Origin of the sequence: endosymbiont of Ridgeia piscesae, from assembly GCF_001443665.1 — a bacterium.
GTDB classification, from domain to species: Bacteria; Pseudomonadota; Gammaproteobacteria; order Chromatiales; family Chromatiaceae; genus Endoriftia; species Endoriftia persephonae.
This window is the reverse complement of sequence record NZ_KQ557133.1, coordinates 1-56811: the sequence shown is the minus strand read 5'-3', so window position 1 is coordinate 56811 and position 56811 is coordinate 1. Positions and strand designations below refer to the sequence as shown.

50 protein-coding genes and 6 tRNA genes are annotated in these 56811 nt (G+C 61.1%); 31 read left to right on the top strand and 25 right to left on the bottom strand.

Annotated features, from left to right (window positions below; genetic code table 11):
• Positions 1-30 precede the first annotated feature (30 nt).
• Entirely contained in the window at positions 31-972 is a 942-nt protein-coding gene (locus tag Ga0074115_RS10300; protein WP_232433039.1) for a hypothetical protein, read from the top strand.
• A gap of 138 nt (positions 973-1110) precedes the next feature.
• Positions 1111-1440, top strand: coding sequence for a transposase (locus tag Ga0074115_RS16295; protein WP_060528486.1), 330 nt, complete (start codon positions 1111-1113; stop codon positions 1438-1440).
• Here Ga0074115_RS16295 and Ga0074115_RS10290 read toward each other — a convergent pair.
• The 4 genes from Ga0074115_RS10290 to Ga0074115_RS10275 form a co-directional block, all read right to left on the bottom strand.
• Positions 1428-1503 (bottom strand) — tRNA-Lys (locus tag Ga0074115_RS10290). The genes Ga0074115_RS16295 and Ga0074115_RS10290 overlap by 13 nt on opposite strands.
• A gap of 53 nt (positions 1504-1556) precedes the next feature.
• Positions 1557-1632, bottom strand: a tRNA-His gene (locus tag Ga0074115_RS10285).
• 28 nt (positions 1633-1660) lie between these two features.
• Positions 1661-1737: transfer RNA gene (locus tag Ga0074115_RS10280), tRNA-Arg, on the bottom strand.
• 9 nt (positions 1738-1746) lie between these two features.
• Positions 1747-1823, bottom strand: a tRNA-Pro gene (locus tag Ga0074115_RS10275).
• A 174-nt stretch (positions 1824-1997) separates the two neighbouring features.
• Between Ga0074115_RS10275 and Ga0074115_RS10270 the strand changes: the two genes are divergently transcribed.
• A tRNA-Arg gene (locus Ga0074115_RS10270) sits at positions 1998-2074 on the top strand.
• Positions 2075-2092: 18 nt separating this feature from the next.
• The gene (locus Ga0074115_RS10265) at positions 2093-2542 is read left to right on the top strand and encodes a thermonuclease family protein (protein WP_057955430.1); all 450 of its coding nucleotides are present in this window, start codon (positions 2093-2095) and stop codon (positions 2540-2542) included.
• A 13-nt stretch (positions 2543-2555) separates the two neighbouring features.
• Here Ga0074115_RS10265 and Ga0074115_RS10260 read toward each other — a convergent pair whose 3' ends face one another.
• Positions 2556-2777 (bottom strand): hypothetical protein, encoded by a 222-nt coding sequence (locus Ga0074115_RS10260; protein WP_006474759.1) that lies wholly within the window; start codon positions 2775-2777, stop codon positions 2556-2558.
• Between the two features lie 171 nt (positions 2778-2948).
• Here Ga0074115_RS10260 and Ga0074115_RS10255 point away from each other — a divergent pair, with 171 nt between their 5' ends.
• From Ga0074115_RS10255 to Ga0074115_RS10235, 5 genes are all read left to right on the top strand, one after another.
• The gene (locus Ga0074115_RS10255) at positions 2949-5798 is read left to right on the top strand and encodes a 2-oxoglutarate dehydrogenase E1 component (protein ID WP_057955431.1); all 2850 of its coding nucleotides are present in this window, start codon (positions 2949-2951) and stop codon (positions 5796-5798) included.
• Positions 5795-6967, top strand: coding sequence for a 2-oxoglutarate dehydrogenase complex dihydrolipoyllysine-residue succinyltransferase (gene odhB, locus Ga0074115_RS10250; protein ID WP_057955432.1), 1173 nt, complete (start codon positions 5795-5797; stop codon positions 6965-6967). Before Ga0074115_RS10255 ends, odhB begins: the two co-directional genes overlap by 4 nt.
• Before the next feature lie 30 nt (positions 6968-6997).
• The gene (locus Ga0074115_RS10245) at positions 6998-8521 is read left to right on the top strand and encodes a fumarate hydratase (RefSeq protein WP_057955433.1); all 1524 of its coding nucleotides are present in this window, start codon (positions 6998-7000) and stop codon (positions 8519-8521) included.
• A gap of 4 nt (positions 8522-8525) precedes the next feature.
• Positions 8526-9515 (top strand): oxidoreductase, encoded by a 990-nt coding sequence (locus tag Ga0074115_RS10240; RefSeq protein ID WP_057955434.1) that lies wholly within the window; start codon positions 8526-8528, stop codon positions 9513-9515.
• An 82-nt stretch (positions 9516-9597) separates the two neighbouring features.
• On the top strand, positions 9598-10215 hold the full coding sequence (locus Ga0074115_RS10235; protein WP_057955435.1) for a c-type cytochrome: 618 nt from the start codon (positions 9598-9600) through the stop codon (positions 10213-10215).
• Between the two features lie 169 nt (positions 10216-10384).
• Here the strand turns inward: Ga0074115_RS10235 and Ga0074115_RS10230 are convergent, their stop codons facing one another.
• Genes Ga0074115_RS10230 through Ga0074115_RS10200 form a run of 7 tightly spaced genes read right to left on the bottom strand, consistent with a single transcriptional unit; the run spans position 10385 to position 17913 of the window.
• Entirely contained in the window at positions 10385-10864 is a 480-nt protein-coding gene (locus Ga0074115_RS10230) for a type IV pilin protein (RefSeq protein ID WP_005959745.1), read from the bottom strand.
• A gap of 19 nt (positions 10865-10883) precedes the next feature.
• On the bottom strand, positions 10884-11249 hold the full coding sequence (locus Ga0074115_RS10225; RefSeq protein WP_057955436.1) for a hypothetical protein: 366 nt from the start codon (positions 11247-11249) through the stop codon (positions 10884-10886).
• 41 nt (positions 11250-11290) lie between these two features.
• Positions 11291-15109, bottom strand: a complete 3819-nt coding sequence (locus Ga0074115_RS10220) for a pilus assembly protein (protein WP_057955437.1) — start codon at positions 15107-15109, stop codon at positions 11291-11293.
• A 19-nt stretch (positions 15110-15128) separates the two neighbouring features.
• Complete coding sequence (locus tag Ga0074115_RS10215; protein WP_057955438.1) at positions 15129-15809, bottom strand: pilus assembly PilX family protein; 681 nt, start codon at positions 15807-15809, stop codon at positions 15129-15131.
• Positions 15806-16825: a PilW family protein gene (locus Ga0074115_RS15845; protein WP_082626738.1), complete on the bottom strand. Its 1020-nt coding sequence runs from the start codon at positions 16823-16825 to the stop codon at positions 15806-15808. Before Ga0074115_RS15845 ends, Ga0074115_RS10215 begins: the two co-directional genes overlap by 4 nt.
• An 8-nt stretch (positions 16826-16833) precedes the next feature.
• Entirely contained in the window at positions 16834-17370 is a 537-nt protein-coding gene (gene pilV / locus Ga0074115_RS10205; RefSeq protein ID WP_057955439.1) for a type IV pilus modification protein PilV, read from the bottom strand.
• 3 nt (positions 17371-17373) lie between these two features.
• On the bottom strand, positions 17374-17913 hold the full coding sequence (locus tag Ga0074115_RS10200; protein WP_232433038.1) for a GspH/FimT family pseudopilin: 540 nt from the start codon (positions 17911-17913) through the stop codon (positions 17374-17376).
• Positions 17914-18151: 238 nt separating this feature from the next.
• Between Ga0074115_RS10200 and thiO the strand changes: the two genes are divergently transcribed.
• Entirely contained in the window at positions 18152-19240 is a 1089-nt protein-coding gene (gene thiO, locus Ga0074115_RS10195; protein ID WP_057955440.1) for a glycine oxidase ThiO, read from the top strand.
• Between the two features lie 53 nt (positions 19241-19293).
• Positions 19294-19369 (top strand) — tRNA-Thr (locus tag Ga0074115_RS10190).
• A gap of 40 nt (positions 19370-19409) precedes the next feature.
• Here Ga0074115_RS10190 and recD read toward each other — a convergent pair.
• The 3 genes from recD to recC are packed head-to-tail and all read right to left on the bottom strand — an operon-like array spanning position 19410 to position 28013.
• The gene (recD, locus tag Ga0074115_RS15840; RefSeq protein ID WP_157292732.1) at positions 19410-21245 is read right to left on the bottom strand and encodes an exodeoxyribonuclease V subunit alpha; all 1836 of its coding nucleotides are present in this window, start codon (positions 21243-21245) and stop codon (positions 19410-19412) included.
• On the bottom strand, positions 21242-24778 hold the full coding sequence (recB, locus tag Ga0074115_RS10180) for an exodeoxyribonuclease V subunit beta (RefSeq protein ID WP_060528485.1): 3537 nt from the start codon (positions 24776-24778) through the stop codon (positions 21242-21244). The genes recD and recB overlap by 4 nt, the downstream gene beginning before the upstream one ends.
• Before the next feature lies 1 nt (position 24779).
• Positions 24780-28013 (bottom strand): exodeoxyribonuclease V subunit gamma, encoded by a 3234-nt coding sequence (gene recC, locus Ga0074115_RS10175; RefSeq protein ID WP_057955441.1) that lies wholly within the window; start codon positions 28011-28013, stop codon positions 24780-24782.
• A 96-nt stretch (positions 28014-28109) separates the two neighbouring features.
• Here recC and Ga0074115_RS10170 point away from each other — a divergent pair, with 96 nt between their 5' ends.
• The 3 genes from Ga0074115_RS10170 (at position 28110) to Ga0074115_RS10160 (ending at position 29650) form a co-directional block, all read left to right on the top strand.
• The gene (locus Ga0074115_RS10170) at positions 28110-28439 is read left to right on the top strand and encodes a DUF1820 family protein (protein WP_057955442.1); all 330 of its coding nucleotides are present in this window, start codon (positions 28110-28112) and stop codon (positions 28437-28439) included.
• Positions 28440-28530: 91 nt separating this feature from the next.
• Complete coding sequence (locus tag Ga0074115_RS10165; RefSeq protein WP_057955443.1) at positions 28531-29088, top strand: ankyrin repeat domain-containing protein; 558 nt, start codon at positions 28531-28533, stop codon at positions 29086-29088.
• 103 nt (positions 29089-29191) lie between these two features.
• Positions 29192-29650: a hypothetical protein gene (locus tag Ga0074115_RS10160; protein ID WP_057955444.1), complete on the top strand. Its 459-nt coding sequence runs from the start codon at positions 29192-29194 to the stop codon at positions 29648-29650.
• 16 nt (positions 29651-29666) lie between these two features.
• Here the strand turns inward: Ga0074115_RS10160 and Ga0074115_RS10155 are convergent, their stop codons facing one another.
• Together Ga0074115_RS10155 and Ga0074115_RS10150 are read right to left on the bottom strand one after the other, a co-directional pair.
• Positions 29667-30794 (bottom strand): PilT/PilU family type 4a pilus ATPase, encoded by a 1128-nt coding sequence (locus Ga0074115_RS10155; RefSeq protein ID WP_060528484.1) that lies wholly within the window; start codon positions 30792-30794, stop codon positions 29667-29669.
• A gap of 100 nt (positions 30795-30894) precedes the next feature.
• Positions 30895-31929, bottom strand: coding sequence for a type IV pilus twitching motility protein PilT (locus Ga0074115_RS10150; protein ID WP_057957307.1), 1035 nt, complete (start codon positions 31927-31929; stop codon positions 30895-30897).
• A gap of 163 nt (positions 31930-32092) precedes the next feature.
• Between Ga0074115_RS10150 and Ga0074115_RS10145 the strand changes: the two genes are divergently transcribed.
• The 6 genes from Ga0074115_RS10145 (at position 32093) to Ga0074115_RS10120 (ending at position 37243) form a co-directional block, all read left to right on the top strand.
• Positions 32093-32782: a YggS family pyridoxal phosphate-dependent enzyme gene (locus tag Ga0074115_RS10145; RefSeq protein WP_057957308.1), complete on the top strand. Its 690-nt coding sequence runs from the start codon at positions 32093-32095 to the stop codon at positions 32780-32782.
• Between the two features lie 114 nt (positions 32783-32896).
• Positions 32897-33724: a pyrroline-5-carboxylate reductase gene (proC, locus tag Ga0074115_RS10140; protein WP_060528483.1), complete on the top strand. Its 828-nt coding sequence runs from the start codon at positions 32897-32899 to the stop codon at positions 33722-33724.
• A complete protein-coding gene (locus Ga0074115_RS10135) occupies positions 33724-34299 on the top strand; it encodes a YggT family protein (RefSeq protein WP_198295065.1) in 576 nt (191 codons plus the stop codon). Before proC ends, Ga0074115_RS10135 begins: the two co-directional genes overlap by 1 nt.
• Positions 34299-34589: a DUF167 family protein gene (locus Ga0074115_RS10130; RefSeq protein WP_060528481.1), complete on the top strand. Its 291-nt coding sequence runs from the start codon at positions 34299-34301 to the stop codon at positions 34587-34589. The genes Ga0074115_RS10135 and Ga0074115_RS10130 overlap by 1 nt, the downstream gene beginning before the upstream one ends.
• A 105-nt stretch (positions 34590-34694) precedes the next feature.
• The gene (locus tag Ga0074115_RS10125) at positions 34695-36674 is read left to right on the top strand and encodes a dynamin family protein (RefSeq protein WP_060528480.1); all 1980 of its coding nucleotides are present in this window, start codon (positions 34695-34697) and stop codon (positions 36672-36674) included.
• A gap of 125 nt (positions 36675-36799) precedes the next feature.
• On the top strand, positions 36800-37243 hold the full coding sequence (locus Ga0074115_RS10120) for a DUF4426 domain-containing protein (RefSeq protein WP_057956182.1): 444 nt from the start codon (positions 36800-36802) through the stop codon (positions 37241-37243).
• 24 nt (positions 37244-37267) lie between these two features.
• On the opposite strand, the gene Ga0074115_RS10115 is transcribed toward Ga0074115_RS10120, so the two are convergent.
• Both Ga0074115_RS10115 and Ga0074115_RS10110 read right to left on the bottom strand, forming a co-directional pair.
• Positions 37268-37948: a sulfite exporter TauE/SafE family protein gene (locus Ga0074115_RS10115; protein WP_057956181.1), complete on the bottom strand. Its 681-nt coding sequence runs from the start codon at positions 37946-37948 to the stop codon at positions 37268-37270.
• Entirely contained in the window at positions 37941-39335 is a 1395-nt protein-coding gene (locus Ga0074115_RS10110) for an AmpG family muropeptide MFS transporter (RefSeq protein WP_057956180.1), read from the bottom strand. The genes Ga0074115_RS10115 and Ga0074115_RS10110 overlap by 8 nt, the downstream gene beginning before the upstream one ends.
• Positions 39336-39482: 147 nt before the next feature.
• Between Ga0074115_RS10110 and pyrE the strand changes: the two genes are divergently transcribed.
• Positions 39483-40124, top strand: coding sequence for an orotate phosphoribosyltransferase (gene pyrE, locus Ga0074115_RS10105; protein WP_057956179.1), 642 nt, complete (start codon positions 39483-39485; stop codon positions 40122-40124).
• 16 nt (positions 40125-40140) lie between these two features.
• On the opposite strand, the gene Ga0074115_RS10100 is transcribed toward pyrE, so the two are convergent.
• Positions 40141-40887, bottom strand: coding sequence for a sulfite exporter TauE/SafE family protein (locus Ga0074115_RS10100; protein WP_057956178.1), 747 nt, complete (start codon positions 40885-40887; stop codon positions 40141-40143).
• 211 nt (positions 40888-41098) lie between these two features.
• On the opposite strand from Ga0074115_RS10100, the gene Ga0074115_RS10095 reads away from it, so the two are divergent.
• Positions 41099-42085: a DUF4124 domain-containing protein gene (locus Ga0074115_RS10095; protein WP_232433037.1), complete on the top strand. Its 987-nt coding sequence runs from the start codon at positions 41099-41101 to the stop codon at positions 42083-42085.
• Positions 42086-42119: 34 nt separating this feature from the next.
• Here Ga0074115_RS10095 and slmA read toward each other — a convergent pair whose 3' ends face one another.
• From slmA to coaBC, 4 genes are all read right to left on the bottom strand, one after another.
• Positions 42120-42713 carry a nucleoid occlusion factor SlmA gene (gene slmA, locus Ga0074115_RS10090; protein ID WP_005959888.1) on the bottom strand — a complete coding sequence of 198 codons (594 nt, stop codon included), beginning with the start codon at positions 42711-42713 and terminating at the stop codon, positions 42120-42122.
• Positions 42713-43609: an acetylglutamate kinase gene (gene argB, locus Ga0074115_RS10085; protein WP_057956176.1), complete on the bottom strand. Its 897-nt coding sequence runs from the start codon at positions 43607-43609 to the stop codon at positions 42713-42715. The genes slmA and argB overlap by 1 nt, the downstream gene beginning before the upstream one ends.
• A 48-nt stretch (positions 43610-43657) precedes the next feature.
• A complete protein-coding gene (locus tag Ga0074115_RS16805; RefSeq protein ID WP_232433036.1) occupies positions 43658-46204 on the bottom strand; it encodes a phosphomannomutase/phosphoglucomutase in 2547 nt (848 codons plus the stop codon).
• A gap of 117 nt (positions 46205-46321) precedes the next feature.
• Positions 46322-47539 carry a bifunctional phosphopantothenoylcysteine decarboxylase/phosphopantothenate--cysteine ligase CoaBC gene (gene coaBC / locus Ga0074115_RS10075; protein ID WP_057956174.1) on the bottom strand — a complete coding sequence of 406 codons (1218 nt, stop codon included), beginning with the start codon at positions 47537-47539 and terminating at the stop codon, positions 46322-46324.
• Positions 47540-47711: 172 nt separating this feature from the next.
• On the opposite strand from coaBC, the gene radC reads away from it, so the two are divergent.
• The 4 genes from radC (at position 47712) to Ga0074115_RS10055 (ending at position 50290) form a co-directional block, all read left to right on the top strand.
• Positions 47712-48386: a RadC family protein gene (gene radC, locus Ga0074115_RS10070; RefSeq protein WP_057956173.1), complete on the top strand. Its 675-nt coding sequence runs from the start codon at positions 47712-47714 to the stop codon at positions 48384-48386.
• A gap of 101 nt (positions 48387-48487) precedes the next feature.
• A complete protein-coding gene (rpmB, locus tag Ga0074115_RS10065; protein WP_005959883.1) occupies positions 48488-48724 on the top strand; it encodes a 50S ribosomal protein L28 in 237 nt (78 codons plus the stop codon).
• 14 nt (positions 48725-48738) lie between these two features.
• Entirely contained in the window at positions 48739-48894 is a 156-nt protein-coding gene (gene rpmG / locus Ga0074115_RS10060; protein ID WP_005959882.1) for a 50S ribosomal protein L33, read from the top strand.
• 175 nt (positions 48895-49069) lie between these two features.
• Positions 49070-50290, top strand: a complete 1221-nt coding sequence (locus Ga0074115_RS10055) for an EAL and HDOD domain-containing protein (RefSeq protein ID WP_057956172.1) — start codon at positions 49070-49072, stop codon at positions 50288-50290.
• An 8-nt stretch (positions 50291-50298) separates the two neighbouring features.
• Here Ga0074115_RS10055 and Ga0074115_RS10050 read toward each other — a convergent pair whose 3' ends face one another.
• Positions 50299-52257 carry a hydantoinase/oxoprolinase family protein gene (locus tag Ga0074115_RS10050; RefSeq protein ID WP_057956184.1) on the bottom strand — a complete coding sequence of 653 codons (1959 nt, stop codon included), beginning with the start codon at positions 52255-52257 and terminating at the stop codon, positions 50299-50301.
• A gap of 116 nt (positions 52258-52373) precedes the next feature.
• Between Ga0074115_RS10050 and Ga0074115_RS10045 the strand changes: the two genes are divergently transcribed.
• From Ga0074115_RS10045 to mutM, 5 genes are read left to right on the top strand one after another with little or no spacing between them, the layout of a single operon-like run.
• Positions 52374-53300, top strand: a complete 927-nt coding sequence (locus tag Ga0074115_RS10045; RefSeq protein WP_057956183.1) for an ABC transporter ATP-binding protein — start codon at positions 52374-52376, stop codon at positions 53298-53300.
• Positions 53297-54010, top strand: a complete 714-nt coding sequence (locus Ga0074115_RS10040) for an ABC transporter permease (RefSeq protein WP_057956171.1) — start codon at positions 53297-53299, stop codon at positions 54008-54010. Before Ga0074115_RS10045 ends, Ga0074115_RS10040 begins: the two co-directional genes overlap by 4 nt.
• A 2-nt stretch (positions 54011-54012) precedes the next feature.
• Positions 54013-55335, top strand: coding sequence for a GldG family protein (locus Ga0074115_RS10035; RefSeq protein ID WP_057956170.1), 1323 nt, complete (start codon positions 54013-54015; stop codon positions 55333-55335).
• A gap of 1 nt (position 55336) precedes the next feature.
• Complete coding sequence (locus Ga0074115_RS10030; RefSeq protein WP_060528477.1) at positions 55337-55807, top strand: hypothetical protein; 471 nt, start codon at positions 55337-55339, stop codon at positions 55805-55807.
• A 2-nt stretch (positions 55808-55809) separates the two neighbouring features.
• Positions 55810-56622, top strand: coding sequence for a bifunctional DNA-formamidopyrimidine glycosylase/DNA-(apurinic or apyrimidinic site) lyase (mutM, locus tag Ga0074115_RS10025; protein WP_060528476.1), 813 nt, complete (start codon positions 55810-55812; stop codon positions 56620-56622).
• Positions 56623-56811: the final 189 nt, after the last annotated feature.

Here is a 56811-nt window from a genome sequence, read left to right as displayed (position 1 = left end):
AAATGAGTATCGCGACAAGCGGGGACAATAATGGCAGATATAGACGATGATCGGATCGAACTTCTGGAACGGCAACTCGCCGAGAGGGTAACCGAACGGGTCCGTCCCGCATTATTCCGGCTCTATGCAACTGTTGGGTTGGCCGTTATCGGTGCGCTCGGATTCGTAAGCTGGGATATTGTCTCTGACATCAAGTCCGAGATTAAATCGGAGATCGCAGACTCAATCGACAAAGAAATAAAAGCCAAGCGTGCCGAAATCACAGAACGCGTGGCCGAGACTCGATTCATGGCCAAGCGTGCCAACCAAGTCATCCAACGCCTGGAAAAACAGCTAGATGAATTCCAACCTCAGGCGGAAAACCTAGATGAGACTATTGAAAGGGTAAAAGCACTAAATGTTACCGCACAGAATCTAATAGCCATGTATTCGCAAGAAATACAACCGCTTGCCTCAAGCGTAAAGTCCCTTTCAAGCCAACTGAAAGTGCTGGCGGAACAGGTAAATCAACTGAACACCATCACCACAGCCGCTGACTTTGGTTCCGAGAGTGAACTAGCACAAACACCAAATCAAAGAACCGCCGCCATTTTGACTGTAATTTCAGATGCCACGAAGGCAGAGCAGCGTCTCATACAGGCACGCAACAAAACAACCGTGTTTTTCCAATTCGCTGGAGGACGTCGCGAACAGGCTGAGGCCCTGTCAGCTGCTCTAAAGGCAAAGGGCTACTATGTTCCTGGAGAGGACCGCGAGGGCGGAGCAACCAGAAAACATGAGGTCCGTTATTTCCATCTCGACGATAAGGAGACCGCAGAGCGCCTCGCGGATGAGGCCACCGCTGCCCTGCGGAGCTTAGGGTATCCTGATCACGACGTACTCAATGTCGTGGCGGAATCGTTCATCTCCTACCACGGGAAGAAACCGCGTCCTGGCGTCGTTGAATTGTGGCTAGAAATCCCTCCAAGGTAGATTGGCGATGGGATGTCGACTAAATAGAGCAGCTTGTAAAACAATAAGGCGCTGAGGTTGAGGAGTTTTCCACTCGCAGGCTTTGGACCTATAGCCAGGAGCGGCTAAATATGACCTTGGGTAGGAGAACCGTGAAGGATGATCCTTCAGCTCTTGAGTCGTTTACCTACACCCCAAATTCAGCTCTGTATCGCCCATCAGGTGCACCTCTCCTTGCGCTACATCAACTGGAAGCAGCGCAAAAAAGTTGCTGCCAAGCCGCACCAGATTTACGCAACCGCAACATTGGCGAACACCGAACAAGTCCTCGATGCATTCACCGATAAACGAGATGAGCGCACCCGACTGTCAGCCAATCCTCGCACAGTAACGAGGAGCGCAGGAACGTATTCTTCGACCACCCATCTCATAAAACCAAAAAGGCTTACATCAAAAAATGATGTAAGCCTTTTATTTGGTGGGCCGTGAAGGATTCGAACCTTCGACCAATGGATTAAGAGTCCACTGCTCTACCAACTGAGCTAACGGCCCAATAAGCTAAATATTTAACGGTTCGCAGCGTAACTGGAAGCCGTATTGTCACCTGGGGTGGACGATGGGTCTCGAACCCACGACCGCCGGAATCACAATCCGGAGCTCTACCAACTGAGCTACGTCCACCATAAAACTGTCGTCGCCTGGAGCGAACTGGCACGCCCGGCAGGACTCGAACCTGCTACCCTCGGCTTAGAAGGCCGATGCTCTATCCAGATGAGCTACGGGCGCAGAGTTAATTGGTCGGGGTAGAGAGATTCGAACTCCCGACATCCTGCTCCCAAAGCAGGCGCGCTACCAGACTGCGCTATACCCCGAATCCTGGGCCTTGTCTCACAACCCACCCAGGGAGCGCGAAGAGCCGGCATCATACTGATCTGACTCGACCAGGTCAAATCTGTTTTTACTAGCCGCATCGGAATCTCTTTTTTCGAGCTTGCCCGATCACCTACCGCACGATAAACTACTGTTTCTTCTGATAATTGTTGCCTGCCCTCGTAGCTCAGCAGGATAGAGCAATCGCCTCCTAAGCGATAGGTCAGAGGTTCGAATCCTCTCGAGGGCGCCAATCCAAGACTGAAGCGGCATGCGTCTTTTTTTTCTCTTTCTCCTGCTGCTGCCCGGGCTGGTCACAGCAGAGACATCTGCCAGCATCACCGGCCAGGTCATCGCTATCGAGAGCGGCAACCAGTTGCACCTTTCGACTCAGGATGGCCGGCAACGCATCGTCCTGCTGGCTCATATCGAACCACCAACCACCTCCCACTCGGCCAACAACGCCCGCAAGCTGCTCCAGACACTGGTCGCCGGGCGTTTTGTCACGGTCATCTACTCATCGCTGATGCCAGACGGCGCGCTGCTGGGAACGCTGTTTCATGGGGGAGCTGAGATTAATCTGCGAATGGTCCAGGCGGGACTCGCCAGATTTGTGCCGGATTCGACGCTCGACCCAACCCACACTCGGCGCTATCGGCAGGCTGAATCACGGGCACGTCAGTACGGTATGGGAATCTGGAAATCGGGGCGCAGGCGCTAGCAAAAACAGGAGGTTATCCAGCACGCTCCGAGTCTCCGCGCAACCTGTCAATCATCTCCTGCAGCGAATCACACAACGCCAGATAGGCCTTGCGCTGGGCAACTTCATAAGCGGTACTAGGCTCTCCCACCAATTCGAGGCGAGCCTCAAAAAACGCCACATCGGCCTCCAGCGCAGCGGGATTAAGCCGCACCCAGGAGGCATCCGCAACGCCCGGTTTCTTCTTCTCAGACACCTGCCCCACCGTTGGCAGCACATGCAACTCGTCTATACATTACAGGAGCGGTTCCTATTTTTTCAGCAGCCCGACCCGTCCAAACCATGTTCGATCCCTGTGCTAACATCCTAACCAATAGGCGACAGCAAAACGCGGCATTATACCCATTTCCAGCCTTTTCATGCCGAGATTTGTCATTTGTTCACACAACTCCAAATCGATTCCGCTTACTCCGGTGCCAATGCAGCATTTATCGAGGCTCTCTACGAAGAGTATCTTCGTGACCCGGAGAGCGTACCAGAGGACTGGCGAAACCGGTTCGCACGGCTGAATAGACGCGAACAGGTCGATACTCCGCACGCCCCAGTCCGCGAGACCTTTCGCAAACTGGCTCGCGAGCGCGCCAACACCAGCTCAGCCCAACACTGCCTGTCGCCACTGGCGGCAGAACAGCAGGCCGCGGTGCTCAGGCTGATCAACGGCTACCGGATGCGCGGTCACCAGAACGCCAACCTCGATCCACTCAAACTGCGCCCCCAACCCACGGTCCCCGACCTCGACCCGGCCTTCCTGCAACTCGACCGCCTCGATCCCACCACCCACTTCAACACCGGCTCCCTGGCGGCCCCCGACCGGATGCCGCTGAAACAGATCATCGAGCTAGTCCGGCGCGTCTACTGCGGCACCATCGGTGCGGAGTACATGCACATCACCAATACCCACGAGAAGCGTTGGATTCAGGAGCGCATCGAGGGCCGCCCCCGGATCGAGGGGGCCAGTGTCGATGAGAAACGCTGGCTACTAACCCTGCTCACCGCCGCCGAGGGGATCGAAAAACACCTCCACTCCCGCTACGTGGGGCAGAAGCGTTTCTCCCTCGAAGGCGGCGAGAGCCTAATCCCGCTGCTCGATGAGCTGATCCAGCACGCCGGGCGCAATGGAGTCGAAGAGACAGTGATCGGCATGGCCCATCGCGGCCGGATCAACGTGCTGACCAACATCCTCGGCAAGCCGCCACAGGAGATCTTCGACGAGTTCGAAGGCCGCATTGAGCGTGACCCAGCGCGCTACGTCGGTGATGTCAAATACCACCAGGGCTTCTCCACCGACATCGACACCCCCGGCGGCATCGTACATATCGCCCTCGGCTTCAACCCCTCCCATCTGGAGATCATCAACCCGGTGATCGAGGGCTCGGTGCGCGCCCGTCAGCAGCGCCGCGGCGATCGCAAGGGCGAACAGGTGCTGCCGGTGCAGATCCACGGCGACTCTGCCTTCGCCGGCCAAGGGGTGGTGATGGAGACCCTCAACCTCTCCCAGACCCGCGGCTTCAGCACCGGCGGCACCGTCCACATCATCATCAACAACCAGATCGGCTTCACCACCAGCAATCCCCTCGACACCCGCTCCACCCTCTACTGCACCGATGTAGCAAAGATGGTGCAGGCTCCCATCTTCCACGTGAATGGCGATGACCCGGAGGCGGTACTGTTTGTCACCCGGCTAGCGCTCGACTTCCGTTTCCGCTTCAACAAGGACGTGCTGATCGACATGGTCTGCTACCGTCGCCTCGGCCACAACGAGGCGGACGAACCGGCGGTCACCCAGCCGGAGATGTATAAGAAGATCCGCCGCCATCCCACGGTGCGCGAGATCTACACTCAGCAACTGATAGCCGACAGCATCATCAGCCCATCCCAGGCCCAGGCAATGGTGGAAAACTATCGCAAATCACTGGAGCAGGGACGGGTGGTATCCCGCCCGGTGATCTGCGCGGTGAAGAACCGCTTTGCGGTAGACTGGCGGCATTTCCACAGTGTGGCCTGGACCTGCCCAGCCACGACCTCACTACCAACAGAGCAGTTCAAATCCCTCGCTCAGCGACTGCTCGAACTTCCCAACGGGTTTGAACTGCACCCCCGGGTGGAGAAGATCTGGCGCGAGCGCCAGCGCATGGCCAACGGCGACCAGCTGATCGACTGGGGCTTCGGTGAGACCCTCGCCTACGCCTCGCTGCTCACCGAGGGCTGCCCGGTGCGCCTCTCCGGTCAGGATGCAGGGCGTGGCACCTTTTTTCACCGCCACGCGGTGATCCACAACCAGGTCGACGGCACCCCCCATATCCCCCTGCAGCATCTGGCCGACGACCAGGCAAACTTTCTGGTGATCGACTCACTGCTCTCGGAAGAGGCGGTGCTCGGCTACGAGTATGGCTACGCCACCGCCGAACCCAACGCCCTGACCCTGTGGGAGGCCCAGTTCGGCGACTTCGCCAACGGCGCCCAGGTGGTGATCGACCAGTTCATCTCCTCCGGCGGCGAGAAGTGGGGACTGCTGTGCGGCCTGGTGATGCTGCTGCCCCACGGCTACGAAGGCCAGGGCGCAGAACACTCCTCGGCCCGCCTGGAACGCTATCTGCAGCTCTGCGCCAACGCCAACATGCAGGTCTGCGTGCCGACAACACCAGCGCAGATATTTCACATGCTGCGGCGCCAAATCCTGCGCCCGTTCCGTCATCCGCTAATCGTGATGACGCCGAAGAGCCTGCTACGCCACCGGCTCGCCACCTCACCGATCCAGGCCTTTACCGAAGATGGCTTCCTCAACGTCATCGGCGAGATCGACGAGATCGATCCTGAATCGGTCAAGCGCATCGTGCTCTGCGCTGGGAAGCTCTATTATGAATTGCTGGAGACGCGCCGTTCCCGCGGCATCACCGACACCGCCATCATCCGCATCGAACAGCTCTATCCCTTCCCCAGCGACGATTTCGCCCAAGCCATTGCCCCCTATCGAAACGCCGAGGAGCTAATCTGGTGCCAGGAGGAGCCGCTCAACCAAGGCGCCTGGAATCAGATCAAACACCGCTTTGCTGAGCAGGTTGCCGCCGGGCTGCAGCTCTGGTTTGTCGGCCGCCCACGCACCGCCGCACCGGCAGTGGGCTACCGCCCGGTGCATATGCAGCAGCAGACCCTGATCGACGAGGCCCTCACAGGCCGCATCAACCCCGAGATGAATCCCATGGTGAATCAACTATGAGCCGAGAACTCCTGGTCCCCGAACTGCCCGAATCGGTGGCCGATGCCACCATCCTCAGCTGGCACAAACAACCGGGCGAGGCGATTACAGAGGGCGAATCCCTGGTCGACCTGGAGACCGACAAGGTAGTGCTCGAGGTGCCCTCCCCTGCCAGCGGCATACTCAGCGAGATTCGTGTTGCCGAGGGAGAGACGGTCAAGGCCAACGAGCTGCTAGCACTGATCGAGGTTGGCGAGTCAGCCGTCAGCAGCAAAGCTGAAACACCAATCAGCGAAGAGGAGCCGGCACTCTCCCCCGCGGTGCGCCGCCTGATCAATGAGCATCGGCTTGATTTTCATCAGATCACAGGCTCAGGCAAGCATGGGCGGATACTCAAGAGTGACGTGGAGGCACACCTTGCAGCCAACCGCCAGAGCACCCCGCCTGCGCCAGCGAACTCCCGCGAGACACTCGACATAATCGACAGCGACCGGCCGGAGCAGCGGGTGGCAATGACCCGGCTACGTCAGCGAGTTGCAGAGCGGCTGCTGCAGGTGCAGCAGAGCGCTGCCATCCTCACCACCTTCAACGAGGTCAACCTGCAGACCGTCACCGAGTTGCGCGCCCGCTACCGGGAGCGCTTCGAACAACAGCACGAGGTGCGTCTCGGCTTCATGTCCTTCTTCGTCCGCGCGGCGGTAGAGGCACTGAAACAGTTCCCGGTGGTAAACGCCTCAGTGGACGGTAGCGACATCATCTACCACGGTTACTACGATATCGGCATCGCGGTCGCCTCACCGCGTGGCCTGGTGGTACCGATCCTGCGCAATGCCGATCAGCTCAGCTTTGCGCAGATCGAAAAGGGCATCAAGGCATTCGGCCATAAGGCCAAGAGCGGCACCCTGAGCTTTGATGAACTCTCCGGCGGCACCTTCTCCATCACCAACGGCGGGGTGTTCGGCTCGATGCTCTCGACACCGATCCTCAATCCACCGCAGAGCGCGATCCTCGGCATGCATGTGATCCAGCAGCGGCCGGTGGCGGAGAACGGTGAGGTGGTGATCCGGCCGATGATGTATCTGGCGCTCTCCTACGACCACCGCATCATCGATGGCAGCGAGGCGGTGCAGTTCCTGGTCACCATCAAACAACATCTGGAAGATCCGGCCAGGCTGCTGTTGCAGGTATAATGCGTCCATTCGCACAACAGGAGCCGTCGCATGACCACTATCTGCCAGGAAGACTTCATCCAGAGCATCGCCGACGCGCTGCAGTTCATCTCCTACTACCACCCCGCTGACTTTCTACACGCCCTGGGCGAGGCCTGGGAGCGGGAGGAGTCCCCCGCCGCCAAAGATGCGATGGCGCAGATCCTGGTCAACTCACGGATGTGCGCCGAGGGCCACCGGCCGATCTGCCAGGATACCGGCATGGCCGTGGTGTTTCTCAAGATCGGCATGGAACTACAGTGGGATGCGCAGATGAGCGTGGAAGCGATGGTCAACGAGGGGGTACGACGCGCCTACAGCCACCCCGACAACCTGCTCCGCTACTCCATGGTCACAGACCCCGCCGGCGCCCGCACCAATACCAAGGACAACACCCCAGCGATCATCCACATGGAGCTGGTTCCCGGCGACAAACTGGAGGTGAAGCTGGCGGCGAAGGGGGGCGGCTCGGAGAACAAGAGCCGCTTTGCGGTGCTCACCCCCTCTGCCTCGGTGGTCGACTGGGTGCTGGAGCAGGTGCCACTGATGGGGGCCGGCTGGTGCCCACCGGGGATGCTCGGCATCGGCATCGGCGGCTCGGCAGAGAAGGCGATGCTGCTGGCGAAGGAGTCGCTGATGGCGCCGATCAACATCCACGAACTGCAGGCGCGTGGGCCCGCCAACCGCACCGAGGAGCTGCGCCTGGAGCTGCATGAGAAGATCAATGCGCTGGGCATCGGCGCCCAGGGACTAGGCGGGCTAACCACGGTGCTGGACGTAAAGGTCAGCGACTACCCCACTCACGCCACCTCGCTGCCGGTGGCGATCATCCCCAACTGCGCCGCCACCCGACATGTCGAGTTCACCCTCGATGGCTCTGGCCCGGCCGAGCTGACCCCACCCCGAGCGGAGGATTGGCCCGCGGTCACCTGGGAGGCCTCCGACGACGCCCGCCGGGTCGATCTCAACAACCTGACCAAGGCAGAGATCGCCGATTGGCGGCCCGGCGAGCGCATCCTGCTCTCCGGCAAGCTGCTCACCGGCCGCGACGCCGCCCACAAGCGCATTGCCGATCTGCTAGCCAGGGGCGAACCGCTACCCGATGGAGTCGACCTGCAGAACCGTTTCATCTACTACGTCGGCCCGGTCGATCCGGTGGGCGACGAGGTGGTCGGCCCCGCCGGTCCCACCACCGCCAGCCGCATGGACAAATTCTCCGAGATGATGCTGGGCGAGTTGGGGCTGATCGGCATGGTCGGCAAGTCGGAGCGCGGCCCGAGTGGCATCGAGTCGATCAAAAAGCACCAGGCGGTCTATCTGATGGCGGTGGGCGGCGCCGCTTATCTGGTCTCCAAGGCGATCCGCAGCTCGCGCCTGGTCGCCTTCGAGGAACTCGGCATGGAGGCGATCCGCGAGTTCGAGGTGAAAGACTTCCCGGTCACCGTGGCGGTGGATAGCCGGGGTGAGTCAGTCCATACCAGCGGCCCTGCCGAGTGGCGGGCGCGGATCGGCAAGATCCCAGTGATTGAGGAGTAGCAAGATGCCCCACTACAACGCCTTCCGCATCCACAACGATCAGGGTAAACACAGCGCCGGCATCGAGCAACTCGAGGTGGTCGAACCCGAGCAAGGCGAGATCCTGATCCGCACCCGTTACTCCAGTATCAACTACAAAGATGCCCTGGCAGGTACCGGGCGCGGCAAGATCCTGCACCACTTCCCGCTCACCGGCGGCATCGACAGCTGTGGCGAGGTGGCACAGTCGAACGATCCGCGCTTCAGCGAGGGGGACGAGGTGATCGTCACCGGCTATGGCCTCTCCGCCACCGACGACGGCGGCTATGCCGAATACCTGAAGGTTCCAGCAGAGTGGGCGGTGCCCATGCCGGAGGGATTGGGGCCTCTCGAGTCGATGGCGCTGGGCACTGCTGGCTTCACCGCCGCGCTGGCGCTGCACCGCATGGAGGCCAACGGTCAGACCCCGGAGATGGGGCCGATCCTGATCACCGGCGCCAGCGGTGGGGTTGGCAGCCTGGCGGTGAATATCTTCGACGGCGAAGGCTATGCGGTGACGGCTGTCAGCGGCAAGCCGCAGCAGCACGCCTGGCTGGAGCATCTGGGCGCCAGCGAGGTAATCACCCGCGAGCAGTTGCAACTGGGGCATCATGCCTTGGAGAAAGGGGTCTGGGGCGGAATTGTCGACACGGTGGGCGGTGCCATGCTCTCCGGCCTGACCCGGTCGGTGCGGCCCTGGGGCTCCATTGCTGCCATTGGTCTGGCCGGCGGCCATGAACTCAATACCACGGTGATGCCGTTCATTCTCCGTGGTATCAGCCTGCTCGGCATCAACAGCGCTGACTGCCCCTATTCGATTCGCGAAGAGATCTGGCAACGGCTTGCCACAGACCTGCACCCGCGCCATCTGGAGGATATTATCGGCCAGGTTGTAACCCTGGAAGAGTTGCCCAAAATCTTCGAAAAGATGCTCAATGGCGAGACCCACGGACGCACACTGGTTCAAACAAATTGAGACTAATCAACAATCAGAGGGGATTTTTAAGTATAGTACTACCCTTAAAGTAGTAGAGTGGAGTTCATGACCAAGCAGTACCATGATCAGGATAAAAACGAACATCGCTGTCGTCAGCACCCTGTTGCTGCTGGCCTCAATACCCATCACCACTCAGGCAGACCTGCCCGCACTCACTGATAAGTGTCTAGAGTGCCACGGCACAGCAGGTAACAGCGATCGCCCCCAGATCCCATCGATTGCTGGCTTCTCCACCAACAACCTGCTCGACTCCCTGCTCTCTTACAAGTATGGCGACCGGAAGGGAAAGAGCATTCAAACCCCCCACCTGGGCAAGACCGACATGAACCGGGTCACCCAATCCCTGAGGCCGGAAGAGATCAAAGCGCTGGGTGAGTTTTTTGCCAAGCAGCCATTCAGGCCAGCAACACAAAAGTATGACGCGGATCTGGCTGCGCTGGGCGCGCGTATCCACGAAGAGAAGTGCGAAGAGTGCCACCATGATGGCGGTGCCTTTCCTGAGGACGACACCGGTATCATCGCCGGTCAGTGGAAAGCCTATCTGGAACGGCAATTCGAACTGTTCATCGCAAACGCACGCCCAACCACCAAAAAGATGGCGCGCCGCTTCAACACACTCGATGAGAGCGACCGGCGCGCCTTGGTCGAATTCTATGCCAGTCGCCAACAGATCAACTGAGGTCTATAACACCGCGTCGGGCTGCGGGTCACCCTATTCCCAACCCGGCAATTGAGCATGGCACATGTATAGGTTGGGCTGCGCCCACCATCATCCTTGATTCAATCTATGATACGCGGCGGCCACCAGCCGCCCTATATCTGAGCCCGGCGGCCCTCATCCTAAGGCCCTACCAGCACCTGGCCGTGTTGTCATCGCCAGCACTATTCGTCGCCGACTTGGCCCCCGTCTCAGTGATCGTGAAGGTATCGCAGTCAGTATCGCCGCTATCTCCCGCCTGGGCACCGACACGAGTAGCGGTGATGCTGTAGTCGGGAGTGGCAGCATCCCCATCGGGATCAAGGGTAATGCTGAAGCTGTAATAGTCAGGATTGCCATCCACATCGTTATCGTAATCGAGTTCGCTCATGATCTTGGTGAATTCGTTGCCCAGAGCCACCTGAGAGGCATAGCTGCCGTTCAGAGCATAGAAGCGTTCTTCCGCCATCGCCAACCGCATCAGGCCGCTGCGCGCATCCACCCGGCGGGCCTTCTGCAACTGTTCGCTGTAGAGCGGATAGCCAATGCCCACCAGGATCACCAGCACCGCGATGGTGATCATCAGTTCGATCAGGGTGAAGCCCTGGTTGGCGCGATCAAATCTCATCATTGTCTCTCCTTATCCCGGCCTATTGGCGGCGGATCTCCAACACTTCCCGCAGGCCATTTTTATCTTCTCCACGCGTCACCAGGGCCTTGATCGCTTCACCCTGACGCAGGTCAGAGAGCAGCCCCAGCTTCTTCGATGTGCCCACCACCCTGAGCTTTCTCGACATAGAAAAGACGGTATCATCAATCCAGATCCGTCGTCTCTTGAGGTTAACCCCATCAAAGGGACCAGAGATCTCGACTCCCTGCATCGCCGGCATACCCGGCATGCCTGCCATGGGCCTGACCGCGTAGTTGCCTGCCACAGCGGGCAGCGCCGCACTCATCAGCAAGGCCGCCGCCAGCAGCCAGCATCCCCGGCCTGTTCTGCGCTTATTGCCATTCATGTGCTTCTCCTATCCAACTGGCCCGATGCCGACCAAGCAGATCAAAACTGGTAGTGGGCCCAAGATGAGCGGGTGCCTGTACTGCTGCCACCCTGCACATCCATCGAATCGACGGTCACATTGTCGCTACCACCACCGCCTCCGCCACCGTTAGCATCATTTTGCTCCCGGTCGGTGGGCAGCTCGATAGTGCCCTCCTCACCGGGACCCGACTTCACGATCGAGGGCTGCCACCAGATATTGTCAGACTTCACACCTGCCACCTCTCTGCCGTTCACCGTGTCTTCCGCGCCATAATTGCTGTTACCCGAGACATCGAGGGCTACAAAACTAGGCTCACCGCCACTGGCAAGATCATGCACCATCAACCAGCTGTAGCCAGCACCGGTGCCGCATAGATTCTCCGCCGGCACAAGGGTGGTATAGAAAACCAGATCACCGAAGATGCCTGGATTGACAATGACCCGCTCTCTACTGTTGGAGGAGGCTGTGTTGAAATCGACATACCAGCCCTTCTTTGTATCATAATCGACCGGATTGCTGCTCAGCAGGCGCACCGTCAACTCAACGGCATCCGCCCCCTCACCGAAGGTTTGCAGGGACTCTTCAAGGGTTTGCTCGATCAGTTGGTCTCTTGAATTGGTCAGGACCCCGTCCAAACCCAGAGTGCCGACGCTCGCACCCGCATCCCAGACACCGTAGAAGCTCTGCACACCGGTGCTGCTGGGGTCACCCTCCGCGACATACTGACCAGTACCGATGAACACCATCACGTTGGGCTCGGTGGAGAGGCCCCGTTCGGTTGGGTGGAAAGCCACCGCCGGCTGGGTGGTGATCGGTTGTCTGTTACCGAATTCATCCTGAGCGCTGAACAGCCGGTAGTGTTGATCCGCGTCATCCCATCGGGCCGAGGTGGCATTGGAAATATCGAACACCCAGAGATTGCCATGCAGATCACCGACATAGACCCGGTCGGCAATACCGTCGCCGTTCAGATCGATCACCGACGGGGTGGAGAGACCGTTGCAGTCACTGGCCGCACTCTGGCAATCACCATTGACGATCGACCCCACTCCGGTGTCGATTACAATCTCTGATGGTAAAGCGTTGTCGAGAAACTTGATAAACAGTTTGGCCCTGCCATCAGATGCCGGTCCCGGCTCATAGCCACTGCCGAAGATGACCGCCCAGCGTCCAGTATTCACCCCATCCACAATGGGTCCGTTGGTCTTGACGATGGTCGGTTCGCTGTAGGTATAGCCCAGATCATCATGGGTGAACTCCCAAAGCACATTCGCTGCAGCGCCGGCAGTAGTAGTGAACTCACTGGGATCGGAGACATCCAGGGCGAAAAAGCCACGACCACCACCGCGCAGCCCACCCACCAGGATGGTGTGCCAACTCGCACCAACACCATCACCGGTATCGATGAACACATCCGCCACAGTCGGCGTCATATCGACATAGTAGCGGTGGCTATAGCCCTGCTCAGCCAGCCAATGCAGCCCTTTACCGGTCGCGCTGGAGAACAGCTGCTGCGGAAAGTAACCGAACACCTCCTCACCATCCTCTGCACGGAAGCCGTGCAGCATGCCGTCATTGGCCCCCACATAGACCATCGGGATACGATTGGCCGCATCAACATTCGCCCACTGATAGTAGGAGTTAACACCGCCACCCTCTATGCCGTCGGGATAGAGCCCAGGATTGGGGGCTCCAACAAACACCGGCGAGGAGTGGATGATGTCACCGAGCAGACCGCCGCGCGCACGGAACTGGCCGCTACTGTCACCTTCGTTGGCGGTTGCTCCAGCCAGATAGGCAACCAGACTCTCGCCAAACGCCTGTTCATCGGCAAAACCGGAGCGATCGGTATCGGCCGCCAGGATATCGGCCACCTGGGCAGCGGTCATCTCGTTTGCTGCCGGTGCGGTATAGTCCGCCGGAAAGGCAAACGGGATACCACCGGTGTCATTGCGAGTGATCAGCACCCGTGGTGAAGCACGGTTTGCCAGCTGCTCATGGGCAGCCCAGACATCCGCCCCCACACCATTGGCATCGATAACGGCGGCATAGAGTTCGCCACTCCAGTCTGATGAGTTGAAGCGCCCCTGAAAGATCCTGCCACCACCGCTGACATCCACCGTGTCCACCGCCACCGCTGCCGCCGAAGAGGAGTCGCGGGAGGTGATCTCCTGAATCGCCCGGTTGAGGCTGGCGATCAGGTCTTCGGGATTCTTCGCATTGAGATAAAGACCACGACCGTTCCAGGCGGCGTGCAGCATGTCATCCACGGCCGTGCTTGTATCGCCGACAGCCTCCGGCCAGCCGGTGGCGAGAGTCGGGTCGCACTCGCTGGGCCAGTTCTGGGTGGCCAGGCTGTCGGTACGGTTACCGGGCAGACAGTCGCTGCCATCTGCCTTTTTCAAGGGGATGTTACCGGTGACGCCAAAGGCCACCGTGAAGGTCACCAGATGTTGTTGTGGATTACTGTCCGTACCGATATCGAGATCAACCTCACCCACATTATTGGCAAGATTCCCGTTCAGATCCCGCTCATAGTAGTGCATGGCGACATCAGCCAGGGTGTTGCTGAAGGCATCGCCATAGGAGGCCTGATCATAGCCTCCAGGCACACCATCATTGTCGGCATTACCCACGCTGGGATCATCCCCGTTCCAGAAGCCATCGGAGAGCAGCACTGCAAAGTTCTGCTGGCAGGTGCCGCCCAGATCGGCCTTTAAGATCGGCGAAAAGCCGTTGGCGCTGTTTGGATCATCATCCAGCGTGAAGCCAAACAGATCTCTATCTGCCCCGCTTGAGCCGATGAAATACTCACCGACCCGAGCCAAGCCGCGGCGCAGCGGTGTCGAACCACCGACTCGACCGCGCAGCAGGTTCGCCATGATCTGAGCCTTGTTGGCCGTCTCGGTGGCATTATTATCGGGGTTGGTAAACGTATCCACCGAGGCGACCGGGGTACCCACCTCACGTGAACCACTGCCCGGCACACTATCGTTCTGATTGATCAGCCCCAAGCCGAGGCGAGCCCGCGAATCTTCGATCACCTCGGAGATCGCCCGCTTCATTACATAGTGGCGTTTGCGATAGTAGCTAAACCAATTAGCGAAATTGGTCTGCTGCTCAGCGGTGAGGTCGGTATTGACCCAGACCCTCGCGTTATCGTCAGCGATGGGGCATTCACCCTCGTCATACTCCCCATCACCATCTGCATCGTTCCAAGGGTAGTAGAAGACCCCGCCGGGGTTGAATTCGCTGGTCAGGTCGCACGTATAGCCCGCATTACCTGTAGTATCTTTGATGTCTTTGGCGCTACCAGCGAATGAAAAGTTATTGCTGGTCGACTCACAGCTTAGGCCGGCCCTGGCCTCACCGGTAAAGGGGTGGATCCGGGCATTGGTGATCGACTGGTCGGTGAAGGCGTTCCCATCGATATCGACACCACGCCAAGGGGTATAGGTCTTACTCGGATCATAGGCCATGACGTTGAAGCCGGCGCACAGGGTCAGTTTGGCGTACTCCCGCTCCGTAGCGCTAAACGAATCATGGTAAGGATTGAAGCGGATGTTGTAGCGGTTGTAAGTACGGGGTGACCACCTGTTGGTATCGACCCCCTCCCGAAACAACACTTCCCAACTCATACTTCCCGAGTCGTCGAGCATGAAGAAGATATTCGGCTGCACCGATTGCGCCAGAAACAGTGGAACCTGCGCCAGCGGGCCGGGGGCCGCCTGCCCTTGGCTGCTGCAGATCACCAACAGTGCGGCGCCAGCCAGACGCGAAAAACGGCGTGCGGAAACGGCCCGCCAGCTTGGTCGATAGGTCTGTCTGCTTTTCATTCCGCCCTCCTCCTATTATTCACAAGGGCATCAAAACGTGGCTCTGCAACACCTGCCGGGCGGCGCGGTCCTGCCCCCAGCCGATGGCGGTGATGCGAAAGGCCTGCCTGGCACTGGTACTGGCACTCACCTTACCCATGGTCAGATCGATCTTGACGTCGGCCGGGCCGACATACTCGATGATAAAGCGTGGCTGCTGTGCCACCTGTTGGTCGAAGCTGGGCAACGTTCCGGTACCCAAGTCATCCTGTCCCAGGGTGACATAGCCCTTGCCAAGCGGGCAGGTGGGAGGACTCGCATCGTTGCACCAGTGCTCCTCACGGATCGGATCGAATCTGCAGCCGCCCGACTCGGTGCCGGCACAGATCCGGTCTGAGTCTTCCGCCTGCAGTGGCGGGGAGATATTGACCGTATGCCGCATCGCCGAATAGAGGCCGGTGCTACCACTCTTGAAACTACTCAGGTTTGCCGTGCTGGTAATGTTGGTCGTCAGCCAGCGCTCCGCCACTCGCAGCGCCACCTCCGCCGCCTGCAACGCGGTATTCGACTGATGGAAGTTGCCCGCCATGCGCTGTTCCAGCACCGAGTTGCCGATGCCCGAGATGCCCAACACGGTCATTATCACCAGCAGCATCAGCGCCAGCACCAGCACCGCGCCACGCTGCTGCCGATGCGGTTTGATTACGGATTGAAACCTCATATGGTGCCTCCACGGTTACGCAGTTTGATGGTGAAGGTGAACTCGCGGGTCTCATCGTCGGCCATCTTGCCTTGGCTATCCGCCACAGGCGTGCCCGGATTGATCTCGAGAAAGATCCGCAGACTGGTGATTAAATCGATATTGGCACTGCCCACTGAGTCCCAGTCGGTATATCGATCGGCAGAGCCATCATTGTCCTGATCCACCCCGTAGGTGACCTGAAAATCCTGCACCCCGGCAATCAGCAGCTGCCGCTCGCCCCCCAGACGCGTGGCAAACAGGCCGCTAATCTTGCTACCGACCGGCCCCGTGGCGAGCACCTGATAGTTGACCGCCTCCATCTCGTAGACCGTGGCGGCTGAGAAGCGGGTATCACCAAACACATGCTGGATCCCCGCCTCACTATTGCTGACGTTATTGAGGGTGGTGTTTGTGTCGTGGGCCAGCAGACCGCTGTTGCCCGGATCATTGGTCAACATGAAGATCGCCAGCGCGTCACAGTCGCTAACGGAGATGATATCCCCCGCCTCCAGCTCACTGTATGTGGCCACATTCTGGTCGACTGGCACCGATCCGGTCTGTGAACCCATACTCGTGGTAACCGGCACTGCCACCCCCGCCTTGGCGTAGTGCATGGTCAGCGAATCGGGAGCACCGCTGGCACCCTCCACACCGATCAGCGGCTGCGCGAAGTCATAGAGAGGCGTCTTCCAGTCATCGCCACCAGAGTAGCTCACCACATTGGTGACATTGGAGTTGCCATCCTTGGAGGATTGGGCACAGCCGTAGAAGCCACCGCCAGCAAAGTCGTTGATGAAGCGGGAGGCGACATAGCGCATGCTCTCCTGAATGCGTGAGACATTCTCCTCCAACTTGAAGGTCTGTTTACTCGACATGAAGATAGAGATGGCGCCGCTCATCAGCAGCAGGCTGAGCACCAGGGCGATCATCAACTCCACCAGGGTCAGACCCTGACAGAGGCGTCGCATCGGATATTTTTTCAGATAGCTATTCATGCAACACCTCAGGGGATCAGGCTCAACACATATCGGCGCAGCGGGGTGGCATCGTTAGCCAAAGAGGCATCTTTATCATGGTCCCACCAGAGCTTGATCGCATAGACACCATTGGGATTTAGGCCATCACACGCATGTTCAGCGGCCGAGGTGCCGTCATCCGGGGTGCTGTCGAGACAGATTACACCCTGGCCCTGTGGCAGCTGTGAGACCCGCTCGGTACGCCACTGCCAGATGTCGTACTGCGCCACCTGTGCGGCCGTGCAGCTGCTGGTGATACAACTCGGATCACTACCATCGGCAACCGCCAGATCGTAACTCCCTGCGCTCACACCGGCCGGATTGGCCCGCAGCCGGTCGGCCGCGTCCAGCGCCATCAGGGTCGCCAGAGTGCCCTCCATCCCCCCCACATTGCCCTGCAGGGAGCGAAACTGCAGCCCGGCCACCCCGAGCAGACCGATGGAGAGGATCACCATCGTCACCAGCACCTCCATCAGGGTAAACCCCCGCTGCCGCCTGTATGCTTTGCCGTTTCGCTTGAACATACATCAACTCCCGCTTGTGCAACTCGTCTTCGTTACCGTCATCTGACCGGTAGTGGAGATCGCGAACTGCCGCACCTGGTTGCCCTCACAGTGCGGAAACTCGAAGCTGAAGGTCATCCCACCCGCTGCATTGGTAGTATCCAACTCACCGCTGGCGAGAAACCGGATATAAGCCGGCATATTGGTGAAGGTCGGTGTGACATCGCCAGCTGCGACCTGCCAGACTCGCACCGGATCCTCTGCCCGGTCATTCATATCCCGGACGCCGGCGCCATCGCGATCGGGGAAGACCATCCAGCCATCAGCCCAGGCGCCGCTGCAGCTGCCATTCGCCGCCTGCGGACAAATGGTGACCGCCCCACCCCGCTTCACTGCCTCACTGCGCGCCAGCTGTATTGCACCGGCAAAGTCGTTGACGTGTGCCGTCACCTGGTTGCTTGCCATCAACGCGTTGTAGGCGGGGATCCCCACCAGCAGCATGATCAGCCCGACCACCAGCGCCGTCATCACCTCGATCAGGGTAAAACCTTGTGTACTTTTCATCTTGTGCATCTGTATAGCAAACCTCACGAACGCCGGGGTAGCTGTTCCGATGAGCTGCCCCATCTGCCCGACAAACGGCACCACGGTGCGCCTGAATGTGATAAAACCCACAATATCATCCACCCCAAACACGCCGCTGGGCAGCTGGACGCACACCCGCCGTGGATGGAGAATGAAAAGAGTATCGGTTTTTCCTCTGGCGAAAAACCGCAGCACCATTTTTTTGAAGGCAGTAACCATGAGCGATTGTCTCATCATCGGCGGCGGCATTATCGGCATGCTCACCGCCCACGAGCTCTCCCAGGCCGGCATGCGTATCACCCTAATCGAACGCCGTGAGACCGGCCGGGAATCATCCTGGGCCGGCGGCGGCATCGTCTCCCCTCTCTACCCCTGGCGCTATGCCGATGCGGTCACCGCCCTGGCGACCTGGAGCCAGCAACGCTATCCGGCGTTGGCCGCAGCCCTCCACCAGGAGAGCGGCATCGACCCCGAGTACCAACGCAGCGGCCTATTGGTGCTCGAGATGGAGGACAAGACCCAAGCACTCAGCTGGGGCAAACGCCACGCCATAGCGCTCCACTCCTGTACCGCCGACGAGGCAGTCAGCTACGACACCGGGCTGAAGACCGGCGGCAGGGGCGGCATTTGGATGCCCGAGGTCGCCCAAGTGCGCAATCCGCGGCTGGTCAAGGCCGCCCGGCTCGCCATCGATCACAACATCAACATTCTTGAAGAACACGAAATCACCGAGCTGATCAGCCATAACGGCAAGATTCAGGGGGTGCGCGTGGGCACCACCAAGATCGAGAGTGAACGGGTCATCATCTGCGCCGGCGCCTGGAGCCAGAAGCTGCTCGCCGAAACCGCCATCCCACCGGCCATCGAGCCGGTAAAGGGGCAGATGATCCTGCTCAAAACCAACCCCGGCAGGGTCAACCGCATCCTGCTGCACAACCAGCGTTACCTGATCCCACGCCTGGACGGCCGGGTGCTGGTCGGCAGCACCCTGGAACACAAAGGCTTCGACAAGACCACCACAACCGAGACTCAAAAGGAGTTACGACAGTTCGCCTGCGATCACTACCCGGCGCTGGCCGATGCCCCAGTCGAACACCATTGGGCCGGACTGCGCCCCGGCTCACCCCAGGGCATCCCCTTCATCGGCCCGGTGCCAGGCGTGGAGGGGCTCTACCTCAACGCCGGCCACTACCGCAATGGCGTGGTGCTCGGCCCCGCCTCGGCGCGCCTGATGGCCGACCTGGTGTTGCAACGGGAGCCTAGCCTCGACCCCGCCCCCTATGCGCTGGACGCAGCGAGAGAGTAACAGCCGACCTGGACCCTTCAGACCATCCAAGTCTATAATTGCGTCCCTTTTTGGCCGATGTAGCTCAGTCGGTAGAGCAACTGATTCGTAATCAGTAGGTCAGCGGTTCGATTCCGCTCATCGGCTCCATACTTCCCAGCAGGGCCCGGATTCTGGCCGACCAAAGGCCTCATCCTGGCAACCGCAGCCGCTCCAACAAGCCAGAGGCGCGGCTGAGTCTGCGCCCCACCGCTGCCGCCAGGATCTCCCAGCGCCCCCACAGCTCCACCGTCCCGGAGGCCCGGGTCACCCCGGTGTAAAGCAGCTCACGGCTCAACACCGGACTGTCGCTGTCGGGCAGCAGCAGCAGCACCCGCGCAAACTCTGAGCCCTGGGACTTATGCACCGTCAGGGCAAAGGCGGTTTCATGGGGCGGCAGGCGCGCCGGCAACACCCGCCGCAGACTGTTGTCCGGCAGGCGAAACCAGGCGCGCAGCACCCCGCCTGCGGCGGCATCGGGCCAGAGCAGACCGACATCACCGTTGAACAGCCCCAGATGGTAGTCATTGCGACTAATCATTATCGGCCGTCCCGCATAGTGCTCCTCCTCCCTGCGGATCAGCCCAGCCGTCTGCAGCGCCTGCGCCACCTGACTGTTGACCTGCTCCACCCCAGCCGCGCCCTGACGCAGCGCACACAGGATGCGCACCCGATCCAGTGCCTCGAGGGCGACTTCAGGCCCCGCCGCCTGCATCACCGGCGCAAACGCCTGCAGCGCAAACTCGGCCAACGGCCGGTTGCGCTCAGACTCCGCCAGCTCACGCCAGCGCAGCTCTGCTGAGGCGGATGCCAACACTGCCCGCAGCCGCGCAGTGTCGCCGCCATTGATGGCACCGGCCAGCTCACCGATGCCACTCCGCCGATCGAAGCGGTAACTCTTGCGCAACAGGGCGATGCTGTCGGCCATCGGCTCAGTGCTGGCGACACCGGGCAGCTGACCGACACCGACCTGCGCCAACGCCTCACGCATCGCCTCAGACAACAACAGCTCACCGCCGCGGCCGCAGAGATCGGCAAACACACTACCCGCCTCCACTGAGGCGAGCTGATCCTTATCGCCCAGCAGGATTAGCCGCGCCTGGCTTGGAAGCGCTGCCACCACCCGGTTCATCAGCGGCAGATCAATCATCGAGGCCTCATCCACCACCAGCAGATCCAGGTGCAGCGGATTCTCCGCAGTGTGGCGGGGCTGCGCCCGCCCCGGTCGCACCCCGATCAAGCGGTGCAGAGTCAGCGCCTCAGCGGGGATCGCCTCGCGCACCGCCTCGCTCAGATTCAGCCCGGCACGCAGCTTGCGGATCGACTCGGTGAGGCGCGCCGCAGCCTTACCAGTGGGGGCCGCCAGAGCGATCCGCAGCGGCCTTTGCCCCTGCGCCTGAGCCTGTTCGATCAGCAGCGCGAGGATCGCGGCAACGGTGTGGGTCTTGCCGGTACCTGGCCCACCAGAGATCACCAACAGCCGCCGCAGCAACGCCATCGCCGCCGCCACCCGCTGCCAGTCGATCTCATCGTCGCGGTCGGGAAAAAGGCGCTGCAGCCCGCCACGCAGCAGCACCCGATCCACTGTCTCAAGCGGCACTATCGCCAGCTGCCGCAGCCGGCCAGCCAGATCCGCTTCAAACCGCCAGTAGCGCCCCAGATAGAGGCGCTGCTCATCCAGGATCAGCGCCTGCGACTGCCCCGGCCCACCCACCAGCGGGCTGTCGGCCAGTTGCTGCAGCCAGTCCGCCAGGGGCGGTGCCGCCACTCCGGAAAAGCCTTCGGTCACGAACAGGCGCTGTTCCGCATGCTTGGCCAGATCAACACAGACATCGCCCTCCCCCACCGCATGACTGACCAGCGCAGCGGCGATCGCCACCAGCTCCCGCCCCTGTTGCAGATTCGCCGTGAGGCGCTCGGCAAAGTAGAGATCCAGCTCGCGCAGGCTGCCTGCCGCCAGCGCCTCACGCATGCCTGTGCCGCTCATGCCTGCCCCTCCGCACAGAGACGGTCCAACGCCTCGATCAGCGCCAAGGGCGGGCGGTCGTAAAATATGCCGTGGCGGCTGCCGGGGCGGATGCCGCGCACAAACAGGTAGTAGACCCCACCGAAGTGACGCTGGTAGTCGTAGTCCGGCAAACGCTGCCGCAGATAGCGGTGCAGCGCCAGAGTGTAGATCAGATACTGCAGCCGGTAGCGGTGTGCCTGCATCGCCTGCTCCAGCGCCTCGCAGTGGTACTCCTCGGGGCGGTTGCCCAGATGATTTGATTTGTAGTCGGCCAGATAGAAGCGCCCCTGATGCTGAAAAACCAGGTCGATAAAGCCGCGCATCAGCCCCTCGACCGAGTCGAAGCTCAAACCCTCGCCGCTGCTGCGATAGTCGGCAAACTTGGCCAGCACTTCCTGCAAACCCGGTCGGCTCAAGCTCGCCAGCGGATAGAAAAATTCCATCTCATCCAGGCGATCAGCACGACTAATCTGGCACAGCTGCAGGCCGTTCTGATCCAATTCGGTGGTGAGCAGGTCGCGCAACATACCGCTCAGGGCCTCGCCCCAGTGGCTTTCAAAACCGTGGCTCTGCAGCTGCCGCTGCACAAAAGCCTGCAGCCCCTCCTGGTCGATGGCACTGAAGTCACAGCGTTCAAGCAGGCTGTGGATGAAGGTACCGGCCCGCGGGCCGCGGGGAAAACGGAAGATATCCTCCAACGGCGCCGTTTGCCGGGCTGTGTCGATGCCGCCATCTTCGGCATCGTGATCGGGCCATTCACTCTCCACCCCAGCGACCAGCGAGGAGAAGCTGGCCAGGCGCCAGCGATGTGGCACCAGCCCCGCGAGTTCGGCGACCCGCAGCCCGGCACACTCCTTCCCGGACGACCGGTAGCTAGCTGTCGCCTCATTCGGCAGCGCCTCGATCAGCAGCTCCGCGCCCGTCTCCTCCGCCAGGCGTTGGATATCTGCGGCGATCCCCTGCAGCGTCTCCGGCATCGCGACCCGCGGCTCGCCACCATCACTCGTCTGGTGCAGCAGCCAGGCGGGGGCCGACTGCTCGGCACCTTTGATCCGCCCCCAGCTCATCACGCAGAGGTGTTTGGCGCGGGTCAGCGCCACATAGAAGAGTCGCAACCGTTCGGCCAGACACTCCCGCTCCGCCAAGGCCAGATGAGCCGCCGCATCATCGCTGCCTAAATCGAGACAGAGTCGGCCCGACGCTGGATTGTGGAACAACAGCAGATCGCTCTTTTTTCCGATACCCCAGGGAAAGGGCAGGAACACCACCGGATACTCCAGCCCCTTACTCTTGTGGATGGTGACGATCTGCACCAGCGCCGCATCACTCTCCAGCCGCAGCTCACTCTCATCCGACGGTGAGGTATCGGCACGCTGTTCGGCAAACCAGCGCAACACGCCGTCGATACCGGGCCGCTCGCGGGAGGCCAGTTGCAGCAGCTCGGCCAGCTGCAGTAGGTTGGTGATGCGCCGTTCACCGCCCGGCTGCGACAGCAGCTGTTGCGGGATCGCTTCGCGATGCAGCAGTGCCTGAAAGCCGACCATAAACCCCTGTTGCACCCAGGCCTGCCGGTAGCGGCGAAAACGCTGCAGCAGCTCCCCCCAGGCCAGATCATCCACCGCCAACGCAGCCAGATCGCTCAGGCTGCAACCAAATAATGAAGTCACCAGGGCCGCGCGCAGCTGAGCCTCATCCTCCGGCGCGGCAATGGCGTTCAGCAGCAGTGCCAGTTCCTTCGCCTCCTGCGAGGCGAAGACGCTCTCCCGCCCGATCGCGGCGCTGGTCACCCCACAGGCACTCAGCGACTGTTGCATCTGCAGGCCTTCGGCATGGGTGCGCACCAGCACCGCAATATCCCGAGCCCGCAGTGGTCGTTCTCCGATCAGCGCTGCGCCCTGCTGCGCCTGGTTGAGCAATTCAGCAATGCGCCCGGCACTGGCGGCCGCGGCTCGCTCCCGCGCCGGCCCCAGATCAAGCGGCCGCTCCGCCTCCCCTGACATCAGCCAGAACTGTAGTGGCGGCACCGCCTCGCCCGCGAGGCGCAGCGGCGCCTGGTCGGCATTCGGGCTAGCATTGACCGGCTGGAACTGGATATCCGGCTCGTAGATGAAAGGAGACACCAGCCGTTTGTGACCAAACAGGGCGTTGACACAGCCCACCAGTGCGCTGGCGGATCGCCAGTTGGTATCCAAAGTGTATTGCGTCCCGGCTGACGCAGTTTCGCGCCGGGCCTGCATATAGGTGAAGATATCGGCGCCACGGAAGCTGTAGATCGCCTGTTTCGGGTCGCCGATCATGAACAGGGCGTTGTCCGTCTCGCCTGGGTAGATGCCGGAAAAGATCTGATACTGCAGCGGGTCGGTGTCCTGGAACTCATCGATCATCGCCACCGGGAAGCGCCGGCGCACCGCCGCGGCGAAGCGCTCTCCCGACTCGCCCTGCAACGCCTGCTGCATGCGCCGCAGCAGGTCGTCGAAATAGAGCTGACGACGTTCCTCCTTGCGGCGCGCCAGTTCACTCAGCAGATAGGCATGGGCCTCGCGCAGCCAGGCGGCACGGCGCATCCCCAAGGCGGAGCTGTGCGCCGCGATAAAGCCGGCGACAAGATCAAAGAGCGGATGCGCGGGTGGCGTCTCGCCCGCTTTGGTCTTCTCTTCGAGCATGCTTGGGGTGAATCGCTCCAGCTGTTTCTCCGCCAAGCAGGACGGACAACTCCCCGCCTCGATCAGCTCTCCCATCGCCGCCAAGGCCTTCGTCACCACCGATTTGCTGTAAGAGCGCCGATTGAGCGCCTTGCTGGTGGTGAGCAGTTCGCTTATTTCTGCCCCCTGCTCGGCCCATGCCGCGCACAGCTCCTGGTAGCGAGCCTCAACCTCACGCCAGGCCAGCTCGGCATCCGCCAGCCCCAGCACCGGGATCAGGCTCAGGCCGGTGTGGGGCAGTGTCCCCTGCAGCGCACTGAGCAAGGCCTCGGGGGTTTTCCATTGCTCACGCAGCCAGACAGTTTGCGGCAGATCCAGTACTGCCAGGCGACTGCGCCAGAAATCACAGATGATCTCATGGCGCAGCGCCCGTTCATCACTGATCAGCTCCACCTCAAACGGCATGCCGCTCTCGAAGGCGTTCTCCTGCAGCACCCGACCACAGAAGCCGTGGATGGTAAAGACCGACGCCTCGTCCATGCGCACCAGGGCATCCTCGAGCCGTTGCTGCGCCTCCTGACGCCCATCGATGCCATCGAGCAGCTCCAGCAGCAGGGGATCGGGGGGCAGCTGCGCCAGACCGCGCAGCTGCTGCAGCGCCTCACGAAGCCGCGCCCGGATGCGCATGCGCAGCTCTGCGGTGGCCGCCTCGGTAAAGGTCACCACCAGGATCTGCTCCACTTCAAGGCGCGCCTGCAGCAGCAGCCGCAGGAACAGGATGGCGATGGTATAGGTCTTGCCGGTACCGGCACTGGCTTCGATCAGTAGACGCCCTGTGAGGGGGCAGGAGAGAGGATTGAGTGGTTGCATCTTATCGATCCCTGGCTGCCTTGATACTCTCGCTGGCCGCCAGCAGCGGCCCACCCAGACGCGTCGCCAAACCACTGAACGCCTCCTCTGCCAGCGGCTGCGTACCACGAAAGGCGGTGGAAACGGCCCAATTGGGGGCGCCACTGTCGTGATCCTTCTCCCAGACCTTGATCGCTCTCTGTAGATCCCCACTCTCCGCGAAGCTGAGAGAGGCGGCGGCAAAGAAGGGCAGAGGCGCGCACTGCCCCTGCCGCCACGCCTGCAGCAGATCGGCGAGTAACTGGCCCGGCGCCTCGACCGAGTGCAGGATCAGCGTCTGATCCTCCGCCACATGCAAGCTGAGCGGCGCCTCTGCTGCCGTCTGCTGACGCAGCGCACAAAGGGCCAGATGGTTGACCCAGAGACGCAAGCGGTCCTTTGCCTTGAGTTTGCCGGGCCGGTAGCTGAGCAGACCGGCAGGCGTCACCCCCTCCAACCAGCCGGTCAGGTGGAAGCCGTCGAGCTGCAGATCCACCTCCTGCGGCTCCAGCACCTCCTCGGCTCGACGCCTGACCCGCTCTGCGATCTGCCGGATCTCCTCGCTCAGGCGGCCAAACACCGCCGTTCCCGCCTCCCCATGGGGCAACTCGCCGCGGGCCGCCGCCAGCGGCAGCAGTTCGCCGGGCTCTTCTCCCCGCAGTGCCTGCTGCAACATCTCCGCACGCAGCAGATAGGCAGGCAGCCCGTTGAGGTCAAAGGGTTCCGTATCCTCCAGGATCGCCTCCTCCTCCGCCAGCGCCACGCCGAGGCGATGCTGCAGAAACCAGGCCGACGGATTGATCAGAAACCGGACCAGATCCTGCAGCTCCAGCTGCCGTGCCGCCGCCTCCGGCTCGGGCAGTTGCGTATCGACAAACGGCTTCTCCACCGCCTGCGCCTGGCTATCGGCAGCCGCCAGCCAGCCAGCATCGTAGCTAAACAGGCGGCTGTCACTGGCATCGAAATAACCACGATTGAAAGGCTGCAACGGGTGTTCGATCAGCAGCTGGGAAAGCAGCTCAGCATCCGTATCAAGACGGAACGACTGTTCAAGGTAGTCCATCAATTCACTCACCACCACCGAGGGGGAGCTGACGCTATTGTCGCGCACACTGCGCCCCACATAGCTCAGATAGAGGCAGTCGCGGGCGGAGAGCAGCGCCTCAAGGAACAGATAGCGGTCATTCAGACGGCGCGAGCGGTCGCCGGGCCGGGGTGCAGCCGCCATCAGATCAAAACCCGGGGCCACCTCGCGACGCGGGTAGTCACTGTCGTTCATGCCCAGCAGACAGACCACGCGAAACGGGATGCTGCGCATCGGCACCATGTTGCAGAAGGTCACGCCGCCAACCAGGAAACGCCGCCCCGGCAGCGACTCGGCCAACGCCTGCTCCAGTTCACAGCGCAACACACCAATCGGGATCGCCTCATCAAAACCACTCGCCAGACAACGCTCAGTCAGGCTATCCATGGCATGGCGCACCCCCTGCAGCAGCGCCTCCTCCTCAGTGTCGGGCAGAAAGAAGTCGGCCAACAGGGCGTTGATGCGCAGCGCCCAGGCCGGCGCATCACAGGGCCGGGAGAGGCGCGCCTGCCATTGCCGCAGTCGCTCCAGCAGCGCCGCCAGCCGGCCAAGATCCAACGCATCGCTGCCCTCGATGTCGGGATAGGGGAGCACCCCCTGCGTCAACCCCGCATCGGGCGGTAGGGCATAGCCATGGAACAGCCGTTCCAGCCCCGCATCCCAGCTGTTGGCAGACTCCGCCGGCAGCCCCAGCTCACCCCGCATCTGTGCGTCGGCACCCCAACGAATACCGCTCTCCCGGACCCAACGGCGAATCCGCTCCACCCCCTCGCCATCGATCGCAAAGCGGCGCGCCAACGCCGGCACCTCCAGCAGCGAGACTACCTGCGAAGCAGCAAAGCGGAAGCTGCTCAGATCCAGCAGGCTCGACAGCGTTTGCAGCAGCGGCGAGCTCTCCTCGGCGCTCAGGTCGGCCACCGACCAGGGGATATGCCGCGCCCCCTCCGCCGCGCCAAACACCGCCTGCACATAGGGGGCGTAAGTAGCGATATTCGGCGCCATCACCACCACCTGACGCGGCTCCAGCCCGCTCAGCCGGTCGAACATCTGGCGCAGCCGGTCGTGTAGTACCTGCACCTCACGCAACGGGCTGTGGCAGGCGTGCAGCTGGATCGATTCATCCATCTGTTCAAGCGGGGTACGCTCGACCAGGTTGGCGCTACGCCGGTCCGCCAACTCCAGGATATCCTGCTGCAACCGGCCCAGCAGACTCGTTTCAGCGGGCGTCTCGAACAGCTCCGTCTCGATCACCTCCAGCTCCAGCAGCTGGTCGATAAAACCCTGCCCCACCTGCCCCATCGAGGCGAGCAGGGGATTGCCCACATCCAGCAGGGCGCTAATATCAGTCTTGCCCAACTGCCGCCAACGCGCACGCCGCCGTGCCAAACCCTTTTCATCGGTGATATCGGCCCAGTATTCACGGCAGGGGTTGAACAGATAGAGATGCACCTCGGTCTGCTGCGAGAGCGCCTGTAGGGCATGCAGATGCAGTGGCGCCAAAGTGCTGAGGCCAAACAGGCTGACCCGTTCAGGCAGTGGGCCGCGCGGCGCATCCCCCCGCGCCACTACCCTCTGGAAGCGATCAAAGAGTGCCGCGCGATGCTCTCCCTGGGTCTGCGCGACGATGGCGCGCCACAATGCCGCCTGCCAGGGTTCATCCTGCGTGCCTGTTTCTATCGCACTGTTTTCCCAGGCGAGCACCATCTGCGGGCGGTAGACAAAGTACTGGTCGAACAGGTCGGCGATGCGCCCACTCAACTGATAGCGCCGCAGCTCACCGCTGTCACCTTCCAAGTAGCGCTGCAACGCCGCAAACGCAGGCTGTTCCAGCAGCCCCGGCAGCAGCCCCATGATGCACCAGTGCAGGCTTTCGCGGTCAAAACCGCTCTCGGCCGGCATCTCGCCGAGCCAGGCCTGATAGATGTTCCAGGTAAAGCTGGCCGGCAACGGGAACTCAAGATTGGCTGCCACGCCGCTGCGCAGTGCGAGCTGCTGCGACAGCCAGCGCGCCATGCCAGGGTTCTGCACCACGATGGTCTCGCGGTCGAGAGGACTGCTGAGCGGCGTAGAGAGCTGCTCAAGGAGCTGGTCGAGCAACCGCTCCATGCGGTTGCTATGATAGCTGAGGATCATTCCGCTGGATCCAGATCCCGGCCTGCAGCTTGATTAGTGGAAGAGTCCAACCGGATAATAAGAGTCTGCTTGGTAGTTGCAATAGACGAACTGGACATGCGTATATTCAAAGTCATCTTCCTCAATCAGGGCAAGCTCTACGAGATCTATGCGCGCAGCATACACCAGGGCGAGCTGTATGGATTTGTTGAGTTGGAAGACCTGATCTTCGAACGCGGCAACTCGCTGCTGGTCGATCCGTCGACAGAGCGCCTGCAGGAGGAGTTCGCTGGCGTCAGCCGCACCCTGGTGCCGATCCATGCTGTGATCCGCATCGACGAGGTGGAGAAGGAGGGGCCGGGCAAGATCACCGAGCTCGACAACACCACCAACATCACTCCCTTCCCCGCGCCTTTTATCTCTCCGAGCAAAAACGAGGACGATTGACCGACCGCGTTCTGCGGTTGCGAATCCGCATTGCGGCGCATCGGGCGGTGCCGCGACAATCTTGGCTCCGCAGCCAATCGCGAGTCCCGACATGCGTCCAAGTCCTGTTCTGCCAATCCTGCTCTCACTTCTGATCAGCGCCTGCAACGACGAACCGCTGCAACACAGCGATACCGATGAGCCTGCACCACTGCTGCTAGCCGCTGAGCAAGGCGATCTTGGCACGCTCGACGCTCTGCTGGCGCAATCATCCAGCCTGGACATCCGTGACGCCTGCCGCTGGACCCCGTTGATGAAGGCGGCACTCAATGGCCACACCGAGGCGGTGCGCCGACTTCTACAGAGCGGCGCGGCGGCCGATCTCACCGACAAGGGAGGCTACTCGGCGCTGCTGCTGGCCGCCTCGAACAACCACACCGAGGTAGTCGCACTGCTGCTCGAGGCCGGCGCCTGGATCGACCGTCAGGAGCAAACCAGCGGCTGGAGCGCACTGATCTGGGCCGCCAAGCGGGGGCACGAGGCGACAGTCGAGCTGCTGCTGCAGCACGCTGCCAGAGAGGATCTCAAGGATTTCCAGGGGCGTACGGCGCTCAGCTGGGCCCGCGCAGAAGGTCATGAGCGGATCGTCGCACTGCTCAGTAGCGACTGACCCAAACAGATGCAGAGAGACGCAAGGATTGATTTGAGTCAGCATCGGGTCGACTGGTGACGCCTATTATGAAGATGTTGATCACGTCAACCGAGGAGAGAGCATGGCGAAAATCAACAACGACGAGGCCCTGAAACGAGCCCTGGACGCACTGCCGGTGGCATCACAACGGATACTCGCCGCCCGCTTTGTCGGCAATCTACTCCACCTTTCGAAGGACGGCAGGGTCAAACGTGCGGTTGAGGCCGCCGCCACGCCGGAATGTTCCCCCGAAGAGATGGAGGAGGCCTACCGAGCGGTCAAGGCCTACTCAGTGCAGACCTTCACCGCCTGCGGCCGGGATGCGGACTGGGCCAGCCAGGCCGAGCACTTCGTCGCTGCCGCAGCGCTTGCCGCGCTGCTGCCGGAGAAGCAACTCGGCGACAAACACAGTCTGGCATGGCAGGCGGCGATGCAGGCGCGCATGGCGAAAAACTGCGAGATGATCCTCAACGACCAGGGCGAACTGGACAATGAGGCGCAGCGCCAGTATGTCTTGACTGAAGCCTTTCTGGCGGAGTAAAGCGACTTCCTCCCGCCTAGTGATGCTCGCTCAGGGCCATGGCGTCATCCAAGTCGCCGCCAAGAGTTGGATCACTGATGCGAGTTTGCGCCATCCTGATTGCCAGACGCACATCGTTCTCCGAGTCAGCATAAGCCAGCGCATCTTCATGCGTGATCTCACCCTGCTGATAGAGAGCAACCAGATTCTGATCGAAGGTCATCATGCCCTGCTCGGTGGAACGCTTCATTAGCTCTTTCAGCTTGGGAATCTCGCCCTTACGGATCAGCTCCGAGGCATAGGGGGAGTTGAGCAACACCTCTATACAGGCGCGCCGCCCCTTACCATCGGCACGCCGAATCAACTGCTGCGCAACAACAGCGCGCAAGTTGAGTGAGAGGTCCATGAAGACCTGCTCACGCTGATCTTCAGGAAAGAAGTGGATGATCCGGTCGAGAGCCTGGTTGGCGTTATTGGCGTGCAGGGTACTGAGACAGAGATGGCCGGTCTCAGCGAAGGTCAGCGCATGCTGCATAGTCTCGCGACTACGAATCTCACCGATCAGGATCACATCCGGCGCCTGGCGCAGGGTGTTCTTCAGCGCCACATCGTAGGAGTCGGTATCGATACCGACCTCACGCTGGGTGATGATGCAGCCCTCATGGCTGTGGATGAACTCCACCGGATCTTCGATGCTGATGATGTGGCCCGAGGTCTTGCGATTGCGAAAGCCAATCATCGCCGCCAGTGAGGTCGATTTACCGGTACCAGTGGCACCGACAAAGATCACCAGACCACGTTTGGAGAGAGCTAGATCCTGCAGCACAGTGGGCAGCCTAAGCTCTTCCATGGTCGGGATGCGGGTCTCGATGCGACGCATCACCATACCCACTGCATCCCGCTGCACAAAGGCACTGACGCGGAAGCGACCAATACCCTTGGCGTTGATCGCAAAGTTGCACTCCCGGGTCGACTCAAACTCTTTCTGCTGGACATCGCTCATGACGCTCATCACGTACTGGCGCGACTGCTGCATCGTCAGCGGTGCCTTACTCACTTGCAGAATGCGCCCATCCACCTTGATCGAGGGCGCGCGACCCGCGGTGATGAAGAGGTCCGACGCCTTCTTCTGAACCATCATGGTCAACAATATATTAAGATCCACTTTTCCCCTCCGGCTATCTACCTTAGCCTCCTGTTGGCGATGTCGGCTGGATTGAGCGACATCCCTTTGCTGCAGAGTGGTTCCCCACCCGTTATCAAATTCAGAACAGATCCTTGTTCTGCGCCTTGGCCTTAGCATCGAGGCGGCTAATCACCCCCTTCTCAACCAGCTCCTTGAGGGCCTGGTCCATGGTCTGCATACCAGCCGCCTGGCCAGCCTGGATCGCCGAGTACATTTGCGCCACCTTATCTTCGCGGATCAGGTTACGAATCGCCGATGTGCCGACCATGATCTCCCAGGCGGCGGTACGGCCGCCACCGATCTTCTTCAGCAGGGTCTGGGCGATAACTGCGCGCAGCGACTCCGACAGCATCGAGCGCACCATCGCCTTTTCACCGGCGGGAAACACATCGATCACGCGGTCGATAGTCTTGGCGGCAGAACTGGTGTGCAGGGTGCCAAATACCAGATGACCGGTCTCGGCGGCGGTCAACGCTAGGCGGATGGTCTCTAGGTCACGCAGCTCACCGACCAAGATGATATCCGGATCTTCACGCAGCGCCGAGCGTAGCGCCTCGCTGAAGCCGAGGGTGTCACGGTGCACCTCGCGCTGGTTGATCAGGCACTTCTTGCTGGCGTGGACAAACTCAATTGGATCCTCGATGGTGAGGATATGCGCATAGTCGTTGTCGTTTTTGTAGTCGATCATGCCCGCCAGGGTGGTCGACTTGCCGGAACCAGTGGGGCCGGTCACCAGCACCAGGCCGCGCGGCACATCGACGATATCCTTGAAGATCCCCGGACAGCCCAGATCCTCCAATGTCAGCACCTTCGACGGAATGGTACGAAACACCGCGGAGGCGCCACGCGCCTGGTTGAAGGCGTTGACACGAAAACGCGCCAGACCAGGAATCTCGAACGAGAAATCGGTCTCGAGAAACTCTTCAAAGTCCTTGCGCTGCTTGTCGTTCATAATGTCGTAGACAAGCCCGTGAACCATCTTGTGTTCCAATGCTGGGACGTTGATGCGGCGAATATCGCCGTCGACCCGGATCATTGGCGGCAATCCGGCTGACAGATGCAGATCCGACGCGCTATGTTTAACACTGAAAGCCAGCAATTCAGCTATATCCATTCTCTCTCCTCAAAGCGGCTGCGCAGCAGCGCCGCAAGTCCGTATCACCCGGCAGGAATCCAGGCCCTCTCTCCATCCGTTCTGGCACTACCTACTGGAATGTTTCCAACGCTATCACGAACTATTCCTCTGTTGCACCGCCTAAATTCTGTAAAATCCCCCTATGAACGAAATCGCACAGCGCCTCGATAGGGTAAATCGACGCATCAAGGCAGCAGAAGAGCTGTACAATAGACCACCGGGCAGCACCCGGCTATTGGCAGTGAGCAAGACACGAACCGCTGACGAAATCAGAGAGGCAGTGGCGGCCGGCCAGCACGCCTTCGGTGAGAGCTATCTGCAGGAAGCACTGGACAAGCACAGGCAGTTGCAGGATCTCCCCCTCGAATGGCATTTCATCGGCCGGATCCAGGGTAATAAAACAAAACCCATCGCAGAGTGGTTTGATTGGGTTCACAGTCTGGGCAGCCTGAAGCACGCCCGTCGCCTCAACCAGCAGCGCCCGCCGGGGCTTGCGCCGCTGAAGGCATGCATCCAGATCAACACCAGCGGAGAGGCCAGCAAGGGCGGGCACAGCCCGGATGAACTGCTCGAGCTACTGCCGGCTTATACGGAACTGCCACGCATTCAGATAGCCGGACTGATGACCCTGCCGGCCCCAGCCGATAGCCTGGATGCACAGCGGAAGCCGTTTCGTCAGCTGAGAGAACTGCGTGACCGGCTGCGCCGCAACGACCTACCGCTGGAGACCCTCTCCATCGGGATGTCGGCCGACCTGGAAGCGGCGATTGCCGAAGGCTCGACCATCGTGCGCATCGGCACCGCCATTTTTGGACCCAGACAAACTGTATAGATAGCGCGAGGTATGCGAACCTCGCGAACAACCAAAGCCGAAGCCACCGCCGCAAGCGGCGGTGTGATTGAGAATATAATGGACAGCAATACAGCACGTTTAACAGACCGCAGCATGAGACCCAACAGCATCACCTTCATTGGCGGCGGCAACATGGCCGCTAGCCTGATCGGCGGCCTGATCGCCGACGGTTTTGACCCCACCCGGATCTTTGTCAGCGACCCCGACAAAGAACAACTCTCACAACTGGCCGCCCGCTACCGTATCCATGCCGCCACCGACAACCAGTCCGCGGTAGAGGCCGCTGAGGTGGTGGTACTGGCGGTCAAGCCCCAGGTGCTGGAGGCTGTTGCACGGGATCTGGCCGAGACGCTGCAGGCCAGCCGGCCACTGGTTATCTCGATCGCCGCCGGGGTGCGTGAGGCGGCCCTGCTCGACTGGATCGGCGAGGGCATCGCGCTGGTGCGCAGCATGCCCAACACTCCGGCGATGATCCAGGCTGGTGCCACTGGCCTGCATGCCAGCACCGGCGTCAACGACGCGCAGCGCAATCAGGCAGAGAGCATCCTGCGTGCGGTCGGACTGACCCGCTGGGTCGAGGATGAGGCGCAGATAGATGCGGTTACCGCCCTCTCCGGCAGCGGTCCGGCCTACTTCTTCCTGGTGATGGAGGCGATGGAGGCGGCGGCAGTGGAGCTTGGACTCGACTCCGAGAGCGCCCGCCTGCTGACCCTGCAGACCGCCCTGGGGGCCGCCCGCATGGCGATCGAGAGCCGAGACGCCCCCGCCACCCTGCGGCAAAAAGTCACCTCCCCTGGCGGCACCACCGAGAAGGCATTGGGCATCCTCGAAGAGGGGGGGTTGCGCGACCTGTTCAAAGATGCACTACTCGGCGCCAAGACCCGTTCTGAAGAACTCTCCAAGATCCTAGCCAAGACATGATGGATAGCAACTACCTGACAAGCCCAGTGATCTTCCTGATCCAGACCCTGTTCGGCCTCTACATCCTGGCACTGCTGCTGCGTTTTCTGCTGCAATTGATGCGCGCCGACTTCTACAACCCAGTGTCACAGTTTCTGGTCAAAATCACCGCTCCACCGTTGCGCATCCTACGTCGTTTCATCCCCGGCCTAGGCGGCATCGACCTCTCCTCACTACTGCTGGCGTGGGCCCTGAAATATGCCGAATTGATGCTGGTGGTGGCCTTCAGCGGGCTCAGCACCAACCCCATCGGCCCGCTGCTGTGGGCAATCCCGGAATTGATCGAACTCTTCATCAATATCTTCCTGTTCGCGATACTGATCCAGGTGATCCTCAGCTGGGTCAGTCCGGGCAGCTACAACCCGGCCTCAGCCCTGCTCTACAGTCTCACCGAACCGGTGATGCGCCCGGCGCGCAAGCTGCTGCCACCGATCTCCGGCCTCGACCTCTCGCCGATGCTGGTGATGATCGGCCTGGTGCTGCTTAAGATGTTGCTACTGCCGCCACTGCGCATGATCACCGCCAGCCCCTTCTGATGAGCTGGTACCGCTGGCTGGGTGATGAGTTGGAGCTGCAACTGCGGATTCAACCCAAGGCGAGCCGAAACGAGTTTATCGGCCCCCACGGGGACGAATTCAAGCTACGCATCACCGCACCGCCAGTGGATGGCAAGGCGAATGCGCACCTGCTCAAGATGTTGGCAAAGGCCTTTGGCGTATCGAAAAAACAGGTTCTGCTAATCGCCGGCGAGAACTCCCGCAGCAAGCGGGTCAGGATCAAGAATCCCCAAACCCTACCCATCCCCGTGAAGCGCCCCACAAGTTGAACAACTTTTTCCCCTTAGGAGAAAGAGATTCATAATCTTCTTGTTTATAATGAGACAAACACGGTTTATTGACTGATTTTCAGTCAGGGGCGAAAAGGCAATACGATGGACAAGATGCGATTTCAGCAGCAACTTCAGGCCTTCGAGCAGTGGAAGAGCAACATCATCCATACCATCGAAGAGTATGGTCCCTGGCTTGAAGCGAACAACATGTCGACCCCGGAGGTCCAGGCACGCATCCAGCACACTCTGGAGACCCTGAAAAACGACCGTCTCACCATCGCCTTCGTTGCCGAATTCTCCCGCGGCAAGACCGAGCTGATCAACGCCATCTTCTTTGCCGACTATGGCCGCCGCCTGCTGCCCTCCGAAGCCGGGCGCACCACCATGTGCCCCACCGAGATCTTCTATGATTCGGAGCGCGACGAGCCCTATGTACGCCTGTTGCCGATCGAGACCCGACTGCAGGACACCACCCTCTCGCAGCTGCGCAAAGACACCAAGCAGTGGGTCCACTATCCGTTGGAGGTAGGCTCCTCCGAACAGATGGAGGCGGCTCTCAAAGAGGTGATGCAGACCAAACAGGTCACCACTGAAGAGGCAATGCACCTGGGGCTCTACAGCGCCGACCTGCACCCGCATCAGAAGCGCGTCCCCAAGACCATTGAGATCCCCAAGTGGCGTCACGCTCTGATCAGCTTCCCCCATGAGCTACTCAATAAAGGACTAACGATCCTTGACACCCCCGGACTCAACGCACTCGGCACCGAGCCGGAGCTAACCCTTAACATGCTCCCCTCCGCCCAGGGTGTGCTATTCGTACTGGGTGCCGACACTGGCGTCACCCGCAGCGACATGGAGATCTGGCAGCACCACATCAAAGGCTTTCAGAGTGGCCGCCAGCACGGTCTGATGGTGGTACTCAACAAGATCGACACCCTTTGGGACGATCTGCGCGACCAACACGAGGTAGAGGAGGCAATCCACCTGCAGCGTGCTGAGGCGGCAAAACTGCTTGGCCTGAAGGAGCGCGCGGTATTCCCGGTCTCAGCACAGAAAGGGCTGCTGGCAAAGATCAAAAACGATACCGAACTGCTGGAACGCAGCTCACTGCTCGACCTTGAGAGCTACTTAGCCGATGACGTACTCGGTATCAAACAGCAGATCATCCTCGACACCATCGGCTCCGATGTGGGACAGATGCTCGACAACAGCCGCAGCGTGCTCTCCAGCAAGCTGAACAACGCCAAGCGCCAGCTTGAGGAGTTGGAAGAGCTGAGCGGCAAGAGCGACGACATCATCAATAACCTGATGGAGAAGACCCGTCAGGAACAGTCCCAGTACATGGCCGATGTGGAGAGCTTCCAGCAGAGCCGGCTGCAGCTGAAAGAGCAGATTGAGAAACTGCGTGCCGCCCTCGATCTGGATACCCTCAACGAAATCATCGCCCGCAGCCGCAAGGAGATGTCCTCCAGCTGGACCACCCACGGCATGAAGTCGGTGATGAAGCAGCTGTTCGAGGAGATCCGCCGCAACATGCACTCAGTGGTGGTACAGAGCGATCAGACCCGCAAGCTGATCCGCGGCATCTATCGCAAATTCCAGAACGAACACGGCTTCGCGGTGGTGCAGCCGCGCATGTTCTCAATCGTCAAATTCCGCGTCGAACTCGAGCTGCTGCATCAGGAGGTGGAGGTATTCCGCAACAGCCCAGTCACTACGATGATGGAGCAGAGCTTTGTGGTCAAACGCTTCTTCAGCGCACTGGTCTACCGTGCTGGAGAGATCTTCTCTCGCGCCAGCAAAGAGATCGATGTCTGGCTCGGCTCCGCCCTCGAGCCCCTGGTGCTGCAGATCCGCGATCACAAGGAGATGATGGAGAAACGTCTCACCAACCTGCAGAAAATCGGCCGCTCCCGTACCACCCTGGAATTCCGAATCGCCGAACTACAGGAACAGTACACCGATGTAGCCAAGCAGCTCACTGCGTTACGCAACATGTCCAACCGTATCAACAGCCGTCAGCCACTCAGGCCGGGCGAACGCCCCTACCCGAAGCTGGTGAGGAAACGCAAAGTCTCCTGAATTACTGCGCAGGGCCCTCTCCCGGCTGCGACAGTTGCGCTATCCTTACCCTGCGGTCGCCGGCCCGAGTCTGGCTCCGGCGACTCTGCAGCGCACAACGGCACCAGGAGAGGAGGAATATCATCATGAGAACCAAGATCGCGCAGATCGCACTACCCCTGCTCTATCTCTTTTCCGCCAATCTGCTGGCGGAGAACAGCACCACCATCCCCGGCTACAAGATCCACCACAATGCCCTACCGACCGCGGCACTCGACAGCGAGGTTGCCAAAGCCTACCAGATTCAGCGCAGCAAATACCGGGGCCTGCTAAATGTGAGTGTGATAAAAACCCAGGCCGGAACCACCGGCTCCCCGGCCCACGCCATAGTCCAGGCCTACGCCACCAATATCCTTGGTCAGCGCATCGACATCCCGATGCGGGAGGTCAAGGAGACAGGCGCCATCTACTACCTGGGTGAGTTCCGCATCACTGACCGGGAGACACTCAACTTTTCCATCAAGGTCAAGCCCAAGGGAGAGCCCCGCTTCTACAAGGCCCAGCTGAAACAGCAGTTTTTTATCGACTGAGGGACTCTGCGCAGTGCGGCGGGCTCACAACGCCCGCCATACTGTCACCAACCCAAAGCCGATCACCATCAGCCCCGCCGCGCGGCGCACCCGGATATCCTTGGCCCAGCGGGCGATCCCGCTGCCTAGCAGCCCCATCGCAAACAGATTTGGCAGGGTGCCCAGGCCAAACGCAAGCATCAGCCCCGCCCCCTCCAGCACACTGCCAGCCGAAACACTCCAGGCCAGGGTGCTATAGACGAGGCCACAGGGGATCCAGCCCCAGATTAGCCCCAGCACCCAGGCCTGCCCCGGCGTGTGCACCGGCAGCAGATGGCGAGCGATGGGCTCTATGCGCCGCCACAGCGCGCCACCCAGGGCCTCGATGCGGGCCAGCCCAAGCCACCAGCCTCCCAGATAGAGGCCAAGAAAGAGCATGAAGAGACCGGCCACCCCGAGCAATACCCGCTGCGCCAGATAGATCGGCACCAGCTCCGCCAGCAACATACCCAGCCCGCCCATGATGCCGCCAGCGATCACATAACTGCTGATCCGCCCCAGGTTGTAGCCCAGCTGATAGGGTAGGGTATCAGCCAGGCTGCCGCGCAGCTTCTCAGGTAGCCCGAAGGTCAGCGCACCGATGATCCCGCCGCACATGCCAATACAGTGCACCCCGCCCGAAAGTCCGACGACAAACGCCGTCAGATAGCTCATCGGCTCAACCATGCTGATTCTCCTCTGCCGGCACATAGCGCATCGCCAACAGGATCAGCAACAACACTGGCACCCCCATCAGGGTGGTAGTAATAAAAAAACTGGCGTAGCCGATCGAATCGACCATCACCCCGGAAAAACCGCCGACAAGCTTAGGCAGTAGCAGCATCACCGAGCTGAACAGAGCATACTGGGTTGCCGAATAGGAGACATTGGTTAAGCTCGACAGGTAGGCGATAAAGGCGGCCGAAGCCAGCCCCCCCGAAAGGTTATCGACCGAGATCACTAGCGTCAGTACCCCCAAGTCGTGTCCCAGTCCGGCAAGCCAGACAAACAGCAGATTGGTCGCGGCAGCCAGCAGACCGCCGATCAACAATACCCGCATCACCCCGATACGCACCATCAATAGGCCACCCAAGCCCGCCCCGACTAGGGTCATGATCACCCCGTAGACCTTGGTGATGGTCGCCACTTCCACCTTGCTGTATCCCATATCCACATAGAAGACGTTGGAGATCACCCCCAGCACCACATCGGAGATCCGGTAGCTGGCGATCAGTGCCAGGATCAACAGGGCATGCCAGCGGTAGCGGACGATAAAGTCGACAAATGGGCTGATCGCCGCCGCATAAAACCATTCGCTAAACCGTCGCAGCGGGCGTGGCAGCCAGCCCTGCTGCTCCAGCAGCTCGATTCCCTCCGACTCGCGGCGGCGCGTCTCACCACTCACATCCACCTCAGGCTCACTGATCAGCAGGGTGGTCACCATCCCCACCAGCATCAACCCCGCCATCGACAGATAGGCGGCACTCCAAGCCGACTGCTGGTAGATCGACGAATCCGATTCGAACAGCGCTGCGATGGCCAGGGCACCCGCCCCAGCGACGATCATCGCCAGCCGATAGCCGAGCATGTAGGTCGCCGCCATGGCACCCTGCAGATCGCGGCTGACACTTTCGATGCGGTAGGCATCAATAGCAATATCCTGAGTGGCGGAAGCAAAGGCCACCAGCAACGCCAGGGCGACAAACAGCGTCAGCTCCTCACGCGGGTCGAACAACGCCATGCCGACCAGCCCGGTTAGGATCGTCAGCTGCGCCAGCAGCATCCAACTACGCCGTCGCCCCAGCCGCGCCGTCAGCCAGGGCAGCGGCAGACGATCCACCAGCGGCGCCCACAGCCATTTCAGGCTGTAGGCGAGCGCCACCCAGCTGATGAAACCGATGGTACTGCGTTCGATACCCGCCTCACGCAACCAGAACGAGAGGGTGCCGAACACCAGCAGCAGCGGCAGGCCGGCCGAGAAACCCAGAAACAGCATCCCCCGAACCCGAGGCTGGGTATAGACCTTCAGCGCCTCCAGCCAGCCGATAAAGAAACTATGGATTGGATTGGGCAAGCGAACCCTCCAGAAACAGATAGAAGACGCAGCCCCAGCCTGGACAACGGCAAAACCCGGCTATTATAAGCAGCTGGCAAAATCATTTCCCCCAGAAACGCAACGGCAGGTTAAAATGCCCCGTCTTTTCAACCAGGATGCCGAAAAATGCAGAATTATCAACGCGAATTTCTCGACTTCGCCCTCGATGTAGGCGTGCTCCGCTTTGGCGAATTCACCCTCAAGTCAGGACGCATCAGCCCCTACTTCTTCAATGCTGGCCTGTTCAACACTGGCGCAGCTCTGGCGCGACTGGGGCGCTACTACGCCCAAGCTATCGTCGACTCCGGCATCGAGTTCGATCTACTCTATGGCCCCGCCTATAAAGGCATCCCGCTGGCGGCGGTGACTGCCGCCTCGCTCTATGACCAGCACCAGATCGACATCCCCTACGCCTTCAACCGCAAGGAGGCAAAGGATCACGGCGAGGGCGGCATAGTCGTCGGTCACGCCCTGGAGGGGCGCATCCTGATCATCGACGATGTGATCTCAGCCGGCACCTCGGTACGCGAATCGGTGGAGATCATCCGCGACCTGGGGGCCACCCCGGCCGGGGTGGTGATCGCCCTCGACCGCCAGGAGCGCGGCCAGGGTGAGCGTTCGGCAATTCAGGAGGTGCAGGACGACTACGGCATGCCGGTCAGCTCCATCGTGCAGCTGGAGCAGCTGATTGAGTATCTGCAGGCGAGCCCCGATTCTGCTGAATCACTGCAGCAGATCCGCGACTACCGGGAGCGCTACGGCGTCTGAGTGGAGCGGGAGCGGCTCAGCCAATCACCAGCTTCGTCCCCACCGCCAGGGTAACCACCTCAAAGCCGCGCTTGATCCAACGGTTGCCCTTGGTGATGGAGAGATGCGCCCCCAGATAGCCACCCAGCAGTGACCCTGCCAGCAGCACCGGCAGCCACTCCCACTTGATCTCTCCGAGCAGGCTCAGGGTCAGTGCGCCAGAGCCATTCCAGAACATGCCGACCAACACCAGGGTATGCGCCACCGCCGTGCGGTAGTCCATGCCAAACCAGCGCACCAGCCAGAGGGTCACGAACAGCCCTGTCCCTGAGGTCAAAGAACCGTTGAGAAAGCCAATACAGAATAGTCCCAACCCACCAAGCAGATATCCCGGCAGGTCACGATGGGCCGGGCAGTACTCCTGGCCCAATGAGCGCTTCAGCAGCGAGTAGACTCCCAGCCCAAGGGTCAAGATGCCCAGCGCCACCTCGGCAACTCGGTCCGGGACCTGCAAGATCAGGCTGGCACCAAGAATCACGCCGGGGATACCCGACAACAGCAGAAACAGCGAGAACCACCACTCCAGTCCACCTTCATGCAGATGGCGTATCGTCGCCCCCACCCCCAAAGCGACCGAAGCGACCTTGTGAGTCGCCAACGCCACACCGAACGGCAACCCCAGAAAAATCAATGCCGGCAACTGCACCAAGCCCGCACCGCCACCGGAAAACGCTGAAAAGAGATTGGCCAGTAGCGAGATCAGAAAAAGAGTGAACTGTTCCACGGATGGGTGATCTCAGCGAAAATAGGCAATCGATACCATTTGAGGAATGGTGGGAGAAACATTCTAATAGAGTGGGGGAGAAGGGAATTCCAGCCAAAGACAACGATAATAAGGAATTCAAACAGCCAGCCGCTAGGTTCTGTAGACGAAGCGGAGCGAAGTAAAGATTATGGCCAAACTGAACATCTTTTTCAAAACTGGATCTCTGCTAATGGTAGCGCTGGCACTGGCGCTGCCAGCGCAAAGCAGCGCAGGCCGGCTCTACAAGTGGACCGACGAAGAGGGCCGGATCCACTATGCTGACAGCATCCCTCCGGAATACGTCAAACAGGAACATAGCAAGCTGGATGAACGGGGCATCGTCGTCGACCGGATCGATGCCGCCAAGACCAAACAGCAGTTGCAGCTGGAGGCGATCCAGCGGCGTCTTCAGCAGGAACAACAGGCGCTGATCGATCAGCAAAAGGCCGCGGATCGGGTGTTGCTGCGCACCTTTCGCAGTGAAGACGACATCATCATGGCCCGCGATGGCCAGCTCAGGGCGGTGGATTTGACGATCCTGATGACCCAGACCAACATCAAACGGATCAAGAACAGCCTGCTGGAGATGCAGCAAAACGCTGCCGCTCTGGAACTGAGCGGTGAGACCCCCTCACCCGATTATCTCGCGCAGATCGATCGCAAACGCCAGGCGCTGAAGGCGGCCTACCAGTCGATTGTCAAACGGGAACAGGACAAAAACCGTATTCGCACCGCGTTTGCCCGCGACCAAGCCCGCTTCCGCGAACTCAAGCACCTAAGTGCAAGTCAGAGCAAAGATGGGGAAGCCGGAACCGACAAGACAGGCGGCACGCAAGAGCGCCCATTGAACAATGTCTTCGAGTGCTCTGGCAACGACAGCTGCAATAGCGCCTGGTCCAGAGCCAAACGCTTTCTGCGCAACCATGCCACCACCCCCGTCAAAATGCTCGCCACCAATATCGTGATGACCGGACCACCGGTGGATGATCACGATATCAGCATCACCATCTCCCGCATCCGCAATCCAGATAAAAAGGGCACTGTGATCTTCATGGATCTGCAGTGCAAAGACTCCCCGGCGGGTAACGCATTCTGTAACAGCAAAAAGATAACTGGGGTCAAGCGAGGCTTTATCGAGGCCCTCTCGGGACGCCCTACTTCACCTGATAAACAGTGAGGCAAGCAGCGGGCCAGGGCCTGTACGATAACGCCTAGCTCTGCATCTGCCGCAAAGCCCCCTCAAGGATGCGCCACTGCGCATCCCACTCCGCCAGCGGGGAGTCGGCAAACCCACTCCGCAGATGCTGGTGCATGCGCCCCTCCACCACCGCCAACAGCAGATTGGCTCCGACCCGCGCATCGATCCCAGCATAGCCCTGGTCACGCATCGTCCCTTCGCGCAGGATCTGCCGCAACTGGGTCTCCAGGCGCGCAAAAAACTGCCCAACTCGCATCAGCAGGCGTTCCGTTTCCCCCACCAACGCATCGCCCAGCAGCACCCGCGAGATACCGGGATTACGGTCAGCAAAGGCCAGCAGTAGATAGAGTAGCCGCCCGCAACGCACCCGTGCATCCTGTTCCTCTTCCAGGATCTGATTGACCCGCACAAAGATGCTCTCCTCGGCGAAGTCGATCAACCCCTCGAACATCTTCGCCTTGCTGGCAAAGTGGCGATAGAGCGCCGCCTCCGACACCCCCACCGCCCTTGCCAACGAAGCCGTGGTAATCCGCCCGCGGGGGTTACGCTCCAGCTCTGTTGCCAAGGCTTCGAGGATCAGCTGTTTGCGGGAGACCTTGCCACTCATCAGCGCCGCCGGATCAGGGTGCCAACACCCTCGTCGGTAAACAACTCCAGCAACACCGCATGCTGCAGACGACCATCGATGATATGGACTGAGTTGACTCCGCCGGTCACCGCATCCAGCGCGCAGCCGATCTTTGGCAGCATGCCGCCATGGATGGTGCCGTCTTCGATCAGCTCGTTGACCCGATCGCTGGTGAGGCCGGTCAACAAGCCACCCTCTTGATCAAGCAACCCCTTGGTATTGGTCAGCAGAATCAGCTTCTCCGCCTGCAGCACCTCTGCCACCTTGCCCGCCACCAGATCGGCGTTGATATTGTAGGAGCGACCATCCTCGCCGACACCAATCGGCGCGATCACTGGGATAAAATTGCCATGCAGCAACATCTCCACCACGCTGGTGTCGATGCTCTCCACCTCCCCCACATGGCCGATATCGATGATCTCCGGGGCCTCCAGCTCCGGCCCCTTACGCTCCACCATCAGCTTGCGAGCACGGATCAGGTCACCATCCTTGCCGGTCAGACCGACCGCCCTGGCACCGGCGCGGTTCAGCAGGTTGACGATATCTTTGTTGACCAGCCCACCCAGCACCATCTCCACCACATCCATGGTCTCGGTGTCGGTGACACGCATGCCCTGGATGAATTCTGAATCCTTGCCGAGCCGCTCCAGCAGGGAACCGATCTGTGGCCCACCGCCATGCACCACCACCGGGTTGATGCCAACCAGCTTCATCAACACGATATCGCGGGCAAAGCTGCTCTTGAGATCTTCGTCAACCATCGCGTTGCCACCATACTTGATGACGATGGTCTTGCCGCTGAAACGCTGGATGTAGGGCAGCGCGGCGGTCAATACATGGGCAATGTTATGGGCCTGTTCCAGAGTCAAAGACATAGTGTTACTACAAAGGTTCTAAATAGAATTGAAAGATCGGATGACCAGTTAAAACGGCATCTCCAGCTCGGGTGCGACTTTCTGCATCAGCGTGCGGAAGACATCCTGTACCACCTTCAGCGCCTGGGCGTCGTCCGCCTCAAAGCGGAACACCAACGACGGGGTAGTGTTGGAGGCCCGTACCAGACCCCAGCCCCGCTCGAACTCGGCACGCAGTCCGTCGATCCAGACCATACGGGCACCAGGGATCTCCGGCTGCTGCTCCAGGGCATCCATGATCTTGTCTCCCTGCCCCTCGTCAAGCTGCACCTGATACTCCGGTGTCGACTCACCCTCGGGCAGACCGGTGAAGACTTCGGCACTGGACAGTTGCTCAAGCGCCAGGATCTCCAGCAGGCGTGCACCAGCGTAGAGCGCATCGTCGAAGCCATACCAGCGTTCCGCAAACATGATGTGTCCGCTGAACTCACCAGCGAGCAGGGCGCCAGTCTCATGCAGCTTCGCCTTCAACAGCGAGTGGCCACTCTTCCACATCAGCGGTCGACCGCCGTTGGAGAGCACCACATTGGCCAGATGCCGGGAGCACTTGACGTCGTAGACAATGTCACCGCCTGGCAGGCGGGCCAGCACATCGATGGCGAGATACATCAACACCCGATCGGGCCAGATCAACTTGCCGGAGGAGTCGATCACTCCTAGGCGATCCCCATCCCCATCGAAGGCGAGCCCCACATCGGCCTGGTTTTCGACCACCGCCTGCTTCAGGGCCTCCAGATTCTCGGGCCGGCTCGGGTCGGGATGGTGGTTGGGAAAGCTGCCATCCACCTCACAGAACAGCTCCACCACATCACAACCAAGGCGTCGAAACAGCTCTGGCGCCACCATACCCGCCACGCCGTTACCGCAGTCAAGCACTACCTTTAGGGAGCGCGCCAGGCGCACATCGTTGATCACCCGTTCGATATAGTCTTCGGTAATCTCGCGTATATTCCGCTGCCCCTGCCCCTTCATCAGGCGGCCATCCGCGATCCGGCGATAGAGTCCCTGGATCTGCTCGGGGGAGAGACTCTTTTCACCCAGCACCACCTTGATACCGTTATATTCGATCGGATTGTGGCTGCCGGTGACGATACAGCCACACCCCGCATTGAGTTCATGCACCGCATAGTAGAGCAGTGGTGTCGGTAGCATGCCGATGTCGATAACATCGCGCCCGCTCGACAACAGCCCATTGATCAGGGCCTCCTGCAGCGCCTCACTGGAGTTGCGTCCATCCCTGGCCACCACGATCGACTGGAAGCCCTGCTCATAGCCCTCGCTGCCGATCGCCTGGCCAATGGTGTAGGCCACATTCTCGGTCAGGGTTTCTCCGACCAGACCGCGGATGTCGTAAGCACGAAAGATGCTGGCCGGTACCGCCGCGAGTGCATCGGCGTTCTCCAGCGCCTCGGCCTGCCTCGCACGCCTGTCAGCGCCCGGCTGATCGGTTTTCGGCACTGCGAAGATATCCTCCTCCACCATAATCCCTTCAGTGGCTGAGGCGCTGCCACGCTTGCGCCGCTCACGGCGCTGCTTGCGCGCATTGGCGAACTCGCGAGCCTGATGTTCAATGATCTCCAGGGTTGACTGCATATCGAGCAGCTTTGCCTGTTGGCGCTTCGGCGACTTGCCCGCCATCAACACCTCGGCCAACTCCAGCAGGCTGTACTGATCACCCTTCAGCGCCCGCTGCATCTGCAGCGCCAGCAGCCCCATCAGCGCCACTGCCAGTAGTGCCGCTATCCCACCCGGCGCCAGCAGATAGATCTGCTCCAGCAGGGGTGTGCTCACCTGCCCCGACCAATAGGCCACCTCCCAGATGGTCCCGTCGACCTCAAAACGTCCATCCGGCTCGCCAGCCGCCCTGCCGCTCCCACCTGCGGCCAGCACCAACGGCGCAGCTCTCTGCACCAGTTGGCGCACCTCGACACGACCATTCAGGCGGCTGCGTTCAACCACATCCTGCAACAGGGCCACAGGAAAGGCCGCATGTATTACCCCCAGCGCGGGGCCTTGTTTGCTGTTTCGCACCGCCACCGCTATTGCGATATGCTGCTGCGCCCCGCCAAACTTGTGCACCTGGGCCGGAGGTACTCCTGGCTGCTCCTCCGCCAGCCGGATCAGCTCCAGGGAGGCGTAGCCAAGATGAGGCATCGCGCTGTTTTCTGGTTCGCGCTGACCGGCAGCCAGCAGACGCAATCGCAGCACCCCTGGCAGCAGCCGGTTCAGCTGCTCTGCGTAGCCATCAAGCTCCGCTCGATTATCAGTGCTGAAATAGTCGGCTAGCTGCGGATCCTGCGCTATCCCGAGCAACATCTGCATGCGTGCCTGGGTAGTAACGGCGACGCGCTCCGCCACACCGGAGGCAACCAGCCGCGCCTCACGCTCAACTGCCGCCGCATCCTTCAGGCTGGCCTGCAGGTAGAGGATCGCGCTCACCAGAAGAAACAGCACCACCACTACCGCAGCCGCTATCGACCAATACCAGCGGATCCCTCTGCCGGTCGGGCTCTGCCTAACGCCCGTATTTTCTTTCCGCTTACTTCTCTTACTCATAAGCTCGCTATCTCAAAGCTCCTTCCGATTCTGCAAATGCCTGGGGGGGCAGGCATTCCAAACCACCACTGCCTAAGGCGTTCGCCACACACCCGCAACCTGGAGCGACCTGCTGCATCAACTGTTTTCCTGCTGGGTCCGCGCATGATATCGCTCCGCGATGCGAGCGGCGAGCCGTGCTGCCAATTCACTCTTTAGCATCATCGGCAGCGATTCGCCCCCCCCTTCCCACAGCAGGGTCAGGGCATTCTCATCCCGTTCAAAGCCACCCTCTGCGGCAGCGACACGATTGGCGGCAATCAGATCGATTCTCTTAGCCCTGCGCTTCTCCTCCGCATAGGCCTTCACGTTCTGGGTCTCGGCGGCAAAGCCAACGGTAAAGGGCGGATCTTCAGCAGCCGCGACATCTGCCAGGATATCGGGATTGCGCTCCAGCTCCAGCGTCATGACCGTCTGCTGCTTTTTAATCTTCTGCTGCGCTATCTCGCGGGGGCGATAGTCCGCCACCGCAGCCACTCCGACAAAGATATCGCACCCCGCCAACTGCTCCGACACCGCCAGCTGCATCTCCTGGGCTGTCTCCACATCGATGCGCTGCACCCCCGCAGGGGTTGCCAGTGCGACCGGCCCAGCCACCAGCACCACCTCGGCGCCAAGCCGACGCAGCGCCGCCGCCAGGGCAAAACCCATCTTGCCGGAACTGCGGTTACTGATGAAACGCACCGGATCAATCGGCTCACGGGTCGAACCGGCGGTCAGCACCACTTTGACTCCGGCCAGCGCGCCACCTGCAAAATGGGCACTGACTTGATCCAGCAGTGCCTCCGGTTCCAGCATGCGTCCCGGCCCGCTCTCACCACACGCCTGCACGCCCTCCGCCGGCCCCCAGATCAGCAGGCCACGAGCAGTAAGCCGCTGTACATTCTCCTGGGTCGCCGGATTGAGCCACATCTGCCGGTTCATCGCCGGCGCCAGCGCGATAGGGGCCGTGGTGGCCAGACAGATGGCGCTCAGCAGATCATTCGCCATGCCGACGCTCAGTCGGGCCATGAAATCGGCAGAGACGGGAGCAATCAGGATCAGATCCGCCCAGCGGGCCAGCTCGATATGCCCCATCGCCGCCTCTGCTGCGGGATCAAGCAGTTCGGTATGGATCGGCCGGCCGGAGAGTGCCTGGAAGGTAAGTGGGGTGACAAAGGTCTGGGCAGCGGCAGTCATCGCTACCCGCACCTCAGCGCCGGCCTCGAGAAGTGCACGCAGCAGCATCGCGCTTTTGTATACAGCGATGCCCCCGGTTACGCCCAACAGGATCTTTTGGTTGGCTAGAGCCGACATGAGTCGTTAGACCATCCTGAATAAAAATCGGTTATAGAGAGTACCTTAAGGTGCCAAAACCTCAAAGTGACAGTGTTAACACTCTGAGTGAGTACTAACATCGGCAGAACCCACCGAAACAGGCTAGATTTAGCTCCAGACAACCAACATAGCAGCATGACAGGGAGGTCAAATGCCGATTACCGACTGGCCGTTAGACGAGCGCCCGCGGGAGAAACTGCTCAAACAGGGAGCGTCTAGCCTCACCGACGCCGAACTACTGGCGATCTTTCTGCGTACCGGGGTAACCGGCCGCACCGCAGTGGATCTGGCCCGCGACCTGCTCACCGAGTTCCAGGGGCTGCGGCCACTGCTCACCGCCGACCGCCAGACCTTCTGTCACGGCAAAGGCCTGGGCAACGCCAAGTACGCCCAGTTGCAGGCGGTGCTCGAGATGGGGCGGCGTTATCTCGGCGAGGATCTGAGCCGCGGCAGCCCGCTCACCCGCCCGGAGCAGACCCGCCACTACCTGAGCGCACAACTGCGCCACCATCCGCACGAGGTCTTCGCCTGCCTGTTTCTCGACAACCGCCACCGCGTCATCATCTTCGAGGAGTTGTTTCGCGGCACCATCGATGGCGCCAGTGTCCATCCCCGGGAGGTCGTGAAACGGGCCCTGCATCATAATGCGGCAGCGGTGATCCTGGCTCACAACCATCCCTCCGGGATCGCCGAACCCAGCGATGCGGACCGGCGCATCACCCTGCGTCTGCAACAAGCTCTAGAGCTGGTGGAGATCCGCGTGCTCGACCATTTCGTGATTGGCGATGGTCGACCCTACTCGTTCGCCGAGCAGGGCCTGATCTAAAATTAGCAACTACGAACCCAGGCAGCTTGCGCTCCCTCCCGCTCTCTGCTATAAATACGCGCCTTTCGCCCCAGGGTTAACAGTTTTTAGAGGTTTGGACCATGTCAAAAGTCTGCCAGGTCACCGGCAAGCGCCCGGTCAGCGGGAACAACGTCTCCCACGCTCATAACAAAACCAAACGCCGTTTTCTGCCCAACCTGCACTACCATCGCTTCTGGGTTGAGAGCGAGAACCGCTGGGTTCGCCTGCGCGTCACCTCCAACGGTATGCGCATCATCGACAAAAAAGGCATCGACACAGTGCTGGGCGAGATCCGCGCCCGTGGTGAAAAGGTCTAACAGAGGAAACCATCATGCGTGACAAGATTCGACTGGTATCCAGCGCCGGCACCGGCCACTTCTACACCACCACCAAGAACAAGCGCAACATGCCCGGCAAGATGGAGATCAAAAAGTTTGATCCCACCATCCGCAAGTATGTCATGTACAAGGAAGCGAAGATCAAATAAGCCGCTTCCCTGCGACCCTGCGGCATCCTGAAAGCCCGTCCCTGAGACGGGTTTTCTTTTTCTTGGAGCCCCAACAGAACCCTATAAATGGCACCAGAAGCGGTAAACATTTTCCCTCACCTGCCGACTTAGCAGGAGACCACCGCACCCCGGGATAATAGGGAAACCAGTACTAATGAAGGATATCTACGTCGGCAGGCAGGCGATCTATGACCGCTCCCTGGAAGTCTATGCCTATGAACTGCTATTCCGCCAGGGCAATCAGGATGGCAGCAACGTCAACCAGCTGACAAACGGCGACTTTGCCTCCTCAGAAGTACTCCTCAACTGCTTTGTCGAGATCGGCCTGGAGCGCATCGTCGGCGCCCACCGCGCCTTCATCAACCTGACCCGCAACCTGCTGCTCGACCACCCGCAACTGGCATTCGACAAAGAACGGGTGGTGATGGAGATACTCGAAGATATCCCGGTGGACGAGCCCCTGGTGACGCGGGTGCGTGAGCTGGCCGAACAGGGCTACACCATCGCCCTCGACGACTACGCCTTCGAGGAGAAGTGGGACCCACTGCTGCCCCACGCCCACATCATCAAAGTAGAGATCCCCGCCCTCACCCCCGAGCAGCTGCAGGCCGGCCTGCCAAAGCTGCGCCAACATAAGCTCTTGCTGCTGGCGGAGAAGATCGAGACCGAAGAGGAGTTCCAGCAGTGCCTCGAGTTGGGCTTCGATCTCTTCCAGGGCTACCACTTCTCCCGCCCCAAAGTAGTGGAGGATAAGCGTCTGGAGGAGAACCAGATGGTGATCATGCAGCTGGTCTCCCGGCTCAACGATCCGCAGGTGGAAATCAGAGACCTGGAGCATCTGATCGCCCAGGACGCCAGCCTCAGCTACAAGATCCTGCGCTTCATCAACTCCGCCGCCGTCGGCATGCCGCGCCGCGTCGAGTCGATCCACCAGGCTGTGGTCTTCATGGGGCTAACACGGATCCGCGCCTGGGCCAGTCTGCTGGTGCTGTCGCGGGTGGCAAACAAACCCCAAGACTACTTCACCACCGCCCTGGTACGCGCCCACATGTGCCAGCGCCTGCTCAGCAAAAGCGGCTCCAACTGCTCCGCCGAGATGGGATTCAGCGTCGGTCTACTCTCCATCCTCGACCTGCTGATGGAGCGTCCGCTGGCGGAGATCATTGGCGAACTGGGCCTCTCCGACGAACTGAACACCGCCCTGCTCGATCACGCCGGCCCCGCCGGCCGCGCCCTGGTCTGCACCCTCAATTACGAATCTGGCAATATCCAACCTGACGACCGTTTTGAGCTCGATCTGGGTGAATTGACCGAGATCTTTCTCAACGCCTCCAAGACCGCCTTCGCCGAGGCCCAGGCGCTGGGCGAAGCCTAAACACCCGACTAGGTCTGCGACAATAGCAGGTTCCCCACCCCATCGACTCGACAGCGCCAACCGGGGGCGATCCAGCTGGTTGAGACCTGCTCGGTCACCAGCGCTGGACCAACAACCTCACGCCCCGCCAGTAGCTCAGCACGCTCGTAACAGGGCACCTCAGCCTCGACTCCGGCAACCCGTATCGACTCCCACTCAGCAGCCGTAGCAGCCGCAGGCACAGCCTGCAGCACCACCTGCGGGCTTGGCCCCTGCAACCCAACTCGCAGATTGACCAGCTCCACCGGGGCCTCCATGCGGTGGCCGAAGCGGACCTGATGCCGTGCATGAAACTGTTCCGCCATTTGATCAAGCCCCTCCCAAGGCAGATTGAGCGTATAGGACTGCCCACGGTAACGCAGATCGAGCGAATCGCGCCGTTCGACCTGCGCTCTCGCAACTCCCTCCGCCAGCAGTGCCTGCAGACCGGACTCAGCCAGCGCATCCAGCTCCCGTCGAATCAAATCCTCGCTCAACTCATTCAGCAGACCGAGCCGGGTGCGCGCCAGCTGCCGCCCCGGCCGGCTCGCCAGCATGCCCAGCGCCGACAGCACGCCGGCCTGCACCGGCACCATCGCCTGAGTCATCCCCAAAGCCTCTGCCAGGGCACAGACATGCAGCCCGCCTGCGCCACCAAACGAGACTAGAGTAAAGCCACGCGGGTCGACCCCGCGCTGCACCGAGATCACCCGCAGCGCCCGCGCCATGTGCTCGTTGGCGATGCGGACAATCCCCTCGGCGGCCTGCTCCGGCGACAAACCCATCGCCTCGGCTAGCCTACCCACGGCACGCCGCGCCGCTGCCAGATCGAGCCGCATCCGGCCGCCGAGAAAGGCGTCAGCACGCAGCCGCCCCAACACCAGATTGGCGTCGGTGACCGTTGGCCGCTCCCCCCCGGCGCCGTAGCAGGCGGGACCAGGTGCGGCCCCCGCTGACTCCGGCCCCACCTGCAGCATGCCGCCGTCGTCAAGGTAGGCGATGGAACCGCCGCCTGCACCGATGGTATGCATGTCGACCATCGGCACCGCCACCGGCCAAGGACCAATGCGCCCTTCGCGGGTCAGTCGCGGCGCACCGTCGAGCAGCGCCACATCGGTGGAGGTACCGCCCATATCAAACGAAAGCAGCCGCTCATGTCCGGAGGCCGCCGCCACGAAGCGCGCCCCCACCAAACCGCCCGCCGGCCCCGAGAGCAGCATCCGCACCGCCTGATGCGCCGCCTGCTGCGCCGCAATCGCCTCGCCGGAGCTCTGCATCACCGACACCTGAGCCCCCGGCAACCCCGCCTGCAGCCGGCCGATGTAGCCCTCCACCAGCGGCCCCACCCAGCTATTCAGCCAGGTGGCGATACCGCGCTCATATTCACCTGCCTCCGGCAGCACCGCCGAGGAGCGGGAGACAAACACCGCCTCCGGCAACACTGCCTCGATCTCCCGCTCGAAGCGGTCATCCAGGTAGGCGTAGAGCAGGTTGATCGCCACCGCGCGGGGTTTGAGTTCAAACACCGCCTCGACCAGAACCTGCAGATCAGCCTCCGTCAGATCTTCGACCAGTGAGCCGTCCGCCGCCAGCCGCCCGCCGGTCTCCAGGCAAAGCCTCTCAGGCACCGGCGGCGCGATCGGCTCCGGCTGCAGGTTGTAGAGTTCGCGCCTCGCCTGACGGCCGATGGTGAGCAGATCCTTCAGCCCCCGGTTGCCGATATAGAGGGTGCGCACGCCCTTCCCCTCCAGCGCCGCATTGGTGGCCACGGTGGAGCCGTGCACCACCCGCAGCTGCGCCGGATCGAGCCCCATCTCGGCGATGCCCTGCAGGATCGCCCGCTCCGGCGCGTCCGGTGTCGACAGCACCTTGTGGATACGCAACCCGGCAGCATCGAATAACACGAAGTCGGTAAAAGTACCGCCGGTATCAACACCCAGATATTTCAAGATCATCCCCATCGAAACAGTGAGAGGCAAAGATACCCTCCCCCCCTGCAAAGACAAAGCCGTCCCATGCAACAAGCCGCTTGTGGGTCGGCAGCAAATTCCTTATCTTGCGCCAGATGGAAACCCTGCTGACCACCCACAAGCTGAGCCGCGAGTTCGGCCCAAAACACGCCCTGCAGAGACTCGACCTGCAGCTGCAGCGCGGTGAGGTGGTCGGCCTGCTGGGACCCAACGGGGCTGGCAAATCCACCGCGATGCGGCTGATCAGCGGCGCTCTGGCGCCCAGCCACGGTCGTGTCACGGTGGCCGGCTTTGACATGCAGCAGCAACCGATCGAGGCGAAACGCCGGCTCGGCTATCTGCCGGAACGCCCACCGCTGCATCCCGAGCAGCGGGTCGATGAGTATCTCTACGACTGCGCCCGGCTCAGGGGGCTGGCGCCTCAAGCAGCCCGCGAGGCCCTCGGTAACAGTAAACGCCGCTGCGGCCTGGAGAGCGTCGGCAGACGCCTGATCCGCAACCTCTCTAAGGGCTACCAACAGCGGGCCGGCATCGCCCAAGCGATCATCCACGCCCCCGACCTAATCATCTTCGACGAGCCCACCGAGGGGCTCGACCCGGCACAGATCCGCGAGGTGCGCGAGCTGATCCGTGAGCTGGCCGAGCAGAGTGCGGTGCTGCTCTCCAGCCACATCCTCAGCGAGGTGGAGGCCTGCGCCGACCGGGTGACGATCTTGCAGCAGGGATGCGCCATCTACCAGGGTGCGATCGAGCCAGCCCAGACCCCGCTGCTGCGGCTCCAGCTGCAGCAGAACCCGGGGAATGAAGCCCTCACACAGCTACCGCAGGTCGCCTCTGTCGAACGCCTCCACACCGACTACTTCCGGGTGCAACTGGCCCCCAAAGCCACCGCCCCCGAACTGGCAGCGCAGATTGTGCAGCAGGGCTGGGGACTTCGGCAACTCAGTGAGGAACGCCTCAGCCTGGAGCAGATCTACCTCGAAGCGACCAGCGGCAGGGCCAGCCAAGGGGCCTCTGAATGAGCTGGCGGCTGGCCTGGATTGAGTGGCGACGGCTGATGCGCACCCCGTTCGCCTGGATAGTGCTGGCGCTGACCAGTCTGCTGCTGGGCTGGCAGCTGCTACAGACCCTAGATGCCTTCAGCAGCGCCCCGGCGGTCGGGCGTCTGTTTGGCCTGAGCCGCCATCTGGGGCTGGAGCTGTTTGGCCTGGCGGCGGTGCTGATCCTGTTTATCACACCGCTGCTGACGATGCGCCTGTCAGACAGTAGCAACAGCCTGTTGAGCACCGCACCGCTACGTCTCCGGGAGATCCTGCTCGGCCAGTACCTCGCCCTGCTGGGGATCCTCGCGCTGGTTGCGCTGTTGCCACTGGGGCTGTCGATACCACTGGCGGTCGGCACCCAACCCGACTGGGGACTGCTGGCCACCGCCAGTCTCGGTCTGTTACTGCTGGGCAGCAGCTTCGCCGCCATCAGCCTCTATGTTTTCAGCCTGAGCCGCACCCCGGGGGCCGCTGCCGCGGGCAGCTACGGCCTGCTGCTGCTCTCCATCATCAGCCAATACGCCTCTGCCGACAGCAGCGGCCTACTCAGCTGGTTTGGCTGGCCACCTCACTTCCTCAACCTGCAACTGGGTTGGGTGCGCAGCAGCGACATCGCCTATTTCCTGCTGTTGAGTCTGTTTTTCCTCGGCCTGGCGCTGCACCGCCTACAGCTGCGCCGGGAGAGCTGAGCATGAACATTGGCAAACAGATCCACCAGCTGATCTTCCCGCTGCTGAGCCTGGCGCTGCTGTTGCTGCTCGCCTGGTTCAGCAACCGCTACCAGTGGCAGTGGGACTGGACCCGTAACGGCAGCCACACTCTTAGCGAGACCAGCATCGCACTGTTGCAGCGCCTTAAGGGCCCACTGCAGGTGACCATCTTCACTCCCCGCGCCTCGACGCTGCAACAGCAGGTGGAGCGTTTTATCGAACGCTACCAACGCTTCAAGCCCGACCTGCAGTTGACATTTGTCGACCCGATCCGCAACCCCGACGCCAGCCGCCGCCAGGGGATCTCTCTCTCCGGTGAGCTGGTCCTGCACTACCAGGGGCGGGAGGAGCGCCTACAGCGGCTCAGCGAGCTTCATTTCAGCAATGCCCTACAGCGCCTCAGCCAGCAACAGCACCACTGGATTGCCGCGCTCACCGGCCACGGCGAACGGGACCTGCACGGCAAGGCCAACCACGACCTGGGGGCATTTGGCCAATCCCTGCAGCAGAAAGGCTACCAGCTGGTCGCTCTGCCCCCTGCCACTGTGCCGCCAGACAACACCGCTCTGCTGCTGATCGCCTCCCCCACCACTGCCCTACTGGAGGGCGAGCTGGCGTTGATTGAGACCTACCTGCAGCAAGGCGGCAATCTGCTGCTGCTAACAGACCCATCCAGCCGCGAGAGCCTGCAGCCGCTGCTGCAGCAACTCGACATCGAAGCCCTGCCCGGCACTCTGGTAGACGCCAATGTGCGCCGCCTCGGCATCGACAACCCGACAGTGGCACTAGTCTCCGAATATCCGGAGTTTCCCGCCACCGCCGGTTTCGATCTGCTCACGCTGTTCCCGGAGAGCCTGGCGCTGCAGGCGGATCAGGCCCGCGATTGGCAGGTCACCGGGCTGCTGCGCACCCTGCCACAGAGCTGGAACGAGACCGGCCCGATCCACGGCGAGGTGGAACGCAATCCTGAACTTGGCGAACAGGCCGGGCCACTCACCATCGGCCTCGCCCTCACCCGCCAGCGGGGCGAGCGCGAACAGCGGGTGGTGGTGATCGGCGACGGCGATTTTCTCTCCAACAGCTATCTGGCCAATGCCGGCAATCTCGATCTGGGACTGGCCCTGGTTGGCTGGCTGGCCGGCGCTGAGCAGCTGATCGGCATCCCGCCACGACCGATCCTCGACCGGGAGCTGCAGCTCTCACCGCTGACCAAAGGGATAATCGGGCTGGGCGCACTGTTCGGCCTGCCGTTGCTATTGTTCGGCATCGGTGGACTACTCGGCTGGCGACGCAACCGGGCCTGAGATGCGCACGCTCAGCCGGGTCAATCTGATCTTACTGCTGCTGGTCGCCCTGCTAGGTGGGTCGGCCTGGTGGCTGCAATCCAGCGACATGCCGCCGCCGCTGACCCGACTCAGCCCAGCCAGGATCCAACAGATCCGACTGATCCGTGCGGGACAGACGATCAAGCTGCAACGGCACAATGGGGTCTGGTGGTTGGGCGAGGCACGGGCCGATCAGCAACGGGTGGCGCAACTACTGGGCATCGCCACAACCCCTAGTCTGGCGCGCTTTCCACTGCCGCAGGGGCGTCTCACTGCGTTCGGCCTGCAGCCACCTGAAACGGTCCTCTGGCTCGACCAGACCGAGCTGCGTTTTGGCACCACAGAACCGCTCAGCGGCCAGCGCTATCTGCAGATCGGTGATCAGGTCCATCTGATCGGCGATGGCTTTCGTCACCACCTGAGCGCGCCGGCAGAGGCATTTCTGGAGTAAATATGCCTGAACTGCCAGAAGTAGAGACCACCCGCCGCGGCATCGCGCCACACCTTGAGGGCGCCGCTGTCAGTGGAATTGTCGTGCGCCAGCCGCGGCTGCGCTGGCCTGTGCCAGAAAATCTGAGTCCACTGCTAAATGGCCAGCGGCTCAATTCGGTGGGACGGCGGGGTAAATATCTGCTGCTCAACTTCGCCCCAGGTAGCCTGCTCCTCCACCTCGGCATGTCGGGTAGTCTGCGGGTGCTGCCGAACGGTACGCCGCCCCAGCGCCACGACCACTTCGACCTGGAGTTCGACAACAATTCACTGCTGCGCCTGCGTGATCCACGGCGCTTCGGCGCCGTGCTCTGGCAGCCGACCGGCGAGTGCCATGAACTGCTAGCCAGGCTAGGCCTCGAACCACTGCGTGAGGGGTTCGATGGCGACTATCTGCATCAGATCGGCCAATCACGCAGCGTCGCCATCAAGCAGCTGATCATGGAGAGTCGCGTGGTGGTAGGAGTCGGCAACATCTACGCCAATGAGTCGCTGTTCCGCGCCGGCATCCACCCACAACGGGCCGCCAACCGCATCGCTCTGGCACGCTACCAGCGGCTTGCCGCTGCGATCGTCGAAGTACTCAATGCGGCGATCGCACAGGGCGGCACCACCCTGCGTGACTTTCAGCACGAGGATGGCTCCCCCGGTTACTTCGCCCAGCAGTTGCAGGTCTATGGCCGAACCGGCGAGCCCTGCCCGATCTGTGCTGAGCCGATCCGCCTAAAAACCCTGGGGCAGCGCTCCAGCTTCTACTGCCCGCACTGCCAGCGCTGAACACCCGACCGGCTTTCTGTAACAAAAAACCATTACAAGGCCAGCGATTTTTGAGCACACGTTCAGTAAACATTGCACGCATCTCCAATACCTATTAATCGTTCCGAAAGTATTGGCAGTGTATACTGCTTTCCATGGCTACGATAAAAGAACAGCGTGATCAGAAAAGGAAAGATGTAGTGGAGGCGA

Excerpts from the sequence above, each read along its gene's own strand:
- Ga0074115_RS10300 (WP_232433039.1), top strand. The coding sequence starts at position 31 with ATGGCAGATATAGACGATGATCGGATCGAACTTCTGGAACGGCAACTC.
- Ga0074115_RS16295 (WP_060528486.1), top strand. The coding sequence starts at position 1,111 with ATGATCCTTCAGCTCTTGAGTCGTTTACCTACACCCCAAATTCAGCTC.
- Ga0074115_RS10265 (WP_057955430.1), top strand. The coding sequence starts at position 2,093 with ATGCGTCTTTTTTTTCTCTTTCTCCTGCTGCTGCCCGGGCTGGTCACA.
- odhB (WP_057955432.1), top strand. The coding sequence starts at position 5,795 with ATGAGCCGAGAACTCCTGGTCCCCGAACTGCCCGAATCGGTGGCCGAT.
- Ga0074115_RS10245 (WP_057955433.1), top strand. The coding sequence starts at position 6,998 with ATGACCACTATCTGCCAGGAAGACTTCATCCAGAGCATCGCCGACGCG.
- Ga0074115_RS10240 (WP_057955434.1), top strand. The coding sequence starts at position 8,526 with ATGCCCCACTACAACGCCTTCCGCATCCACAACGATCAGGGTAAACAC.
- Ga0074115_RS10235 (WP_057955435.1), top strand. The coding sequence starts at position 9,598 with ATGATCAGGATAAAAACGAACATCGCTGTCGTCAGCACCCTGTTGCTG.
- Ga0074115_RS10230 (WP_005959745.1), bottom strand. The coding sequence starts at position 10,864 with ATGATGAGATTTGATCGCGCCAACCAGGGCTTCACCCTGATCGAACTG.
- Ga0074115_RS10225 (WP_057955436.1), bottom strand. The coding sequence starts at position 11,249 with ATGAATGGCAATAAGCGCAGAACAGGCCGGGGATGCTGGCTGCTGGCG.
- Ga0074115_RS10220 (WP_057955437.1), bottom strand. The coding sequence starts at position 15,109 with ATGAAAAGCAGACAGACCTATCGACCAAGCTGGCGGGCCGTTTCCGCA.
- Ga0074115_RS10215 (WP_057955438.1), bottom strand. The coding sequence starts at position 15,809 with ATGAGGTTTCAATCCGTAATCAAACCGCATCGGCAGCAGCGTGGCGCG.
- Ga0074115_RS15845 (WP_082626738.1), bottom strand. The coding sequence starts at position 16,825 with ATGAATAGCTATCTGAAAAAATATCCGATGCGACGCCTCTGTCAGGGT.
- pilV (WP_057955439.1), bottom strand. The coding sequence starts at position 17,370 with ATGTTCAAGCGAAACGGCAAAGCATACAGGCGGCAGCGGGGGTTTACC.
- Ga0074115_RS10200 (WP_232433038.1), bottom strand. The coding sequence starts at position 17,913 with ATGAAAAGTACACAAGGTTTTACCCTGATCGAGGTGATGACGGCGCTG.
- thiO (WP_057955440.1), top strand. The coding sequence starts at position 18,152 with ATGAGCGATTGTCTCATCATCGGCGGCGGCATTATCGGCATGCTCACC.
- recD (WP_157292732.1), bottom strand. The coding sequence starts at position 21,245 with ATGAGCGGCACAGGCATGCGTGAGGCGCTGGCGGCAGGCAGCCTGCGC.
- recB (WP_060528485.1), bottom strand. The coding sequence starts at position 24,778 with ATGCAACCACTCAATCCTCTCTCCTGCCCCCTCACAGGGCGTCTACTG.
- recC (WP_057955441.1), bottom strand. The coding sequence starts at position 28,013 with ATGATCCTCAGCTATCATAGCAACCGCATGGAGCGGTTGCTCGACCAG.
- Ga0074115_RS10170 (WP_057955442.1), top strand. The coding sequence starts at position 28,110 with ATGCGTATATTCAAAGTCATCTTCCTCAATCAGGGCAAGCTCTACGAG.
- Ga0074115_RS10165 (WP_057955443.1), top strand. The coding sequence starts at position 28,531 with ATGCGTCCAAGTCCTGTTCTGCCAATCCTGCTCTCACTTCTGATCAGC.
- Ga0074115_RS10160 (WP_057955444.1), top strand. The coding sequence starts at position 29,192 with ATGGCGAAAATCAACAACGACGAGGCCCTGAAACGAGCCCTGGACGCA.
- Ga0074115_RS10150 (WP_057957307.1), bottom strand. The coding sequence starts at position 31,929 with ATGGATATAGCTGAATTGCTGGCTTTCAGTGTTAAACATAGCGCGTCG.
- Ga0074115_RS10145 (WP_057957308.1), top strand. The coding sequence starts at position 32,093 with ATGAACGAAATCGCACAGCGCCTCGATAGGGTAAATCGACGCATCAAG.
- proC (WP_060528483.1), top strand. The coding sequence starts at position 32,897 with ATGAGACCCAACAGCATCACCTTCATTGGCGGCGGCAACATGGCCGCT.
- Ga0074115_RS10135 (WP_198295065.1), top strand. The coding sequence starts at position 33,724 with ATGGATAGCAACTACCTGACAAGCCCAGTGATCTTCCTGATCCAGACC.
- Ga0074115_RS10130 (WP_060528481.1), top strand. The coding sequence starts at position 34,299 with ATGAGCTGGTACCGCTGGCTGGGTGATGAGTTGGAGCTGCAACTGCGG.
- Ga0074115_RS10125 (WP_060528480.1), top strand. The coding sequence starts at position 34,695 with ATGGACAAGATGCGATTTCAGCAGCAACTTCAGGCCTTCGAGCAGTGG.
- Ga0074115_RS10120 (WP_057956182.1), top strand. The coding sequence starts at position 36,800 with ATGAGAACCAAGATCGCGCAGATCGCACTACCCCTGCTCTATCTCTTT.
- Ga0074115_RS10115 (WP_057956181.1), bottom strand. The coding sequence starts at position 37,948 with ATGGTTGAGCCGATGAGCTATCTGACGGCGTTTGTCGTCGGACTTTCG.
- pyrE (WP_057956179.1), top strand. The coding sequence starts at position 39,483 with ATGCAGAATTATCAACGCGAATTTCTCGACTTCGCCCTCGATGTAGGC.
- Ga0074115_RS10095 (WP_232433037.1), top strand. The coding sequence starts at position 41,099 with ATGGTAGCGCTGGCACTGGCGCTGCCAGCGCAAAGCAGCGCAGGCCGG.
- slmA (WP_005959888.1), bottom strand. The coding sequence starts at position 42,713 with ATGAGTGGCAAGGTCTCCCGCAAACAGCTGATCCTCGAAGCCTTGGCA.
- argB (WP_057956176.1), bottom strand. The coding sequence starts at position 43,609 with ATGTCTTTGACTCTGGAACAGGCCCATAACATTGCCCATGTATTGACC.
- Ga0074115_RS16805 (WP_232433036.1), bottom strand. The coding sequence starts at position 46,204 with ATGAGTAAGAGAAGTAAGCGGAAAGAAAATACGGGCGTTAGGCAGAGC.
- coaBC (WP_057956174.1), bottom strand. The coding sequence starts at position 47,539 with ATGTCGGCTCTAGCCAACCAAAAGATCCTGTTGGGCGTAACCGGGGGC.
- radC (WP_057956173.1), top strand. The coding sequence starts at position 47,712 with ATGCCGATTACCGACTGGCCGTTAGACGAGCGCCCGCGGGAGAAACTG.
- rpmB (WP_005959883.1), top strand. The coding sequence starts at position 48,488 with ATGTCAAAAGTCTGCCAGGTCACCGGCAAGCGCCCGGTCAGCGGGAAC.
- rpmG (WP_005959882.1), top strand. The coding sequence starts at position 48,739 with ATGCGTGACAAGATTCGACTGGTATCCAGCGCCGGCACCGGCCACTTC.
- Ga0074115_RS10055 (WP_057956172.1), top strand. The coding sequence starts at position 49,070 with ATGAAGGATATCTACGTCGGCAGGCAGGCGATCTATGACCGCTCCCTG.
- Ga0074115_RS10045 (WP_057956183.1), top strand. The coding sequence starts at position 52,374 with ATGGAAACCCTGCTGACCACCCACAAGCTGAGCCGCGAGTTCGGCCCA.
- Ga0074115_RS10040 (WP_057956171.1), top strand. The coding sequence starts at position 53,297 with ATGAGCTGGCGGCTGGCCTGGATTGAGTGGCGACGGCTGATGCGCACC.
- Ga0074115_RS10035 (WP_057956170.1), top strand. The coding sequence starts at position 54,013 with ATGAACATTGGCAAACAGATCCACCAGCTGATCTTCCCGCTGCTGAGC.
- Ga0074115_RS10030 (WP_060528477.1), top strand. The coding sequence starts at position 55,337 with ATGCGCACGCTCAGCCGGGTCAATCTGATCTTACTGCTGCTGGTCGCC.
- mutM (WP_060528476.1), top strand. The coding sequence starts at position 55,810 with ATGCCTGAACTGCCAGAAGTAGAGACCACCCGCCGCGGCATCGCGCCA.